The 56,856-nt window shown below is 70.7% G+C and carries 50 protein-coding genes and 7 pseudogenes; 26 read left to right on the forward strand and 31 right to left on the reverse strand.

The genetic code is table 11. The features are described 5' to 3' along the window. The first annotated feature begins 28 nt into the window (after positions 1–28). Together F3T56_RS36915 and F3T56_RS36920 are read left to right on the forward strand one after the other, a co-directional pair. Entirely contained in the window at positions 29–862 is an 834-nt protein-coding gene (locus tag F3T56_RS36915; protein ID WP_149829784.1) for a pyridoxal-phosphate dependent enzyme, read from the forward strand. A gap of 35 nt (positions 863–897) precedes the next feature. Then, on the forward strand, positions 898–1,410 hold the full coding sequence (locus tag F3T56_RS36920) for a DinB family protein (RefSeq protein ID WP_149829785.1): 513 nt from the start codon (positions 898–900) through the stop codon (positions 1,408–1,410). A gap of 229 nt (positions 1,411–1,639) precedes the next feature. Here the strand turns inward: F3T56_RS36920 and F3T56_RS36925 are convergent, their stop codons facing one another. The 3 genes and pseudogenes from F3T56_RS36925 to F3T56_RS50295 all read right to left on the reverse strand — a co-directional run. Continuing rightward, positions 1,640–2,002 (reverse strand): ACT domain-containing protein, encoded by a 363-nt coding sequence (locus F3T56_RS36925; RefSeq protein WP_149829786.1) that lies wholly within the window; start codon positions 2,000–2,002, stop codon positions 1,640–1,642. Positions 2,003–2,041: 39 nt separating this feature from the next. After that, positions 2,042–2,170 (reverse strand): hypothetical protein, encoded by a 129-nt coding sequence (locus F3T56_RS50290; protein WP_425473711.1) that lies wholly within the window; start codon positions 2,168–2,170, stop codon positions 2,042–2,044. Next, positions 2,167–2,336 (reverse strand): annotated as a pseudogene (locus F3T56_RS50295) (rhomboid family intramembrane serine protease); the annotation flags it as partial. The gene F3T56_RS50290 and the pseudogene F3T56_RS50295, both read right to left, overlap by 4 nt. A gap of 113 nt (positions 2,337–2,449) precedes the next feature. On the opposite strand from F3T56_RS50295, the gene F3T56_RS36935 reads away from it, so the two are divergent. Beyond that, positions 2,450–2,788 carry a hypothetical protein gene (locus F3T56_RS36935; RefSeq protein ID WP_172639320.1) on the forward strand — a complete coding sequence of 113 codons (339 nt, stop codon included), beginning with the start codon at positions 2,450–2,452 and terminating at the stop codon, positions 2,786–2,788. 19 nt (positions 2,789–2,807) lie between these two features. Here F3T56_RS36935 and F3T56_RS36940 read toward each other — a convergent pair whose 3' ends face one another. Both F3T56_RS36940 and F3T56_RS36945 read right to left on the reverse strand, forming a co-directional pair. After that, a complete protein-coding gene (locus tag F3T56_RS36940) occupies positions 2,808–4,202 on the reverse strand; it encodes an FAD-dependent oxidoreductase (protein WP_425473710.1) in 1,395 nt (464 codons plus the stop codon). Positions 4,203–4,249: 47 nt separating this feature from the next. Continuing rightward, positions 4,250–5,188, reverse strand: a complete 939-nt coding sequence (locus F3T56_RS36945; RefSeq protein WP_149829789.1) for a DUF4349 domain-containing protein — start codon at positions 5,186–5,188, stop codon at positions 4,250–4,252. A gap of 173 nt (positions 5,189–5,361) precedes the next feature. On the opposite strand from F3T56_RS36945, the gene hemG reads away from it, so the two are divergent. After that, positions 5,362–6,816 carry a protoporphyrinogen oxidase gene (hemG, locus tag F3T56_RS36950; protein WP_149829790.1) on the forward strand — a complete coding sequence of 485 codons (1,455 nt, stop codon included), beginning with the start codon at positions 5,362–5,364 and terminating at the stop codon, positions 6,814–6,816. Positions 6,817–6,821: 5 nt separating this feature from the next. After that, the gene (gene hemQ, locus F3T56_RS36955) at positions 6,822–7,553 is read left to right on the forward strand and encodes a hydrogen peroxide-dependent heme synthase (RefSeq protein ID WP_149829792.1); all 732 of its coding nucleotides are present in this window, start codon (positions 6,822–6,824) and stop codon (positions 7,551–7,553) included. A 5-nt stretch (positions 7,554–7,558) separates the two neighbouring features. Here hemQ and F3T56_RS36960 read toward each other — a convergent pair whose 3' ends face one another. From F3T56_RS36960 to F3T56_RS36985, 6 genes are all read right to left on the reverse strand, one after another. Further along, positions 7,559–9,106, reverse strand: a complete 1,548-nt coding sequence (locus F3T56_RS36960; RefSeq protein WP_149829793.1) for an alpha/beta hydrolase — start codon at positions 9,104–9,106, stop codon at positions 7,559–7,561. A 98-nt stretch (positions 9,107–9,204) separates the two neighbouring features. Continuing rightward, complete coding sequence (locus F3T56_RS36965; protein WP_149829795.1) at positions 9,205–10,002, reverse strand: DUF4142 domain-containing protein; 798 nt, start codon at positions 10,000–10,002, stop codon at positions 9,205–9,207. A gap of 262 nt (positions 10,003–10,264) precedes the next feature. Next, on the reverse strand, positions 10,265–11,587 hold the full coding sequence (locus F3T56_RS36970) for an MbnB/TglH/ChrH family RiPP precursor modification enzyme (RefSeq protein ID WP_149829796.1): 1,323 nt from the start codon (positions 11,585–11,587) through the stop codon (positions 10,265–10,267). A 166-nt stretch (positions 11,588–11,753) separates the two neighbouring features. Beyond that, entirely contained in the window at positions 11,754–12,563 is an 810-nt protein-coding gene (locus F3T56_RS36975) for a DUF4142 domain-containing protein (protein WP_149829797.1), read from the reverse strand. 129 nt (positions 12,564–12,692) lie between these two features. Next, positions 12,693–13,301, reverse strand: a complete 609-nt coding sequence (locus F3T56_RS36980) for a DUF4142 domain-containing protein (protein WP_149829798.1) — start codon at positions 13,299–13,301, stop codon at positions 12,693–12,695. A 152-nt stretch (positions 13,302–13,453) separates the two neighbouring features. Continuing rightward, a complete protein-coding gene (locus F3T56_RS36985) occupies positions 13,454–14,209 on the reverse strand; it encodes an aminoacyl-tRNA hydrolase (protein ID WP_149829800.1) in 756 nt (251 codons plus the stop codon). A gap of 81 nt (positions 14,210–14,290) precedes the next feature. On the opposite strand from F3T56_RS36985, the gene F3T56_RS48605 reads away from it, so the two are divergent. Both F3T56_RS48605 and F3T56_RS48610 read left to right on the forward strand, forming a co-directional pair. Next, positions 14,291–15,253 carry an ABC transporter ATP-binding protein gene (locus F3T56_RS48605; protein WP_149829801.1) on the forward strand — a complete coding sequence of 321 codons (963 nt, stop codon included), beginning with the start codon at positions 14,291–14,293 and terminating at the stop codon, positions 15,251–15,253. Continuing rightward, positions 15,253–15,924 carry an ABC transporter gene (locus F3T56_RS48610; RefSeq protein WP_149829803.1) on the forward strand — a complete coding sequence of 224 codons (672 nt, stop codon included), beginning with the start codon at positions 15,253–15,255 and terminating at the stop codon, positions 15,922–15,924. Before F3T56_RS48605 ends, F3T56_RS48610 begins: the two co-directional genes overlap by 1 nt. Here the strand turns inward: F3T56_RS48610 and F3T56_RS37000 are convergent. The 6 genes and pseudogenes from F3T56_RS37000 to F3T56_RS37025 form a co-directional block, all read right to left on the reverse strand. Continuing rightward, on the reverse strand, positions 15,916–16,122 hold the full coding sequence (locus tag F3T56_RS37000; protein WP_149829804.1) for a hypothetical protein: 207 nt from the start codon (positions 16,120–16,122) through the stop codon (positions 15,916–15,918). The genes F3T56_RS48610 and F3T56_RS37000 overlap by 9 nt on opposite strands. Before the next feature lie 37 nt (positions 16,123–16,159). Then, positions 16,160–17,011 carry a polysaccharide deacetylase family protein gene (locus F3T56_RS37005; protein ID WP_149829806.1) on the reverse strand — a complete coding sequence of 284 codons (852 nt, stop codon included), beginning with the start codon at positions 17,009–17,011 and terminating at the stop codon, positions 16,160–16,162. A gap of 274 nt (positions 17,012–17,285) precedes the next feature. Continuing rightward, positions 17,286–17,606 (reverse strand): hypothetical protein, encoded by a 321-nt coding sequence (locus F3T56_RS48615; RefSeq protein WP_149829807.1) that lies wholly within the window; start codon positions 17,604–17,606, stop codon positions 17,286–17,288. Between the two features lie 310 nt (positions 17,607–17,916). Continuing rightward, positions 17,917–18,285 (reverse strand): annotated as a pseudogene (locus tag F3T56_RS48620) (transposase); the annotation flags it as partial. Beyond that, positions 18,284–18,463 (reverse strand): annotated as a pseudogene (locus F3T56_RS48625) (Tat pathway signal sequence domain protein); the annotation flags it as partial. The pseudogenes F3T56_RS48620 and F3T56_RS48625, both read right to left, overlap by 2 nt. Before the next feature lie 118 nt (positions 18,464–18,581). Further along, positions 18,582–19,490, reverse strand: a complete 909-nt coding sequence (locus tag F3T56_RS37025) for a slipin family protein (RefSeq protein WP_149829809.1) — start codon at positions 19,488–19,490, stop codon at positions 18,582–18,584. Between the two features lie 244 nt (positions 19,491–19,734). Here F3T56_RS37025 and F3T56_RS37030 point away from each other — a divergent pair. The 5 genes and pseudogenes from F3T56_RS37030 (at position 19,735) to F3T56_RS37050 (ending at position 23,901) form a co-directional block, all read left to right on the forward strand. Beyond that, positions 19,735–20,237: pseudogene (locus tag F3T56_RS37030) on the forward strand (RNA polymerase sigma factor). Next, complete coding sequence (locus tag F3T56_RS37035; RefSeq protein WP_149829811.1) at positions 20,234–21,052, forward strand: zf-HC2 domain-containing protein; 819 nt, start codon at positions 20,234–20,236, stop codon at positions 21,050–21,052. Before F3T56_RS37030 ends, F3T56_RS37035 begins: the two are co-directional and overlap by 4 nt. 31 nt (positions 21,053–21,083) lie before the next feature. Further along, a pseudogene (locus F3T56_RS37040) lies at positions 21,084–21,914 on the forward strand (ABC transporter ATP-binding protein). Beyond that, complete coding sequence (locus F3T56_RS37045; protein WP_149829813.1) at positions 21,911–23,308, forward strand: hypothetical protein; 1,398 nt, start codon at positions 21,911–21,913, stop codon at positions 23,306–23,308. Before F3T56_RS37040 ends, F3T56_RS37045 begins: the two are co-directional and overlap by 4 nt. Beyond that, positions 23,305–23,901, forward strand: coding sequence for a hypothetical protein (locus tag F3T56_RS37050; protein WP_149829815.1), 597 nt, complete (start codon positions 23,305–23,307; stop codon positions 23,899–23,901). The genes F3T56_RS37045 and F3T56_RS37050 overlap by 4 nt, the downstream gene beginning before the upstream one ends. Before the next feature lie 59 nt (positions 23,902–23,960). Here F3T56_RS37050 and F3T56_RS37055 read toward each other — a convergent pair whose 3' ends face one another. The 4 genes from F3T56_RS37055 to zapE all read right to left on the reverse strand — a co-directional run bounded on the left by F3T56_RS37055 (position 23,961) and on the right by zapE (position 27,912). Beyond that, the gene (locus F3T56_RS37055; protein ID WP_149829817.1) at positions 23,961–25,466 is read right to left on the reverse strand and encodes a SulP family inorganic anion transporter; all 1,506 of its coding nucleotides are present in this window, start codon (positions 25,464–25,466) and stop codon (positions 23,961–23,963) included. A gap of 47 nt (positions 25,467–25,513) precedes the next feature. Next, a complete protein-coding gene (locus F3T56_RS37060) occupies positions 25,514–26,092 on the reverse strand; it encodes a carbonic anhydrase (protein ID WP_149829819.1) in 579 nt (192 codons plus the stop codon). Positions 26,093–26,187: 95 nt separating this feature from the next. Further along, a complete protein-coding gene (locus F3T56_RS37065) occupies positions 26,188–26,601 on the reverse strand; it encodes a hypothetical protein (protein WP_172639322.1) in 414 nt (137 codons plus the stop codon). Positions 26,602–26,814: 213 nt separating this feature from the next. After that, positions 26,815–27,912 carry a cell division protein ZapE gene (gene zapE / locus F3T56_RS37070; protein WP_149829820.1) on the reverse strand — a complete coding sequence of 366 codons (1,098 nt, stop codon included), beginning with the start codon at positions 27,910–27,912 and terminating at the stop codon, positions 26,815–26,817. Between the two features lie 58 nt (positions 27,913–27,970). Between zapE and F3T56_RS37075 the strand changes: the two genes are divergently transcribed. From F3T56_RS37075 to msrB, 4 genes are all read left to right on the forward strand, one after another. Beyond that, positions 27,971–28,744, forward strand: coding sequence for a pyrimidine reductase family protein (locus tag F3T56_RS37075; RefSeq protein ID WP_216373052.1), 774 nt, complete (start codon positions 27,971–27,973; stop codon positions 28,742–28,744). Positions 28,745–28,880: 136 nt separating this feature from the next. Continuing rightward, entirely contained in the window at positions 28,881–29,354 is a 474-nt protein-coding gene (locus F3T56_RS37080; RefSeq protein WP_149829824.1) for an indole-3-glycerol phosphate synthase, read from the forward strand. Between the two features lie 168 nt (positions 29,355–29,522). Further along, positions 29,523–30,908 carry a UDP-N-acetylmuramate--L-alanine ligase gene (gene murC / locus F3T56_RS37085; RefSeq protein ID WP_149829825.1) on the forward strand — a complete coding sequence of 462 codons (1,386 nt, stop codon included), beginning with the start codon at positions 29,523–29,525 and terminating at the stop codon, positions 30,906–30,908. Between the two features lie 13 nt (positions 30,909–30,921). Next, the gene (msrB, locus tag F3T56_RS37090; RefSeq protein WP_149829827.1) at positions 30,922–31,329 is read left to right on the forward strand and encodes a peptide-methionine (R)-S-oxide reductase MsrB; all 408 of its coding nucleotides are present in this window, start codon (positions 30,922–30,924) and stop codon (positions 31,327–31,329) included. Positions 31,330–31,428: 99 nt separating this feature from the next. On the opposite strand, the gene F3T56_RS37095 is transcribed toward msrB, so the two are convergent. Both F3T56_RS37095 and F3T56_RS37100 read right to left on the reverse strand, forming a co-directional pair. Next, entirely contained in the window at positions 31,429–32,331 is a 903-nt protein-coding gene (locus F3T56_RS37095) for a hypothetical protein (protein WP_149829828.1), read from the reverse strand. Continuing rightward, positions 32,328–36,689, reverse strand: coding sequence for an AAA family ATPase (locus F3T56_RS37100; protein WP_149829830.1), 4,362 nt, complete (start codon positions 36,687–36,689; stop codon positions 32,328–32,330). The genes F3T56_RS37095 and F3T56_RS37100 overlap by 4 nt, the downstream gene beginning before the upstream one ends. Positions 36,690–37,006: 317 nt before the next feature. Here F3T56_RS37100 and F3T56_RS37105 point away from each other — a divergent pair, with 317 nt between their 5' ends. Then, positions 37,007–37,255, forward strand: a complete 249-nt coding sequence (locus tag F3T56_RS37105; RefSeq protein ID WP_246204266.1) for a hypothetical protein — start codon at positions 37,007–37,009, stop codon at positions 37,253–37,255. Next, on the forward strand, positions 37,252–37,809 hold the full coding sequence (locus F3T56_RS37110) for a hypothetical protein (RefSeq protein ID WP_246204263.1): 558 nt from the start codon (positions 37,252–37,254) through the stop codon (positions 37,807–37,809). Before F3T56_RS37105 ends, F3T56_RS37110 begins: the two co-directional genes overlap by 4 nt. A gap of 129 nt (positions 37,810–37,938) precedes the next feature. Here F3T56_RS37110 and tnpA read toward each other — a convergent pair. Next, positions 37,939–38,352, reverse strand: a pseudogene (tnpA, locus tag F3T56_RS37115) (IS200/IS605 family transposase); the annotation flags it as partial. 23 nt (positions 38,353–38,375) lie between these two features. On the opposite strand from tnpA, the gene F3T56_RS37120 reads away from it, so the two are divergent. The 3 genes and pseudogenes from F3T56_RS37120 (at position 38,376) to F3T56_RS37130 (ending at position 41,361) form a co-directional block, all read left to right on the forward strand. Continuing rightward, positions 38,376–39,698, forward strand: a complete 1,323-nt coding sequence (locus F3T56_RS37120) for an RNA-guided endonuclease InsQ/TnpB family protein (RefSeq protein WP_281291949.1) — start codon at positions 38,376–38,378, stop codon at positions 39,696–39,698. A gap of 65 nt (positions 39,699–39,763) precedes the next feature. Beyond that, positions 39,764–39,937, forward strand: a pseudogene (locus F3T56_RS37125) (peptide-methionine (R)-S-oxide reductase); the annotation flags it as partial. Positions 39,938–40,137: 200 nt separating this feature from the next. Next, positions 40,138–41,361, forward strand: a complete 1,224-nt coding sequence (locus F3T56_RS37130) for an MAB_1171c family putative transporter (protein ID WP_149829832.1) — start codon at positions 40,138–40,140, stop codon at positions 41,359–41,361. A 66-nt stretch (positions 41,362–41,427) separates the two neighbouring features. Here F3T56_RS37130 and F3T56_RS37135 read toward each other — a convergent pair whose 3' ends face one another. Both F3T56_RS37135 and F3T56_RS37145 read right to left on the reverse strand, forming a co-directional pair. Next, positions 41,428–42,828, reverse strand: a complete 1,401-nt coding sequence (locus tag F3T56_RS37135) for an NAD(P)/FAD-dependent oxidoreductase (protein ID WP_149829833.1) — start codon at positions 42,826–42,828, stop codon at positions 41,428–41,430. 142 nt (positions 42,829–42,970) lie between these two features. After that, positions 42,971–45,031, reverse strand: coding sequence for an AfsR/SARP family transcriptional regulator (locus F3T56_RS37145; RefSeq protein ID WP_342787034.1), 2,061 nt, complete (start codon positions 45,029–45,031; stop codon positions 42,971–42,973). Positions 45,032–45,364: 333 nt separating this feature from the next. On the opposite strand from F3T56_RS37145, the gene F3T56_RS37150 reads away from it, so the two are divergent. Further along, positions 45,365–46,588, forward strand: coding sequence for a hypothetical protein (locus tag F3T56_RS37150; protein ID WP_149829834.1), 1,224 nt, complete (start codon positions 45,365–45,367; stop codon positions 46,586–46,588). A gap of 174 nt (positions 46,589–46,762) precedes the next feature. On the opposite strand, the gene F3T56_RS37155 is transcribed toward F3T56_RS37150, so the two are convergent. After that, a complete protein-coding gene (locus tag F3T56_RS37155) occupies positions 46,763–47,131 on the reverse strand; it encodes a hypothetical protein (RefSeq protein ID WP_149829836.1) in 369 nt (122 codons plus the stop codon). A gap of 200 nt (positions 47,132–47,331) precedes the next feature. On the opposite strand from F3T56_RS37155, the gene F3T56_RS37160 reads away from it, so the two are divergent. Both F3T56_RS37160 and F3T56_RS37165 read left to right on the forward strand, forming a co-directional pair. After that, positions 47,332–48,573 (forward strand): MFS transporter, encoded by a 1,242-nt coding sequence (locus tag F3T56_RS37160; RefSeq protein ID WP_246204264.1) that lies wholly within the window; start codon positions 47,332–47,334, stop codon positions 48,571–48,573. A gap of 26 nt (positions 48,574–48,599) precedes the next feature. Next, entirely contained in the window at positions 48,600–50,381 is a 1,782-nt protein-coding gene (locus F3T56_RS37165) for a glycoside hydrolase family 35 protein (RefSeq protein WP_149829837.1), read from the forward strand. A gap of 381 nt (positions 50,382–50,762) precedes the next feature. Here F3T56_RS37165 and F3T56_RS37170 read toward each other — a convergent pair whose 3' ends face one another. Beyond that, positions 50,763–52,253 carry a hypothetical protein gene (locus F3T56_RS37170; protein ID WP_216373053.1) on the reverse strand — a complete coding sequence of 497 codons (1,491 nt, stop codon included), beginning with the start codon at positions 52,251–52,253 and terminating at the stop codon, positions 50,763–50,765. 253 nt (positions 52,254–52,506) lie between these two features. Here F3T56_RS37170 and F3T56_RS37175 point away from each other — a divergent pair, with 253 nt between their 5' ends. Continuing rightward, a complete protein-coding gene (locus F3T56_RS37175; protein ID WP_425473709.1) occupies positions 52,507–53,607 on the forward strand; it encodes a LacI family DNA-binding transcriptional regulator in 1,101 nt (366 codons plus the stop codon). Positions 53,608–53,785: 178 nt separating this feature from the next. Here F3T56_RS37175 and F3T56_RS37180 read toward each other — a convergent pair whose 3' ends face one another. The 3 genes from F3T56_RS37180 to F3T56_RS37190 all read right to left on the reverse strand — a co-directional run bounded on the left by F3T56_RS37180 (position 53,786) and on the right by F3T56_RS37190 (position 55,860). Further along, the gene (locus F3T56_RS37180; protein ID WP_149829839.1) at positions 53,786–54,601 is read right to left on the reverse strand and encodes an SAM-dependent methyltransferase; all 816 of its coding nucleotides are present in this window, start codon (positions 54,599–54,601) and stop codon (positions 53,786–53,788) included. A gap of 121 nt (positions 54,602–54,722) precedes the next feature. Then, positions 54,723–54,983: a DUF397 domain-containing protein gene (locus tag F3T56_RS37185; RefSeq protein WP_149829840.1), complete on the reverse strand. Its 261-nt coding sequence runs from the start codon at positions 54,981–54,983 to the stop codon at positions 54,723–54,725. Position 54,984: 1 nt separating this feature from the next. Continuing rightward, positions 54,985–55,860, reverse strand: a complete 876-nt coding sequence (locus F3T56_RS37190) for a helix-turn-helix domain-containing protein (protein ID WP_149829842.1) — start codon at positions 55,858–55,860, stop codon at positions 54,985–54,987. Between the two features lie 477 nt (positions 55,861–56,337). Between F3T56_RS37190 and F3T56_RS37195 the strand changes: the two genes are divergently transcribed. Then, a complete protein-coding gene (locus F3T56_RS37195) occupies positions 56,338–56,793 on the forward strand; it encodes an ATP-binding protein (RefSeq protein ID WP_149829843.1) in 456 nt (151 codons plus the stop codon). Positions 56,794–56,856 lie beyond the last annotated feature (63 nt).

Here is a 56,856-nt window from a genome sequence, read left to right on the forward strand (position 1 = left end):
GTATTCGCTCTCTGAGAGTTGCCCCCACTTGATTGGAGCGACCTCGTGTCGCACCGTTCCACACCCACTGGCCGGGACCCGACCGGAGATCCCCGCCGGCGCCCGCCTGTACCGTACCGGCGACCTGGCACGGCACACCGCGGACGGCACCGTTGAATGGCGGGGCCGCCTCGACAGTCAGGTGAAGGTGCGCGGGTTCCGGGTCGAGCTCGGCGAGATCACCGTGGCGCTGCAGGCGCACCCGCAGATCGCCGAGGCCGTCGTGGTGCTGCACGACGGGCGCCTGGCCGCCTACTACGTGCCCGCCGCCGGTCCCGGCCTGACGATCACCGAACTGCGTACCTTCCTGCGCCGTACCCTGCCCGAACCGATGGTCCCCCACTCCTTCACCACCCTGTCGGCTCTGCCCTTGTCGGCCAACGGCAAGACGGACACCTCCGCCCTGCCCGAACCCGACGGCACCCGGCCGGCCCTCGGCAGTGTCTACCAGGCGCCGGCGAGCGCGCTCTTCGGTCACCCGCCCGGCCCCCGCCACATCCCGGGACTGGGCACCAGCCGCCGCCCGGAGATCCTCCGCCCCGGCCTGGTCGACGAGGTCGTACTCGTCCCGGAACCCGAGGCGGTGGCGATGTGCCGACTGCTGGCCACCACCCGTGGCATCGCCGTCGGCGGCTCCACCGGATCCGTCCTGGCCGCCGTGGTCCGCCTGCGGCCCAGCATGCCTGCCGACGCCACCGCCGTCGCGATCGGCCCGGACACCGGTGAGCGCTATCTCGATACGGTCTACGACGACGACTGGGTCCGGGACCGGTTCGGGCCAGCCCTTCCCTCCGAAACCCACTCCTCGCCACTCGCGGTGTAGGAAGCTCGTTCCACCACCACACGAAGAGGAACCCGATGTTCGTATCACCCGTTCGACGGATCGACCCGCAGGGCACCACCGGCGAACTGGAAGCCCTGTCGCAGTGGCTCGACTTCCACCGCTCCACCCTGCTCATGAAACTCGAAGGTCTGGAGGACTCCGACCTGCGCAGGCCCATGGTCCCCTCCGGCACCAGCCTGCTCGGCCTCGTCAAGCATCTGGCCGAGACCGAACACGGCTGGTTCTGCCTGGAGTTCCTCCGTCTCGACGAGCAACCCCTCTACCAGACGCCGGACGACCCCGAGGCCGGCTTCCGCATCGAGCCCCACGAGACCGTCGACGAGATCGTCCAGACCTATCTCGACCAGTGCGAACGGGCGCGCAAGATCGTCGCCGAGCAGGCCTCACTGGAGATCGACGTTCCGGAGAACCTGCGCGGCCGCGTCAACCTCCGCTGGATCCTGCTGCACATGATCGAGGAGACCGCCCGTCACAACGGCCACGCCGACATCCTCCGCGAATCGATCGACGGCACCATCGGAGACTGATGCCCGGGGTGACCCCGCGGCGTTTGCCGGATCGGCATCGCCGGCAGGCAGACGGTGGTTCGGACGGGGATGGATGGGCGTGATCCGGCTGCGCAGGATGGTCGCCTGCCCTTCGCCTCGATCCAAGGAGCCACCGGGACCTGCGCCAGCGTGCCCGCAGAGCGGGTCATCGCCGGGAAGATGCGCACGGGACACGTACATTCCAGCCACCGGCGGGGACCTGCCAGGCTCACTCGACCAGGTCGTGGCCCGCGGCCCGCAGCACGGCGCAGGCCTCGGCCCGCCGTTCGCGGGGGACCAGGATCAGGTCGCTGCGGAAGCTCGACGAGACGAAGACCGGAACCCCCGCCGCCGCGAGTGGGCCGAGTACGGCCGCCAGCATGCCGGGCAGATCAAGATCGTGGGACAGCTCGCCGTAAAGACCGGCCCATCGCTCCTGAGTGCCGGCGTCAGGAGGCTCGTCCTTTGAGGCCGGTCGGGCCTCGCGGACCACGGTGAGGCCTTCGGGCGCACGGTGCAGGACGTACCAGGAGCCGTCTGGCGGAAGCTGCCCCGTGGGCAGATGCTCGACGGTGAATTCGGTGGTCAGCATCCGTAGGCGCTGTGCGGCAGGAGTGACCACGCAGGCACCCTAGACCCAGCTGGGCTCCACCGGGCAGCCCGATTCACCGCGGAACACACCGGCGGCCGGCTCCACATCGAACTCTCCCTGAAGCAGCATGCCGGCCAGGAGGTCGACGATGTGGGCCGCGTACGCCACCGTCCCGCCCGGGGGTGGAGAACGAGATACGCGCCCAGCACGCCGGCGATCGCGCCGATCAGCGCCGGTAGCCGGAGTCGGCGTTGAGGAACGCGTAGCCGTACGCCGCGGCATAGCCGCAGGCCACATAGAACACCGTGAACCGCACATGCCCGGCGCAGGATTCGGGTGCCCGGCTGTGATGCGGGCGTGGGCGGGCGCCGACGCCGGAAGCTGTGAACGCTCGCGCGCGGTCGTGCGTATGACTCCTCAACCGCGGATCTACGTGAGGAACAGGCGATGAACGACCGAGTTACTCCTCCGATGCACGCCACCCCCGACGGTGAGGCGGAGATCGCTCTGGTGGTGAGGCTGCCCTGGGAAGACGTCGCCGCGCTCGGCCAGGAGGCCGGGCGACTCGCTGCGCGGATGCAGCGGCCGGTGACCCTTGATGAGGCGGTCAGCCATCGGTTGCGGTCCGTGCGGGCCGCTGCCGCGCATGCGAAGCCGGCGCAGGCGGGGGGTGCGCCTGCGGTGACCTCGGCGTCGGCGTCGGTGTCGTCGTTGCCGCCGCGGCCTCCGGCGGATCAGGCGATGCAGGCCATTGATCGGATCAGTGGGAATTCTTCTGCCGTTTAGCGGCACCGGCAGCCGCCGGTTATGAGGCGCCCGACCTCACGGCCGCCACTGCCTTTCGTGCTGCTACCAGGATCGGGTCCCAGACCGGGGAGAAGGGTGGGGCGTAGCCGAGGTCCAGGGTTGTCATTTGTTCTGCCGTCATGCCTGCGGTGAGGGCTACGGCCGCGATGTCGACCCGCTTGCCCGCGCCCTCCCTGCCCACGATCTGGACGCCCAGTAGACGGCCCGTGCGGCGTTCGGCGAGCATTTTGACCGTCATGGGGGTGGACCCGGGGTAGTAGCCGGCGCGGCTTGTCGACTCGATGGTGACCGTCTCGTACTGGAGGCCCACCCTGCGCGCGTCCTTCTCTCGGAGGCCCGTGCGGGCGATCTCCAGGTCGCAGACCTTGCTCACGGCGGTGCCGACGACGCCGGGGAAGGTGGCGTAGCCGCCGCCGATGTTGGCGCCGATGATCTGGCCGTGTTTGTTGGCGTGGGTGCCGAGGGGGATGTGGCGTTCGCGGCCGGAGACCAGGTCGAGGACCTCCACGCAGTCGCCGCCGGCCCAGATGTTCTCGTGGCCGCGCACCCGCATGGAGAGGTCGGTGAGCAGGCCTCCGTGGTCGCCCAGAGGGAGGCCCGCCGCCTTGGCCAGGTCCGTCTCCGGGCGTACGCCGATGCCCAGGACCACCACGTCCGCCGGGTATTCGGCGTCCGCCGTGGCGACCGCGCGGACGCGGCCGTCGTCGCCGGTGAGCAGCTTGGTGACCTCGGCGTCATCGACCATGGTGATGCCCATGCCCTCCATGGCCCGGTGCACCAGGCGGCCCATGTCCGGGTCGAGCGTGGACATGGGTTCCTTGCCGCGGTTGACGACCGTGACCTCGTACCCGCGGTTGATGAGGGCCTCGGCCATCTCCACGCCGATGTAGCCCGCGCCGACGACCACCGCGCGGCGGCCCGCGGTGGCGGACAGCGTGTCGAGGAGGGCCTGGCCGTCGTCCAGTGTCTGCACCCCGTGCACCCCGGGCGCGTCGATGCCCGGCAGGTCGGGGCGGATCGGGCGGGCGCCGGTCGCGACCACGAGTTTGTCGTACGAGGTCCAGGACTCGGCGCCGGAATCGACGTCCCGCGCGCGTACGCGCGCACCCGCGAAATCGATCTCCACGACCTCCGTACGCATCCGGAGATCGATGTCGCGGGCCCGGTGCTCCTCGGGCGAGCGGGCGATGAGCCGGTCCCGCTCGGGGACGTCGCCGCCGACCCAGTACGGGATGCCGCACGCGGAGAAGGAGGAGAAGTGACCGCGCTCGAACGCCACGATCTCCAACTCGTCGGGGCCCCGCAGCCGGCGCGCCTGTGACGCGGCGGACATGCCCGCCGCGTCACCGCCGATGACGACCAGGCGTTCCCTCGCACGTGCGCTGTGGCTCATGTTCATGGGAACACGCTACGAGGGCCCCGCATTTAAGTCCTGTCGGCTCAGCTCTCCTCGCTCTCGCTCTCGTTCGGGGTCGCCGCCGGGCCTGGCCGCCGGGTGCGGGTGAGGCGGAGCCACAGCAGTACGACGAGGGCCGTGGCCACGGCGAAGGGGAGTACCGCGGCGAGGGCCAGGGCCAGCCAGCGGAACACGGCGACGAACGCGTTCCAGCCGCCCGCCAGCGCGTCCACGAAGCCGGGGTCGTCGTCCTTGTCCGACTTCTTCACCGCCGTCTCGGACAGGGACAGCGTGACGGTGGCGAGGCTCGTACGGTCCTTCAGGGACTTCTGCTGGGCCAGCAGCGACTCCAGGTCCGCCTGACGGGTGCTCAACTCGCCCTCCAGGGTGACCACATCGCTCAGCTTGGTGGCCCGGTTCATCAGCTCGCGGATGCGGGCCACGCTGGCCTGCTGCGTCTTGATACGGCTCTCCACGTCGACGACCTGCTCGGTGACGTCCTCGACCTTGGTCTTGCGCTCGATCAGCTTGCCGGTGCCCTCCAGTTCGCCGAGGACGTCCTCGTACTTCTCGGTGGGCACGCGCAGGACGACACGGGTGCGTTCGCGATCCTCGCCGTCGCGGGTCGTCGACTCGTCGGCGACGAAGCCGCCGGCGTTCTCGGCGACGGTGCGGGCCTCGTCCAGTGCCTGCGGTACGTCCTTGACCCGCACGGTCAGCGAGGCGGTGCGGATGATGTGGCCCGTGGTGAGTGTGGGCGGAGTGTCGGCGGCCTGGCCGCTGCTCGCGTCGCCGCCCGCCGCGCCCTCCTGCCGACCAGCGGTGTCGTCGACCTTGCTGTCGGCCGCCTCGCTGTTCGACCCGCCGCTCTCGTCGCCGGCACCGCTGCATCCGGTGAGCGCCAGGGCTACGGCGAGGAACAGTGCGGCCAGCGCCCCTGCGGGCCGCCGGGAACGTCGTACGAGTGTTTCTGTTTCGGCCATTGCGGCGTCCCCCCGAGGGTCGTGACCGGCTTGCTTGCACTGCTGACGCTTCTACGACGCCGGAGGGGGCCGGGACGTTTGGCCGGACACGGTCCCGAAGCGGTCACGGTCCGGACTCGACGAGGCCACATGCCCCCCGTAGCCATGTCGGTGGCGTCTGAGAGGGTGGATTCATGAGCGGATCACGTACGGACGCCGGGCATGTCGTCGTCATCGGGGCCGGGATCGCGGGGCTGGCCGCCGCGCACGGGCTGCTGGACCGGGGTGCGCGAGTGACGGTTCTGGAGGCCTCGGACCGGGTCGGCGGCAAGCTGCTGCCCGGCGAGATCGCGGGCGCGCGGGTCGACTTCGGCGCCGAGTCGATGCTGGCCCGCCGCCCCGAGGCGGTCGCCCTCGCGAGAGCGGTCGGTCTCGCCGACCGGCTTCAGCCGCCCGCCACCGCCACGGCCTCCCTGTGGACCCGGGGTGCCCTGCGCCCCATGCCGAAGGGCCACGTCATGGGCGTCCCCGGCACTGCCTCCGCCCTCTCCGGGGTGCTGTCCGACGAGGGGCTCGCCCGTATCGAGCGCGACGCCGACCTGCCGCGCACCGAGGTCGGCGACGACGTGGCGGTGGGGGAGTACGTGGCGGCCCGCCTCGGCCGCGAGGTCGTCGACCGCCTGGTGGAGCCCCTGCTCGGCGGTGTCTACGCGGGCGACGCGTACCGCATCTCGATGCGCTCGGCGGTCCCGCAGCTCTTCCAGGCCGCCCGGACCCACACCTCCCTCACCGAGGCCGTCCGCGAGATCCAGGCCCGCGCGGCCGCCGCTCAGCAGACCGGCCCCGTCTTCATGGGCATCGAGGGCGGAGTGGGCCAACTGCCGCTCGCCGTCGCCGAGTCGGTGTCGTCGCGCGGCGCCGAGATCCTCACCCGGACCCCGGTCACGGAGCTGCGCCGCGAGGCCGACGGCGGCTGGCGCGTCGGCACCAGGGACCGCGTCCTGCACGCCGACGCCGTCGTCGTGGCCGTCCCCGCCCCGGCCGCCGCCGGCCTGCTCCGCGCCGAGGCCCCCGAGGCCGCCGCCGAGCTGGCCGCCGTGGAGTACGCCTCCATGGCCCTCGTCACCCTGGCCTACCGCCGCGCCGACGTGACCCTCCCCGAGGGCAGCGGCTTCCTCGTGCCGCCGGTCGACGGGCGGACCATCAAGGCGTCCACGTTCGCCTCCCAGAAGTGGGACTGGATCGCCGACCAGAACCCCGACCTGCTTCTCCTGCGCACCTCCGTCGGCCGGTACGGCGAGACGGAGATCCTTCAGCGCGACGACGCCCACCTCGTGGAGGTGTCGAGAAACGACCTGCGCGAGGCCACCGGCCTGTCAGCCGCGCCCCTCGGAACCCGTGTCACCCGCTGGGACAACGGCCTGCCCCAGTACCCCGTCGGCCACCACGCGCGCGTGTCCCGCGTCCGCGAGCACATCGGCAAGCTGCCCGGACTCGCGGTCTGCGGAGCGGCGTACGACGGCGTCGGCATCCCGGCCTGTATCGCGAGCGCGGCCGCCGCGGTCGACCAGATCCACGGTGACCTGCGCGCTGTGCAGGACCTCACGGCCAACCCGGTGCAGAGCCTGCACGGCGGAGCGGGAGAATAAGAACCATGAGCGACGACGCCCCCACCACCGAGTCCGGCCGCATCCCGAACAAGGGCAAGCTGGCCAAGGACCTCAACGAGGTCATCCGCTACACGCTGTGGTCCGTCTTCAAGCTGAAGGACGTGCTGCCGGAGGACCGCGCCGGTTACGCCGACGAGGTCCAGGAGCTGTTCGACCAGCTCGCCGCGAAGGACGTGACCATCCGCGGTACGTACGACGTGTCCGGCCTGCGCGCCGACGCCGACCTCATGATCTGGTGGCACGCCGAGACGAGCGACCAGCTCCAGGAGGCGTACAACCTCTTCCGCCGGACGAAGCTGGGCCGCGCGCTCACGCCCGTGTGGTCGAACATGGCGCTGCACCGCCCCGCCGAGTTCAACCGCTCGCACATCCCGGCGTTCCTCGCCGACGAGACCCCGCGCAACTACGTCAGCGTCTACCCCTTCGTGCGCTCCTACGACTGGTACCTGCTGCCCGACGAGGACCGCCGCCGCATGCTCGCCGACCACGGCAAGATGGCCCGCGGCTTCCCGGACGTCCGCGCCAACACGGTCGCCTCGTTCTCCCTCGGCGACTACGAGTGGCTCCTCGCCTTCGAGGCCGACGAGCTCTACCGCATCGTCGACCTCATGCGCCACCTGCGCGCCTCCGAGGCTCGCATGCACGTCCGCGAGGAGGTCCCGTTCTACACGGGCCGCAGGAAGTCGGTGGCAGAACTGGTGGCAGGGCTCGCCTAGGCGGATTACCCGCGCCCCTGGCTTTCCAGGGGCGCGGCGCTCGGCCGAGGCTCCGGGTGCGCAGCACAGGCAGCCCGCCGCTCCGGCACCCGCCCCTCCAACAGGTACGCCTCCACGTGCCCGTTGACGCACTCGTTGGGCCCACCAGCCAGCCCGTGGTTGCCCGCATCCCGCTCGGTCACCAGCACCGACCCCCCGAGCCGCCGGAGCAACTCCAGCGCCCCGTCGTAAGGCGCGGCAGCGTCCCGCTCGGCGGCCAGGATCAGCGTCGGCGGCAGCTCACCGCGCCCCGTACGCACGTCCAGCGGGCGCCGGCGCGGGCCCGGCCAGTACGCGCAGGGCAGGCTCGTCCACACGTTGTCCCAGGTCTCGAACGGCGCGGTACGCGCGAGCCGGGTGTGGTCGCGGTCCCAGACCTTCCACTCAGTCGGCCAGGGCGCGTCGTTGCACTCGACGGCCGTGCGGACCGCGTTGCCGTTCTCCTGCTCGGCCGCCGCCTCCGGGTAGGGACCGGCGATCTGGACCAACGGCTTCGGTTCGCCCTTCAGATACGCGGACAAGGCGAGGGCGCGCTGCGGCCAGTAGTCTTCGTAGTACGTGGCCTGCTGGAACGCGTTCCGCAACTGCCCCGGCCCGACCTTGCCGCCCGCCGGCCGCGAGGCCAGCCGGGCCGCCGCCCGCTCGTAGCTCCGCAGCACCTTCTCCGGACTGTTCCCCAGCCCGTACACCTTGTGGTGCTTGGCGATCCAGGCCCGGAAGTCCGCCCAGCGCCCCTCGAACGCCGCCGACCGGTCGAGGCTGTTCCGGTACCAGATCTGATCGGGAGCCGGGTTCACCGCCGAGTCGAAGACCATCCGGCGCACATGCGAGGGGAACATCGTGGCGTACAGCGCCCCGAAGTACGTCCCGTACCCCGTCCCCATGAACGTCAGCCGCTGCTCGCCGAGCGCGGCACGCAGCACGTCCAGGTCGCGGGCGTTGTTGCGGGAGTGGTAGTGCCGCAGCGCGCTCCCACTCCGCTCCGCGCACCCGCGTGCGTACGCCTCGGCCCGTGCGATGCGCTCCCGCTTGTACGACTCCGAAGGGTGCGCGGGCGCCGGTGAGGGCCCCTTGTACAGGCGCTTCGGGTCCTGGCAGGACAGCGGCGCCGAACGCCCGACCCCACGCGGGGCGTACCCGATCAGGTCGTACGCCGCCGCGATGCGCTGCCACGCCGGGGTGAACCCCATGAGCGGAAAGTACATACCGGACGCGCCGGGCCCGCCCGGGTTGAACACGAGCGCGCCCTGCCGCGCGTTCCCGGTGGCTCTGACACGGCTGACGGTCAGCTTGATCTGCTCGCCGTCGGGCCGGGCGTAGTCCAGCGGCACCTCGACCGTCCCGCACTGAACCCCGTCCGGCAGCCCCTCGACCGCCGGACACGTCCCGAACCGGATCCCCTCCTCGCTCGCCCGCTGGACGGCGACATCGACGCCCTCCGCCTCGGCAGGGGCAGCGGAGAACGCACTCAGCAACACCGACCCGACAATTCCGTAGAGAACGGCGGCTCTCATCACTTCCCTTTCGACGGACGACGCACGACGCAGAACACCGGCAAAAGGGATGTTTCGTATGAAAAGGTGAAAAGTAAAGGACCGGGAGAGGTGTCGCGCTACCCGTCACCCTCCCGAGGCCCCTGCGCAGCCGGCGGCAGTGAATAACCCGCTGACGACGGCGTGGGCGACGGTGCCGTCGGGGACGGCGTCACCGGAATCGGCGAGCCAGGATCGTTCAACGGCACCGGCGGGGCCGGAGAGTTGGTGATCGGCGGCGCGCTCGCGGACGCGGCCTCCCGGGCGATCGCGTCGTAGTCGACCAGACCCGTGGCCTCCAGGACCCGAATATGGTCGAGCACGGTCGTGTTGGCGTCGTCGGCGAGATCGCGGACGAGCGAGTTACGGGTCGTCGCCCGGACCTGGGCGACGACGGAGAACACCTTGCCGTGCGCCAGACGCAGAATGTTGGCGAACTCCCGGTCGTACTCCTCGCCCTGCGCCGCGCTCAACGTCTCCAGCCATGCCTTCTGCTGGTCGCTCGGCTGATTGGGCAGCGGCAGGCCGATCCGGGCGGCGACATTGCGGACCCGCGCGTCGAGGTAGGTGTGCCCCTCGATGAGATGGTTCCCCGCGGTCCGTACGGCCTCGGTGGTGCCCTTCGTCTGGGCCTGCTGCCCGGCCGGCAGCTCCCACAGTCCCGCCAGTCTGACCTTGGTGATGAAGTCCCGGTCCAGCGCGGACAACGGCCCGTACCGCGTCGATACCGTGGACGCGTTCAGCGTGGCCACGCCGGTGCCGGAGCGGTCCGCGTACGACCAGATCGGGAAAATCATCGCCACGAGGGTCGCCACCATCCCGGCGACGATGAGTCCGGTCCCGCTGACGAGTCTTCCGCTGTGGTGGGTGGATCGCATGGTGCCTCCTGCTCGCGGCACCGCACGCTAGTGCGTTTCGGGTGCCGATTGGCCTGAGGACTGGCATGTTACTGCCCGGTCTACGCCAACTGTCGTACGAGGAGGAAGGGTTGAGGACGGGACAAAGCGCGCCGGATGGGGTAAGCGAACCGGCGGATAAAAGCTGTGAAATATCTTTCAAACGGGCGTGAAACCCGTGTGGGGGACACGGGTTTGTTAATCGCAGCACATCTCGGGGCGAGCACCCCGGCTCAGCGGCGGCTCAGCGGCGCAGCAGCACCCTGCGGGTCGCACGCGCCAGGCGGGCGGCCGGGCGCTGCGAGAGCGGGGCCGGGCCAGAACGCTCCAGCCACCACGCGCGCACTTCGCGCTGGACGTCCGGGTCTTCGGGCCGGCCGGTGAGCAGCACATGCTCGGCGAAGGAGAGGGCGTCGCGCCGGTAGCCGTCCGTCATGGGGTTCCCCTGGGCGTAGGCCAGGAAGGTCGGCCGGTACGACTCCCCGAGGATCTCCGGGAGTTCCGGCGCCACCTTCCCCACCACGTCCGCCCGCTTGGCCGCGAGGGCCCGCGCCTGCACGCCCAGCCGCACCCGGTCGAACCCCTCGGGCACCGGCGTCCCGCCCACCAGCGCGGACAGCAGCGCGGCCTGCGCCAGCCCGAGCCGCTGCCGGGCGGTGGACTCGGCCTCCGCCACGGCCTCCCCCTCGGAGACGGGTGCCGCCTCCTCGGGAGCCCGCACCTCGGCCTTCTCCAGCACCCCCCGGATCGCCCCCAACTCCCGCTCCAGCTCGCCCGGCTCGGGGAAGTTCTCGTCGCGCTCCAGGAGGACCCCCGGCGGGGTCACCCGGGAGACGAGGTCGGCGAGGATGTCGAGGACCTGCTGGGGGACCGGGTGGGCGTGGCTGTCGTGCCAGACGCCGTCGCGCTCGAAGCCGCCCGCGACATGGACGTACGCGATGGCCTCGACCGGCAGCTCGTCGAGCGCCTTGGCGGGGTCCTCGCCCCGGTTGACGTGGTTGGTGTGGAGGTTCGCCACGTCGATGAGGAGCCGCACACCGGTGCGGTCGACGAGGTCGTACAGGAACTGCCCCTCCGTCATCTCCTCGCCGGGCCAGTTGATCAGGGCCGCGATGTTTTCCAGTGCCAGCGGCACGGGGAGCGCGTCCTGGGCGATGCGGACGTTCTCGCAGAGCACGTCCAGCGCGTCCCGGGTGCGCGGCACCGGCAGCAGGTGTCCGGCCTCCAGCTGCGGCGACGCGGTGAGGGCACCCCCCGCCCGTACGAACGCGATGTGCTCCGTGACGAGGGGCGCGCCCAGGGCCTCCGCGCGCTCGGCGAGGTTGCGCAGCCGCTGCTCGTCGGGGCGGTCGGCGCCGCCGAGGCCGAGCGAGACGCCGTGCGGGACGACCGTGACGCCCCGCTCGCGCAGGCGGAGCAGCGACTCGGGGAGGTGGCCGGGGCAGACGTTCTCGGCGACGACCTCGACCCAGTCGACCCGGCCCGACGGTCCGGCCATGCCCTCGACGGCGTCGGCAATCTCCGGCCGCCAGCCGATCCCCGCCCCCAACTGCCTGATCTGCTCCATCGTCCCCTCCTCGGTCACGGCTTCACCAGGACCCGTGCGTCGTCTCCTTACGGCGGACCTGTGTTCCGGCGTGACGGAGTCATGGCCCCGGCAGCCGGGGCCGAACCCCGGGGAGGGGACCTTCAGAGCAACATTTGAGCTTTCGTCCGGGCACTGGGCCCGTTGCCTACTGGACGATCGGTTCGCCCTGTTCGTTGTTGAGCTCCTCCGGGTCCGGACGGCCGGTCGGGACCAGGCCGGGCGTGGTCGGCGACGGGACCGAGCTCACGCGGGGATTGGTGGACGGCTCGGCGGCGGGCGCGGCGGGCGGCACCTGACCGGGGACGGGCGGCGGCGGGCCGGTGGGGCTCGCCGTACCGCTGACCGAGTTGTTGGCGATGGTCTCGAAGTCGACCTCGCCGGTGCCCTCCAGGACCGTGATGTGGTCGAGCACGGTCTGGTTGGCGTCCGAGGCCAGCTGGCGCACCAGCGTGTTGCGGGTGGTGTTCCGCACGGTGGCGATGGCCGGGAAGATCTTGCCGTGCGCGGCGCGCAGGAGGTTCGCCCAGGTCTTGTTGTAGTCCGCCTCGGTCTTGGCGGCGGTCATCTGGTCGAGCCAGCCCTGCTGCTCGGCGGTCGGCTGGTTCGGCAGCTCCACCCCGAGCTTCGCCGCGATGATCCGTACCCGCTTGTCGAGGTCGGCGTGGCCCACGAGCAGGTGGTCGGCGGCCTCTCTGACGGACTTGCTGCCGCTGCGCTCCAGGGCCTGCTGCCCGGCCGGCCCCTCCCACAGACCGGCCAGCCGCACACGGACGATGAGGTCGCGGTCGGCCGGGGTGAGCGGCCCCCACTGCGTGGTCACCGTGTCCCCGGTGGGCACGGCCGCGGCCGCCGCGGCGTTGCGGTTGGGATACGAGTAGAACACGGGGTAGGCGACCGCACTGATCGTGCCGACGACCGCCACGGCGACGAGGACAGAGCCCTTGGAGCGTCGCAAATGAGCCTCCCGGAGGAAACCAACTGATCGTTGGGGACTGAAACGTTGCTTGGGGGTGGGGGTGCTGCCTCGGCTGGGCCGGGCCCTGCCACTGGCCGCGGCAGGCCCGGACCGGGCCGTGGGGCCGCGTCAGATCGTGCCGTTCGCGATGGCGTCGAAGTCGACCTCGCCGGTCTTCTCCAGCATCGTGATGTGGTCGAGCACGGTCTGGTTGGTGTCCGAGGCGAGCTGACGGACCAGGGTGTTCTGGGTGCCGTTCCGCACCTGTCCGATGGCCGGGAAGATCTTGCCGTGGGCCGAGCGCAGCAGGTTCGCCCACACCCGGTCGTACTGGTCGTCCGTGGCGCTGTTCATCTGCTGGAGCCAGGCCTGCTGCTGCGCGTTCGGCACGTTGGGCAGCTCGACGCCCAGCTGGGCGGCCACGTTCCGCACCCGCTCGTCGAGGTCCTTGTGCCCCACGATCAGATGGTCCGCCGCCTCCTTCACGGCCGGGCTGTCCGACCGCTGCATCGCCTGCTCGGCCGCCGGCAGCTCCCACAGTCCCGCCAGCCGCACGCGGATGATCAGGTCCCGGTCGGAGGCCGTCAGCGGCCCCCACTGGGTGTTCACCATGCCGGACGCCATGTTGGCCTGGGCGGTGCCGGACCGGTCGGCGTAGGACCATACAGGGAACGCCAGCGCGCCGACGGTGACAACGAGAGCCAGGCTGGCGATGGCCGAGCCGTTGAGACGCTGCAAAGTGATCCTCCCGGGTGAAGCCAACTGGTCGTTGGGGCACTTACTTGGCCAGTGCAGGGAGGTACGTACGGGAAGGCCGCGGTGTTCAACGACCTTTGAACAGGCTGAGACGCCCAGTTCGGGGCCGGGCCGCTCAGGGGGTGTTCCAGTGCTCAGCCGCGCAGTGCCGGATGGTCCGCGACCACCGTGCAGCTGCCCGGGGCGATCTCCGTGAACCCCGCGTCGCGCACGAGCGGCAGGCCGGAGGCGGTGAGGGCGGGCCAGTCGGCGGGGGCGGCGGTGCGGACGGCGAGGGGGAAGCCGGCGTCGTGCCAGGCGGTGCGGGACTCGTCGGAGAGGGCCCACCAGGCGAGTTGGGCGCCGTGGCCGGCCTGGGCCATGGCCTTGCCGGCGGACATGTCGAGGTCCGGGCTCATCCAGATGACCGGGGCGGAGGGGTCGGGGCCGGCCGGGGGTTCCGGGTCGTCGAGGTCCGTGCCGGAGACCTGGAGACGGGCCAGGTCCTTGGGCCAGCCGTCGAGGGGGACCGGCGGAAAGACGCGCACCTCCGCCGACTTGCCCGTCACCGTGATCCCGGGCAGCGCCTCGGCCCGCCGCCACTCCGCGCCACGCGCCCGCCGGACCACCTTGCGGATCCGGGCGTCCTGCCAGTCCCGCATCGCCTCGGCCCAATCTCCCCCACTCTCGGCTTCGCTCGAGCGGGAGGTACCCCCACCGCCCACCGACCGCTCGTCGCTGAGCATCACCAGCACCGCCCGCGCCGCCGTCTCCAACGCGTCCGTACGCGCCGGAGGCGACGCCTTCTCGATGTGCACGACCAGCGGCAGCACGAACTGCGGTGCCTCGTCGCGGGAGGTCCGCTCGTGCCGGAAGGGGCTGTCCTGGGAGTTCGGGTCACCGGTGCTCACCCGCCCAGTCTGCCAGCCGGAAGATCCGTTCCCGGATGGGCCGCCCGTACAGCCGTACGACGGTTGCACGAGGATGGGGGCATGGGACGTGAGTTACTGCTGAGCCTGGAGGGTGTCGGCCGCCGCTACGGGTTCCGGGGGCCGTGGATCCTGCGCGGCGTCGACCTGGCCGTCGCCCCCGGCGCGCTGATCCGCGTGGAGGGCGCGAACGGCACCGGCAAGTCGACGCTGCTGCGCGTCCTCGCCGGGATCGACGCGCCCACGGAGGGTCGGATGTCCGGGCGCCCGCGCACGGCGTACGTTCCCGAGCGCTTCCCCGCCGCGCTGCCGTTCACCGCCGCCGAGTACCTCACTCACCTCGGCGCCGTCCACGGCCTCGACCGCCCGGCCGCCGCCCGCGCCGCCGACGACTGGCTGGAACGCTTCGGAGCCGCCGAGTACGCCCGTACGCCGATGGCCCAGCTCTCCAAGGGCAGCAGCCAGAAGGTCGCCGTCGCCCAAGCGCTCCTGGCGGAACCGGAGTTGCTCGTCCTCGACGAGGCGTGGAGCGGCCTCGACGCCGACGCCCGGGAGGAGTTGGAGCGGGTGGTCGTCGAGCGGACCGCCGCCGGGGCCGGGGTGGTGTTCGTCGACCACGATCCGCGTCGGCTGACGGGGGTGCCGGACGCGACGTACGCGGTTGTCGAGGGCGGCCTCAATCTCCGTACGTCGACGGGGACTTCGGGAGACGTGGGCGTGGGCCCCGCTGTGGTCGTCGAGGCGCGCGGACCCTCTGGTGCCCAAGTTCCGGACGACGTGGTGAAGTTGGCGGCCGATGTGGAGGAGACGGGCGGCGGCAGCCACCGGTTCTCCGTTGCGGAGGCGGGGTCGGATGCCTTGCTGAGGGCGTTGCTGGGGGCTCGGCCGCCGTGGCATGTGGTGAGTGTGGGGCCGTCGTGGCTGGGGCCCGGACCGGCCGAGTCACCGGAACCGGAAGCGACAAGCGAACGGGACGCGGAAAGCGCACCGGGGATGACAAGCGAACTGGAAGTGGAACGCTCCTGATGACCGCCCTCCTCCGCTACCAGGCCGCCCTCCTGCTCCGCTCCCAGCGCTGGTTGCCGCCCGTCATCCTGTACGCGGCGTTCCTCGCCATCGGGGTGCAGAGCGGGCAGCCGGTGCTCGACTCGCTCGGCTACACGGCGGCCGCGCTGCTGCCCGTGGCCGCCTGGCTGGTACGTATCTGCGCGACCAACGAGCCGCCCGCGGCCCGGAGTTGTACGGGAGCGGCGGCCGGACCGGGCCGGGCGCACCTGGCGTGTCTGCTGGTCGCGTTCTCGGCGGCCGCGCTTCTCGGCGCGGCGGCCGTCCTCTTCGTCACGGTCATCAGCGCCCCCAAGAGCACGGATCACCAGACACGCATCGAGGCGGTCCCGGCGGCCGGCGCCGGGCTCCTCGTGGCCCTCGTCTGCGCACTCCTCGGCGTGGCCGTCGGCACGCTCACGAACTGGCCGCTGCTGCGCTCGCCGGGCCGGGCCGTCCCCGCGCTCCTCCTCGGCGCGCTGCTGACCCTGGTCCTCGCGGGCTCCCCGGCCCGCGCGGCGGTCACGTCCCTGGTGGAGGGCTCGCAGCACGCGACCATCCCGGTCCCCGTCCTGCCCCTGGCCGCCGCCGCGCTGCTCACGGCGGCGGCGATCGCCGTGGCCTGCGCCCTGACGACCCGCCGCTCACCCTGAGCAGGCGTTGCGCTCGGCCTCCCGCCACTCGCACAGCGGGCACAGGGTGATCCCCTTGTACGACTCCGGGTACTCGGTGGGCTCCTGGCACAGCACACAGGCGGCGAAGGGCGGCGCGGCGGCCGGGGCCGAGGCCGTCGTTCGGGCCGGCTCCGGGTTCGGCTCGACGGCCGGTTCGGTGCCGCAGTAATCGCTCATATGTCCAGCGTAGGTCGGGCGACCGCAGAAGCGGGGTTTACTGCGCGGTCGCCGCCGCCTCCACCAGCTCCGACACCTTCACGAACCGGAAACCCCGCTTCCGCAGTTCCGGCACGATCATCCGTACGGCCCTCTCCGTGACCGGCGCGGCACTCCGCGTGCAGTGCATGACGACGACGGACCCCGGCCGCACGCCCTCCACCACCTCCCGGGCGACCGCGTCCGCGTCCGTCGCGAAGGCGTCCCCGCTCACCACGTCCCACTGCACCGCCGTCACCCCGGACGCGCTCAGCCGCCGCAGCGCGCGCCCGTCGTAGCAGCCGCCGGGGAACCGGAAGTACGGCATCGGTTCCGGGACACCCGCCTCCCGGAACACGGTGTACGCACGCTCCAGATCCGCCCGCATACGCTCCGGCGCCATGGTCGGCAGGCCGTGGCAGTCGTCGGTGAAGGCGTAGTGGCTGTACGAGTGGTTCGCGACCTCGAACAACGGATCCCGCCCGATCGACCGCGCCTGAATCGGGTACTCCTCGGCCCACCGCCCCGTCATGAACACCGTCGCCGGAACCTTCAGCCGCCGCAGCGCGGCGATGAGCCCCGGATTGTCGAACCGCTCGCCCGCGGCAGCCCTGGCTCCCTGACCTGCGGTCATGTCCGCGTCGAAGGTCAGCGCGACCGTCTTGTCGGCGCCCGTACGGGGGCCGTGCTCGAAGACGGGGGTCAGCCCGGCCGGCCCCGGCGCGAGTGTGGGCGGACGGGACGTGTCGACCGTCGAGGGCCGGGTGACGACGGTACGGGACGCGGCCTGCGGCGCCCCGCAGGCGACGAGGGCAACGCCGAGTGCGCCGAGCGCGGAGAGCGCGGTGATTCTTCGTACAGGACTGATCACTCGATGAACGTAAACGGGTGAGCCGGTCGGATTGTGTGTTCAGCTGCCCGTTTAGTTGGAGTCCGGGGTGAAGTCACCCGCGTGGGCGACGAAGGGGGTCCAGGCGGCGGCGGGGGAGAGGGCCAACGAACGCAGTGTGTACGGCCCGGCGCCGTACAGCGCGCTTAGCGTCCTTCCTACCAATCGGTCAGGTCCACCAGGAGATCGCAGTGCGGGTCGTCGAGGGACGGCTGCTGGCGCTCCTCTTCCTCGACGAGGGAGGGGAGTGACGCGATCAGCGCGGTGAGTGTGTCGGTGAGGTGGATGTCGGCGCCGATGATGCCGGTGCGGCCGGGAAGCCGCACATACAGGCGCAGCAGACCGTCCCCTTCATCAGGAAGCCGATCAGGAACGGGTTCTCGTCGTCGCCGGGGCCGGGCAGGGCGCGCAGGACGCTGAGTGCCTGGCCCTGTTCGGGCTCCAGGGCCGGGGTGATCCCCTCCGGGTGGAGGCGGATGACCGTCATCCCCAAGGCGTCGCTGATGTCGTCGCCGCTGTAGATCTGGGTTCCGGTCAGGACCGTGCGCAGGATGCCGGGGATGTGGGCAGGGGCCACGATGTCGTGGGGGATCTCGTAGAGAAAGGTGTCGCCGTCCTCGTCGTCTCCGGCGTGGACGGCGATCCGTACGGCGGGGGTCCACTGTCAGATTCGCTTCACCCTCGGCCTGAAGGACTCTGCTGAGAAAGGCATGAATCGGGCTCAGGCCGCGAGGATGAGGGCTTCGAGGCGGGAGGTGCGGGTGCCGCCGAGCGGGGTGCCGGTCAGCCATCGGTCGACGCGGATGATGTTGAGTGCGGTGCCCGCCCGGGCAGACGGCGCTCCCGGTATCCCAGTCGATGGTGAAGTCGGCGCGGGAGAAGCCCTGGCCCCGCCGGGACTGGCGACTGCTGTCGTGTGGGGCCGGCCCCAGCAGTTCCATGCCCCGCTCGGCCGCGGTCACGAACCGGGCGGCGGTGGCGTAACCGGCATCCACGATGTGCACGTCCGGCAGCAACTTCCGCTTGGCGAGCGTCTGGTGAACCGGCTCGGTCATCTCGGTTTCGGCCACCACCGCATCGGTGGTGGACACCTGCGTGATCACATGGGGCGTGTCCAGCTCGCAGGTTTCGGTCAGATGCGTCTTGTAGCCGGTCCAGCCGGAGCCGCGCTTGATCCCGTACCGGGCGTCGGTGTCGTAGGGCGAGCACAAGCGGTCATGAACCGGCGGGAGGTCCTTGCCCTCTCGCCAGCGCACCCCTCGGTAGATCGAGGAGGCCGTTCGGGTCGGGGATCAGGGGGCCGTAGCCGGAGTGGCCGAGGGGCTGCTGCGCGGACGCTGTGTCCGCCAAGAGTACGGACAGTGTTCCGGTGAACGCGATGCCTGCTCCCAGGGCACCAGTACGGGCAATTGCCTGACGGTGGGTCACTGACACGGGAGGGCCTTCCTGTTGGCGGACAAGAGCGGACAGATTGTGACCCGCCTGGGTGTATGACGCGGTCACGGTTGCGTGAACCACGCGCGTAGAAGGAGCGGAAGGAGTCGCTCGGGTGTCACTCGGTCGGAGTTGGGGCGGCCGGTGGGGCTTCGGGAGGGATGTCGGGTGGTGTGTTGGGTGCGATGTCGGGTGCTTGCTCGATCTGCTGGGGTGGGGTTTCGGGTGGGGCCTGGGTCTGTTGGGGTGTGGCGTCCGGGTGCGGCTCCTCCTTTCCCCGCTCCAGGAACCTCAGCAGCTCCACCGGGATGGGGAGGACCAGCGTGGAGTTCTTCTCCGCCGCCACCGCCATCACCGTCTGCAGGAGTCGTAGCTGGAGTGCGGACGGGGCGTCGGCCATCTGGTGGGCTGCCTCCGCCAGCTTCTTGGACGCCTGGAGTTCGGCGTCGGCGTTGATGATGCGGGCGCGGCGTTCGCGGTCGGCCTCGGCCTGGCGGGCCATCGAGCGCTTCATCGTCTCGGGGAGGGAAACGTCCTTGATCTCGACCCGGTCGACCTGGACGCCCCAGCCGACTGCCGGGCTGTCGATCATCAGTTCCAGGCCCTGGTTGAGTTTCTCGCGGTTGGAGAGGAGGTCGTCCAGGTCGCTCTTGCCGATGATCGAGCGGAGGGAGGTCTGGGCCATCTGGGAGACGGCGAACTTGTAGTCCTCGACCCTGACGAGCGCGTTCGACGCGTCTACGACCTTGAAGTACACGACCGCGTCGACGCGGACCGTCACGTTGTCACGGGTGATGCCCTCCTGGGCGGGGACCGGCATCGTGACGATCTGCATGTTCACCTTGCGGATGTGGTCGATGGCGGGGACGATCATGGTGAAGCCCGGGGTTCGAGGCTCGCCGAGGAGGCGGCCGAGGCGGAAGACCACGCCGCGTTCGTACTGTTTGATGACTCGGGCTGCGGCCGCGACGTACAGCACGGCTGCGGAGCCGGTTGCTGCGGCCGCCGCGAGTAGTTCTTCCACCATGACGACCCCCTTGAGTCGCCCGATATCACCACGAATACCACGATATGCCCGGGGCGGGGGGCTGGTCGACCGGCGGGTGGGGCCGGGCGGGGAGAGGCTTCGCTCACCGCCCGCTTGCCGGCTCCCGCATGTGACGGGGATCACGTCGGGGTGAAAACCTGCGACGCGGCTCCGGCGTCTAGCGGGTGTGAGATCAGTCAGGACAGCGCTGCACGAGTCGGACGAGGAGCGTCTCGTCCGGCTGGTGGCCAGGGGTGACCGGGCCGCGTTCGAGGAGTTGTACCGGCGTACGGCGCCGTGGATGACGGTGCGGCTGCGCCGCCGCTGCGCGGACGAGCAGATCGTCGCCGAGGTCATGCAGGAGACGTATCTGGCAGTGTGGCGCGGGGCGGGCGCGTTCGCCGGGGCCGCGACCGGGGGACGGCCGTCGGCTGGCTGTGGACGATAGCGGCACGCCGGCTCGTCGACGCGTTCCGGCGGCGGGCCCACCACGCGGAGCCGCCGCCCGCGGCCGCCCCGCAGCCCATGGCGCCCGCCGCCGAGGAGGAGGCGCTCGCGGCGACCGTCGGCGGCGACGTCGGCGACGCGCTGCGGCGGCTCGCGCCGGAGCTCAGACAAGTACTGCAGGCCATGGTGCTCGACGGGCTGTCCGTCCGGGAGACCGCCGTCCTGCTCGGGCTGCCCGAGGGCACGGTCAAGACCCGTGCCCGCCAGGCCCGGATCGCGATGCGGGAGGCGCTGGCATGAGCGTGGAACACGCGTCGATGCGGATCATCGACGGTTACGCGCGCGGCGACACGGACATCGCCGCCGACGAGGTGTGGGCCCTGGAGGCCCACCTGGAGGCGTGCGGGGTGTGCCGTGACCGGCTGTCGGCCGCTGTCGGGGCCGAGGCCCCCGCCGTGGCGGCGTTGGTCGACACCGTGTGGTCCGGCCTCGAACCCGAGTTGGCCGCCACCGCCATGATGCCGAGCCGACGGCGCTGGTCGGCGCGGCTGTCGCGGTGGATGACGCCGGTGATGGTGCCGTGGCTGGCCATGGCCATGGGCGTCACGCTGATCGCGCTGCTGCTGGACGTGGTCGGCTCGGGCTCCCATGACGTGTCCCTGGTGCTGCTGCTCGCCCCGGTGCTGCCCGTGCTCGGCGTCGCGGCGTCGTGGTCGCGCGGTCTGGATCCGGCGTACGAGCTGACGGCCTCCGCGCCGAGGGCGGGACTGTACCTGGTGCTGCGGCGCACCACGTCCGTGCTCGCCGTGGTCGTGCCCGCGCTGCTGGTGGGCGGATGGGCAACGGGAGTGACGGCCGCACAGTGGCTGCTGCCCTGTCTGGCCTTCACCTCCACGACCCTGGCGTTCGGCGGTGTCGTTGGCGTGACCCGTGCCGCCGTTTCGCTGGTGGTGGTGTGGGCCGCCGTGGTCGTGGTGCCGACCCTGGCCGCCAGCCGTACGACCTTCGCTCTGCAGACGGGCGCTCTGCCTGTGTGGGGACTGATCCTCGCGCTCGGCATCGGTGTCGTGATCGCCCGCGGGGGCGCGTACTCCGTGCTGGGAGCCCATCGATGACCACAGGGATGACCACAGGAAGGACCCTCACATGATGCCCGCGGTGAACGCGGCTGATATCGCGCCGATGCCCTACGCCTGGGAGATCCGGGCCACCGGGCTGAAGGTCAGGGCCGGCAGGAAACGGATGGCCGTCGACGGGCTAGACCTGTCGCTGGGCACCGGCGTACACGGTGTGCTCGGCCCCAACGGGGCGGGCAAGACCACCCTCGTCCGGGCGCTGGCCACCGTGCTGCGCCCCGCCGAGGGCACCCTGGAGCTGCTCGGCGAGTCTGTGGGCGGCATGGGCGAGCACCGTGCGCTGCGCCGCCGGATCGGCTATCTGCCGCAGGAGTTCGGCTACTACAAGCGCTTCACGGTGCGCGAGTTCGTCGAGTACATGGCCTGGCTGAAGGAGGTGCCCAAGGCGGACATCCCCGCGGCGGTCCAGCGCGCCGTGGAACGGGTCGGCCTGGCGGACCGCGCCGACGAGCGGATGAAGGCCCTGTCGGGGGGGGCATGGTGCGGCGGGTGGGCATCGCTCAGGCCATCGTCAACGACCCGTCGATCCTGCTGCTGGACGAGCCGACGGCCGGCCTCGACCCGGCGCAGCGGCTGCGGTTCCGGGAGTTGCTGCAGCAGCTGGGTACGGACACCTGTGTGGTCGTGTCGACCCATCTGGTGGAGGACGTGCCATCTGGTGGAGGACGTGGCCGCCGCCTGCACCGACGTGGTGCTCTTCGCCGAGGGCAGGCTGGTCTTCCAGGGCCTGCCGGACGAGCTGGCCTCGGTGGGCGGCCCGGAGCACGAGGGTGACAGCCCGTTGGAGCGCGGCTACTCGGCCATGCTGCGGGGCCCCGGGCAGGGAAGGGGCACTTGGTGAACGTCCGCGTCCTGCGCATCGAGCTGAGGCGCTCCGTCGCCCCGTGGGCCGGTGCCGTGGTCCTGACGAGCGCACTGGCGTTCCTGTACCTGGTGAACGCCGCGTGGTGGAGGGGCACCACGGCGTGGACGGCCCAGTGGACGTCCCTGGCCCTGTGGACCCGCTCCCTGCTGTTCTACCTGTGGCCGATCGCCGTGGGGCTCGGGGCGCTGCAGGGCCTGCGCGACCACTGCTCGAAGATGTCCGAGCTGCTGACGAGCACGCCGCGGCCGGCCTGGCACCGCGCGGCCGCGCTGGCGGGCACGACGGCGATCACGCTGGCCTCGGCCTTCGCGCTCCTCGTCCTCGTGGGCGCGGTCCAGGTGCTGGCCCACACCGAGTACACGCACCTCGAATGGCTGCCGATCTCGCTGGTGGGGGCACTCTTCCTCGTCGCGGGTGCCGTGCTGGGCATGGGGGCAGGGCGGGCCCTGCCGTCCGCGCTCACCCCGCCCGCGCTGGCCATGGCCGCCTTCGTGTTCACGGCCCTCATGCACATGTCGTTGGGCCGGACGGAGACGACCACGGCGACGGGGATCCCGAGCACGGAGCCGAACCGGGTCTCGCTGCTGTCACCGGCGGTGCAGGAGGTGCGCGATGTGTTCGTCACGCTCTCCGCCCCCGTGCACATCGGGCAGACGGTCTGGCTGCTCGGCCTGGCCACGACCGGCTTCGCGCTGCTGGTCGCCGCGACCGCGCGCGCCCGGCTGATCGCCCTGACGCCCGTCCTGGCGGGCGCGGTGCTCGCTCTGCTCGTCATCCCCTCCGACCCGCGCCGGATATATGTCGTCGACGAGGCCGCCGCGGAGCTCGTGTGCGACGGCCCGGTGTGCGTGGCCAGGACGCACCAGGAGCGACTCGCCGATCTGGCGGGTCCCGGTAAGGAGGCGCTGCGCCTGCTGCACGGCGCCCTGGGCGGCCAGGCACCGGTCTCGGTCCGGGAGAACACCGCCGTGCTGCCGGACGGCGCCATGCCGCAGTGGTCCCGCGAGACCGTGCTCTTCGACTTCGACGACGAGATCATCGCTGCCGCGAACGGCGGGGAGCTGACCCGGGCCCTGATCGCCAAAGGCATGGTGCCGGGGTGCTCCCCCGTCGGCTGGAGCGGCACGGGGGGAGACATGTTCGCGCAGACCGTCGCGGCGGGCTGGGTCCTCGGGGATCTCAGGCCGCTTCCCGGCCCAGGGCCGGCAGGTTCGGGCCGCGAGGCCGACGCCGGGACCCGCCCGGTGTGGAAGGAACTCAAGGCGCTTCCGCGGGCCGAGCAGCTCTCGCGGATCAACGCGATGCGCGCCGCCGCGTACTCCTGCGAGGGCGACGCGTTCTCCGAGCTGTCCGGCGGTGCGTCCCGGTGAGATGGCTGACGCTGTACGCGCGCTCGCGTCGGGTACCCGCGTCGCTCGCCGCGGTGGTGATCAGCGCGGTGGCGGTGTGGGCACTGGCCCGGGACGGGGGCGAGGGGCCCGGTGATCCGCGGCTGCCCGTGCTCGTCCTCGCCACGGGGGCGATGACGGTCTCGATCGGGCTCGGCGGGCAGGACCTCGCGCTGGACCGGACGGCCGCGATCCGCTGGGTGCCCCGCAGAGCGGCGCATGTGCTGCTCGCCGGCGCGGTCGTCGCCGCGGTGCCGCTGACCGTGCAGACCATGGGCGAGTCCATGGCCACCACCGCGTTCGTCGTCCGGGACAGCGCGGGCCTGATGGGACTGGTCGCCCTGGGTGCGGCGTTCTCGGGCGGCCAGTACGCATGGACGCTGCCGTTCGCCTGGCTCTCGTTCTCGTTCTTCGCCCCGCCCCCGACGAGTGCGCCGATGCGGGTGGCGACCTGGATGCTGCTGCCACCCGGCACGGCAGCGGGCACCTGGACGGCCCTGGTCCTCATGGTCGCGGGCACCGCGGCCTATGCCGTCGCGGGACCCAGGGGGCTTCTGATGGATCTCCGTGCATGACGGGCTCGGCGCCCCGGTTGGTGGACCGGGGCGCCGAGGGAGTGGGGGTGGGGGAGGGGTCAGGGCGCTTCCGAGGTCGCCTTCACCAGGTCCGGGCCCGTCACCCTGACCGGCTCCGTGCCTGTCGCGCTGTGGCGGGCCGCCCAGGTTTCGAGGGCGGTGCGGCAGGCGTGGTCGAGGTGGTGGAGGCCGGAGAGGTGGAGTTCTACGGGGCGGTCCTGGGGGAGGGACTCCAGGTTGTCGAGGATCTTCGGGAGGCGGAGGAAGGTCGCGTTGCCGGAGAGGTACGCCTGGACCGGGCCGGCACCCTTGTCGATGACCTCCAGCTTGATGTGCGAGGCCTCCCAGGCGGTCTTGGCCACGGAGAGGGCCAGGCCGATGAGGACGCCTTCGAACATGTTCACCACGACGATCGCCAGGGCGGTCGTCACGAGGATCAGCGCCTCGCCCCGGTGCGCCCGCCACAGCGAGACGGTCTCGCGGAACGGGATCAGCTTCCAGCCCGCGTGGACGAGGATGCCGGCCAGAGCCGGGAGCGGGATCAGGGCGAGGGCGCCCGGGAGGAGGGCCGCGAAGAGGAGAAGCCAGACGCCGTGCAGGACTCGGGACGCCTTTGTCTTCGCGCCTGCCTGGAGGTTCGCGGAGCTGCGCACGATCACCGCCGTCATCGGCAGCGCGCCCAACAGCCCGCACACCGTGTTGCCGGCGCCCTGGGCCATCAGCTCCTTGTCGTACTCGGTACGCGGCCCGTCGTGCAGCCGGTCCACGGCCGCCGCGCTGAACAGGCTCTCGGCGGAGGCGATGAGGGTGAAGGCGAGGATCGTGCCGATGACGGCGACGTCCGCCAGCTGACCGAAGGCGTCCATGCCGGGCGGCTGGATGGCTTCCAGCAGACCCTTCACCTCGACGTTCGCCACCGGCAGGCTGAACGCCAGCGAGGCGGCCGTGGCCAGGACGACCGCGGCGAGGGCACCGGGCACCACCTGGACCTTCTTCGGCAGCCGCTTCCACAGCACCAGCACGGCGACGGTGCCCGCGCCCAGGGCGAGGGAGGCGAGTGCCGTGGTGGAGGCCATGGCGTCGGCGAAGGCACCGGGCAGCCCGGCGATCTTGTCGAGGCCGGAGGCCGGAGCCTTCAGACCGGCCGCCGCGTACAGCTGGCCCGCGATGATCACGAGCCCGATACCGGCCAGCATGCCCTCGACGACGGAGACGGATATCGCGCGGAACCAACGGCCCAACTTCAGTGCGCCCATGGCGAGTTGAAGCAGTCCGGCGGCCAGCACGAGCACGCCCAGCGCGGGCAGCCCGAAGTGGCGCACCGCCTCGAAGACCAGCACGGTCAGACCGGCCGCCGGGCCGGAGACCTGGAGGCTGCTGCCGGGCATCATGCCGGCGACGATGCCGCCCACGATGCCGGTGACCAGGCCGAGTTCGGCCGGTACGCCGGAGGCGACGGCCACGCCCACGCACAGCGGCAGGGCGACCAGGAAGACGACGAGCGAAGCGGCGAAGTCCTGCCGCAGGTGAGGGAACTTGGAGCGGGTGGGGGGTGTGGATGCCATAGCGGTCGTAGAACGCGTTGCGGAGTTCATTTCGGATGCTCCGCCGTTCACAGGGTCTCGAACTTGTCGGTGTCCGCGCGGTGTTCGCGTACGGCGCCGGTGTGGACCTCGTAGTACCAGCCGCGGAGGCGGAGTGTGCCCGCCGCGAGGCGCTTCTCCACGCAGGGGTACGAGCGCAGGCGCAGGAGCTGGCTGAGGACGTGGTTCTGGACGCCGTCGGCGACCGTCGGGTCCTCAACCGGCCCTTGTGGGCGGGGCGTTGCATGGGTGAGCCAGTCGCGTACGGCGGGTACGGCGTCGAGGTCGTCGCCGCGCACCAGTGCGCCGACGGCGCCGCAGTGCGAGTGTCCGCAGACCACGATGTCGGTGACGCCGAGCACTTCCACGGCGTACTCGATGGTGGCGGTCTCGCCGGTGGGGCGGTCCGGGGTGTAGGGGGGAACGATGTTGCCGGCGGTGCGCAGTTCGAAGAGCTCGCCGGGGCGGGCGCCCGTGATCAGGGCGGGGACGACCCGGGAATCGGAGCAGGTGATGAACAGGACCTCGGGGGACTGGCCTTCGGCCAGCCTGGCGAACTCCTCAGGGCGCTGTCCGAACGTACGGGCGTTGTCGATGAGGGGCTGCATGAAGTGGTGACTCCTCCTGGCGCGCCTCGGCGGCGCGTCGGGCTTGCAGGACAGATGTCTTGTTCGACAGATGTGGGGGATGTGCTTCGGTCCGCTCAGCAGCGGAAGATCTGGAGCGCGGCCGGAGTGTGGGCCGCGAGGGATGCCGCGAGGGATCTCGACGGCCGGTGGTGCCGGGTCGAGAGCCGTTCCGGTTCGCTCGCGGCCGCTGGATTCTCCCCCAACAGCGGACGCGCGGGCGACCCGGGAACGGTGTGAATGACGGCGCGTTGCCGGTCACCGGTGCGGAGAGGACCGGTCGGGTCCTCGGAGTGGCCGCACTCGCGGTACGTGACGGCCTTCTCACGGACCGGATTCGCCTTGGGAGTGTTTCCGGGCTCGGCTTTGGCCTTGGCGTGACCAGGCGTGTGCGCGGCTGCGAAGGATGCCGTGGGAGCGAACAGCTGGAGCGCGAGCAGGACGGCGGCCAGTGCCGAAATGACGGTCCGGGTCGTCGTACCTCGCAACATAAGCCTCCCCACTGGCGGTTCGCGGTTCTCTTCGTGCGTCAGCAGTTCCCCGACTTGGTCAACCGATGGTCAACCACTGGTCAAGAAACACGTTAACCCTGCAAAGTTGTTTGCAGGGTTAACTTAACGTTTCGAGCTGAAGAGAGCCTGAAACGCGTGGGCTGTTTGGCTTGAAAAGGCCCTTGACCAGGGGGAGTTCGTGGGGGCGGTGGGTCAGTGCTCCATGAGGCGCTTGGAGTCGCGGGCGAGCGCGGTGAGGCGGGAGATGGCGCGGAAGTACTTCTTGCGGTAGCCGCCCTTCAGCATCTCCTCGCTGAACAGCTGGTCGAAGGGCATCCCCGAGGCGAGGACGGGCACCTCGCGGTCGTACAGCCGGTCGGCGAGCACCACCAGCCTGAGGGCCGTCGACTGGTCCGGGATCGGCTGGACGTCGGTCAGGCACACCGCCTTCAGGCCGTCCGTGAGGGCGCCGTACCGGCTGGGGTGGACGCGTGCGAGGTGGTCCAGCAGTTGCGGGAAGGCGTCGAGCGAGGCGCCCTCGGTGGCGTACGCCGTCTTGGTGACCACCTCGTCGGAGTACGGCGCGGGGGCCGCCGGCAGGCCGCGGTGGCGGTAGTCCTCGCCGTCGATGCGCAGGGCGCGGAAGTGGGCGGAGAGGCCCTGTATCTCGCGCAGGAAGTCGGCCGCCGCGAAGCGGCCCTCGCCGAGCTTGCCCGGCAGGGTGTTCGAGGTGGCGGCCAGGGCCACGCCCGCGTCCACGAGCTTGCCGAGCAGCGTCGACACGAGGACGGTGTCGCCCGGGTCGTCCAGCTCGAACTCGTCGATGCACAGGAGGCGGTGCCCGGAGAGGGTCTGGACCGTCTTCTGGAAGCCGAGCGCGCCGACCAGGTTCGTCAGTTCCACGAAGGTGCCGAAGGCCTTGAGCGCGGGCTCGGCCGGGGTGGCGTGCCAGAGGGAGGCGAGGAGGTGGGTCTTGCCGACGCCGTATCCGCCGTCCAGGTAGACGCCGCGGGGGCCGGTCGGGACCTTGGGGGCCTTCGCCTTGCCGAAACCCAAGCCGAGGCCGAGGAAGCCGCGCTTGCCGGCGCCGGTCGCGTGCGCCCCGCCGAGGCCCGCCGCGAAGCCGCTCAGGACGCGCACGGCCTCGGTCTGGCTGGGCTGGTTCGGGTCCGGGATGTACGTATCGAAACGCACCGAGTCGAAGCGGGGCGGCGGCACCATCTCGGCGACCAGCCGGTCGGCGGGGACGTGCGGCTCGCGAGCGCACAGGGACAGCGGGACCGCTTCGGATATGGGAGCGATTCCGGACATGGCTGCGGAGGACGACGACACGGTTACCGAGTCTAAAGGCCGTGCCACACTGCACGACATGCGACGCCTGTTCCCTGTGACCGAAGAGACAGCGACCCAGAGCCGCGAGTGGGGTCTTGGTGAGCTGGCCGTGGCGTATGCCTATCCCGAGCCGTCCCCCGGCGGGCGGGAGGCGTGGTTGCGGGCCAACATGGTGTCCACGCTCGACGGTGCCGCTCAGCATGACGGGCGGTCGCAGCCGATCTCCAGCGATGCCGATATGCGGATCTTCGGTACGTTGCGGGGGCTCGCGGATGTGGTCGTCGTGGGCGCGGAGACCGTACGGCAGGAGGGTTATCGTCCGCCGCGCGCGCGTGAGGCCTTCGCGGAGGCGCGCAGGGCGGCCGGACAGGGGCCCGCGCCCGCCGTGGCGGTGGTCAGCGCGAGCCTGGACCTGGACTTCTCCCTTCCGTTGTTCACCTCCCCGCTGGTCCCCACCCTGCTGCTGACCGGTGCCGCCGCGGCCCCCGACCGGGTCGCCACCGCCGAGAAGGCGGGCGTCCAGGTGGTCATCGCCGGGGACGGTATGGGCGTCGACCCCGCCCGGGCCGTACGGGCCCTCGCCGACCGGGGGCTCACCCGGCTGCTCACGGAGGGTGGGCCGAGGCTGCTGGGGCAGTTCGTGGCGGCCGGCGTCCTCGACGAGCTGTGTCTGACCATGTCGCCGATGCTCACGGCGGGGGACGCCCAGCGGATCGCCGGTGGACCCTCGGTGTCGGTCCCCAAGCGCTTCGAGCTCGTGTCGCTGCTGGAGGAGGCCGGGTTCCTGTTCGGTCGTTACCGTCGTGCGTGAGAGCGGGAGCCGCGAACATGGTCGGAATGCACCGTTCCGTTCAGCTTTCGCCGGGCACACTAGAAGCCTGAGGAGTGAGGGCCCGCGGGGCCCTCCCGGGAGAAGGGCGCCTGTGGTGTCGTTCACGAGCGTTTTGATGATCGAGAAGGCCCTGACGTCCGCGGACGTCGAGTTCGTCACCACCCTGCACGGCGACGAGCAGGCCTCTTTCCATGTGCTGCTCCAGCCGCGGGGCAACCAGGCCGACAGGCTGTTGCGCGCCATCGACGACCTCGCCCTCGGTGAGCTGGACGAGGCGGCGCGGGAGGGGGAGACGCCGGAGGGGGAGCAGGCGAGGGATGAGGGGGAGCGGGCGCTTGAGGTGTCGTTGCAGGCGCTGCGGGGGACGGGGAGCTCGGCGGAAGGGCGGTTGATCGAGGATCATCCGCTGGATGCGTTGAAGGCGTTGGTGGAGGAGGTTGATGCGGATGAGGTGCTGGTGTTGACCGATCCGCATTATGTGGAGGAGTTCTTCCATCGGGACTGGGCGTCTCGGGCTCGGCACAAGGTGGGGGTGCCGGTGTTGAAGTTGTTCTCGCACAGTCGGGTGCAGGGGGGTGGGGCGTCGTAGGGGTGTGGGTGCGTTGCCGGGTGCGGGTTGGTTGTGGCTGGTCGCTCCCATAGGGCGCGGCCCTGGGCCGGGGGCTGTATGGGAACCCATACACCGGCAACTAGGCTGGGCCCCGCGCTTCTCGCGAAGCGCGGATCGTCTTCGTAAACGTCACCTGGGAGAACACGCATGGCACCCGGCCTTCCTACCGCCATGGACCGACCGCACTTCATCGGGATCGGTGGGGCGGGGATGTCGGGGATCGCGAAGATTCTGGCGCAGCGTGGGGCCAAGGTGGCCGGGAGTGATGCCAAGGAGTCGGGGACGGCCGAGGCGTTGCGGGCGCTGGGGGCCACGGTTCATATCGGGCACGCTGCTGAGCATCTCGCCGACGACGCCACCTGTGTGGTCGTGTCGTCCGCCATCCGGGCCGACAATCCCGAGCTGGCCCGTGCGGCCGAGCTGGGGATCCCTGTCGTCCACCGTTCGGACGCGCTCGCCCGGCTGATGGACGGGCTGCGGCCCATCGCCGTCGCCGGTACGCACGGCAAGACCACGACCACCTCCATGCTGGCCGTGTCCCTGAGCGAGCTGGGGCTGAACCCGTCGTACGCCATCGGTGGCGACCTCGACGTGCCCGGTTCGAACGCCCTGCACGGGGACGGCGAGATCTTCGTCGCCGAGGCGGATGAAAGCGATCGCAGCTTCCACAAGTACGCCCCCGAGGTCGCCATCGTCCTCAACGTCGAGCTGGACCATCACGCCAACTACGCCTCCATGGACGAGATCTACGAGTCCTTCGAGACGTTCGCGGGGAAGATCGTGCCGGGTGGGACACTCGTCATCTCCGCGGATCACGAGGGGGCGCGTGAGCTGACTCGGAGGGTCGAAGGTGTGCGCGTCGTCACTTACGGTGAGCGCGAGGACGCCGACGTGCGGGTGCTGTCCGTCGTGCCGCAGGGGCTGAAGAGCCAGGTCACCGTGGTGCTGGACGGGCAGGAGCTCGTCTTCACCGTGTCCGTCCCGGGGCGGCACTACGCGCACAACGCGGTCGCCGCGCTGGCCGCCGGTGTCGCCCTCGGGGTGCCGGCCGGCGAGCTGGCGTCCGCGCTGGCCGCGTACACCGGGGTGAAGCGGCGGCTCCAGCTGAAGGGCGAGGCGGCCGGCGTACAGGTCATCGACTCGTACGCGCACCACCCGACCGAGATGACGGCGGACCTGGAGGCGATGCGGGCGGCGGCCGGTGACGCGCGCATCCTCGTGCTCTTCCAGCCGCACCTGTTCTCCCGCACCCAGGAGCTGGGTACCGAGATGGGGCAGTCCCTGGCGCTCGCGGACGCGTCCGTCGTCCTCGACATCTACCCGGCGCGTGAGGACCCGATCCCGGGTGTGACCAGTGAGCTGATCATCGACGCGGCGCGGGCGGCCGGCGCGGACGTCACGGCCGTTCACGACAAGGCGGAGGCCCTCGCCGTGATCGCGGGAATGGCGAAGGCGGGCGATCTCGTTCTCACCATGGGCGCGGGTGATGTGACGGACCTCGGCCCGCAGATCCTGGACCGTCTTTCGAGCTGAGGGGCTGACGCTCATGTCGTACGACGTCGAGAAGCCGGACGAGCAATGGCGCGCGGAGCTGAGCCCGGCCGAGTACGCGGTGCTGCGCCAGGCCGGCACGGAGCCCGCCTTCACCGGTGAGTACACGAACACCAAGACCACGGGCGTCTACTCCTGCCGCGCCTGCGGTGCCGAACTCTTCACCTCCGACACGAAGTTCGAGTCGCACTGCGGCTGGCCGAGCTTCTACGATGCACGCAACTCGGATGCGGTGGAACTTGTGTCCGACCGTTCGCACGGGATGGTGCGGACCGAGGTGCGGTGTGCGCGGTGTGGGTCGCATCTGGGTCACGTGTTTGAGGGTGAGGGGTACCCGACGCCCACCGATCAGCGGTACTGCATCAACTCGATCTCGCTGCGGCTGACGCCGGACGAGAAGTGACCGGAGGCCGCTTTTTGTAGTGCCTATGAGTAGCAGTGATGCCCCGCGCGGAGGTTCCGCGCGGGGCATCGGGGGTGTGGTCGCCCACTCTCTCTCGGATCAGTTGGCGTCGGATCCGCGTCCATCGGTGTCTTTGACGAGGTACGGCGCCAACGTCGCGGCCACAACAGAGGACCGTAGATAGGGGGCCACTCGGTGGAAGTCGAAGGGGGCGATGCTGTCCGTGAGATCGAGATCGACTGCCGGGAAGCGCTGCTTGAAGGGGCGAGGGACAGCGACGATGTCCCCGTGATCGGACAGGTTGACCCACCGGCGCACCCCCGTGGGCCGTTCGCCGGTGTCGGCGAGCGGAGCCGGTGACAGGCGGTCGAAGACTCCGTGGCGGAGTGCGAGGGGGGAGCCGAGTGTCAGGAACAGGTCGACTTCGAGTTCCGGGTGGGCGTGGAGGGCCTCGTAGGCCACGACGCTTCCCAGGGAGTGGGCGATGACCACGCGGGCGCCCGTCGAGGAGATGACGCCTGCGACCTCCTCTCGCGCCGCAACGCGGGCAGCGTCGTCCGGCCCGCCGAGATAGCGCGCGACGTCGCGGAAGAACGTGACGATGAACGCGCGGGTAAGGCGGCCGTCGAGGCTCAGACGCTCGGAGATCGCGGAGACGAGTTGCCGGAGCGGAACGGTCAGGCGTCCCTGAGCCGTTGCCGCCGACGGAAGTCTCAGGCCCAGGGACTCGTCCAGCGACTCCACCCAGTGAGTGATGTCCTCGGCCAGGTGGGGATGCTCGCGCTCCAGCTGCTCGAAGTCCTCGGCACCTTGCGCGACGGGCCTGCCGAGGTGGAGATGGTGGGCGTAGTAGGCGTATGTGACAGGGACCTGCTCGGCGGCCGTGCTTAGCCCGGCGGCGAGGTCCTTGGCCCAGACGGCTGAGCGAGCGGTGACGATCTCGGCCGGTGAGGGGGCGGACCGGTAGTGGCCCACGCCGTGTACGGCCACGAAGGCGGTCATCGGATGCTTGTTCCTTGGTCGGGAGTCGGAATCGGGCGTACCTGGAGCCGGTCGTGCGGTGTCATGTGGATGATGTCTGGACCTACCCCGATGTACAGGGCGCCATCGGGGGCGACGGCGATGGCGAAAACGGTGTCCGGGAACCAGAAGACGTCGGCCTGTCTGCCGCTTTTCAGGTCCCACAACCGCAGGGACCGGTCGAGTCCACCGGTGTAGAGGTGCGGGTGTCCGTCGATCAGGACCGGGAGTGCGGCGAAGACGGCACGAGTGTGGCCGGGCAGCGTGAACGTCCGGGTGGCGTCGAGTGCGGTGACGCGAACCTCGCCGCGGTCGTCACCGCTGACGACGTGCGGCTGCCCGTCGAGGTCGACGGCGGCGACGGTGTGGACGGCGACAGGATGCTCGGTGACGAGCTGCGGCAGGGGCGGGCCCAGCAGGCGTGCGGATCGTACGTGACCGGAACGGTAACCGGCCAGGACGTGGGTGGCGGAGGCCGCCAGGCACGTCGCGGCCACGGGAACGGTGACTGTCCTTCCTCCCCATTCTTTGATGGTCCTGGCCTCGGTCGGCGCTAGCAGGACGCGCTCCGGTTCTCCTCTCCACGCCGGGTCCGTCATGTCGACGTCGGGCCAGCGGGACATCCGGTCCAGGTGATCGGCGGTGGCTATCGCGACCTCGCCTCGGTCGGAGGCATAGACGATGTGCCGGGCCCCCTCGACGGTGATGGTGACGATTGCGGTGGCGCCTGGGCCTTCTCCCAGGTCGCGCCGTTCCAGATGCTTCTCGGTCGTGTTCGTGTCCCACAGGGCGACCCCGTCGTGTGCGCACGAGGCGACGATCCGCGGATGTTCGCCGGCTGTCAGGACCGCGATGCCGGTGGCTTGGTCCGGCAACGGGAAGTCCGTGTGGTATAGCAGGGCGATCCGCTGCCCGACCGCACCGTCCACGGTCCACAGAGCCATGCTTCCGTCCTCGCTGCAGGAGACCAGACGTCCGTCGGGAAGCACCGTCAGATCATTGACGGCGTGGGTGTGCCCGGGGTGGCGTTGAGGCACCTCGCCCCTGGCCGCGTCCGAGACACGGACGGTACCGCCGTTGCTCGCGGTGAGGATTCGAGTCCGGTGCGGTTCGGACACGGTCGCGACTCGGGTGATCGCAGTGGTGTGGCTGACAACCTGCCGTGCACTGTTGCTGCCGTCCAGCGGATGCAACTGCGCGACACCGTCCTCGCCCGCGCTGAGGAGGTACATGGATCCGTCCAGCGACGCGGTGGCGAGATCGGAGACGGCGTCGGCATGAGGACGATCCTCGTTGAGGAGTTCGAGGTACTCGTCGCTGCCGACCCACACGATTCCGTCCCGATCACCCGCGACCGGCTCGGGACCGTGTCCCAGATCGAGATAGCGGTAGCACGACAGCCGCTCCCAGTTGGTGTGCGGCAGCTCGACCTCCTCGCCGTGGACGGTCAGGACCTTGACCCAGTTGTCGTAGCAGGCCACGACGCAGTCGCCCCTGCCGTCGACGGAGACGCGGGACAGGTGCCACACATGGCCATTGATGGCGGACAGGTGTGTGGTGGCGAGCGGAGCTCCGGTGGCGAGTTCCCAGTAGCGGATCACCCGGTCCTCGCCCGCGCTGGCCACTGCGGGGACCCCCTCGTAGCGCACGCCCACCATGGACCAGATCGGACCCGTATGGGCCGGGGCGGTCCACACGAGATGTCCTGTGGCCAGGTCCCATCCCCGCAACTCGCCGCTGTCACAGCCAGTCACGGCGAGTTGGCGGCCGTCGGCTCTCCCGGCCACCACGCCTCCCACCGGAGCACCGTGGTCCCCGAGTTCGAGGGTCGTCGTCGCGGAGTCGAGGTCCCATAGCCTGGCCGTTCCGTCCTGACCAGCTGTCAAGGCGTGGGGACGGCCGTACATCTCGAGGGTTGTCAGGTCCCAGATCCTGCCGCGGTGCCCGGTCAGTGTCGTCAGGAGGTTGGTGTGCAGTGACCGGCCGGCGGTCCAGGCGATGTGACGGCCGGTGTCCTGCGTGAGCTCTGCCGCGAGCTGCCATTTCTGGTGCCGGGCCGCGTCGACGGCCAGGATGTCGCGCCGCTGTCCGGGCGGACCGTCGTGGTGGGCTCCGTACGACGTCAGATAGACCGTTCCGTGAGGGCCGTGTTCACTGTGGTAGAGCTCTTGGGCCAGGGGGGCCGGGTCCGCGTGAACCAGGTATTCGCTGTCCTCGAGGAGTTCGTCGAGCCTGCCAGCGAGCGCGCTGTGGCGCGCCGCGTGCCGCAGCAGATACGGCTCGGCGGTCGCCCACCGGCGGCGGCCGGAGCCGCTCGTGCGGCGCACCGTCGTGAGCAGGCGTTCCCAGACCGTGGTCGCGTCCAGGACAGGACGTTCGCGGAGCCGGTCGGCCAGCCCTTGATGGAAGAGCCGGTAGAGCGGAGCGCCTTCACGATCGACGTTGCGGCGTATGTAGAAACGCGCGGCCCGAAGCAGATCGGCGGTGGGTGCCCGGTCCTCCCCGGCCGGACCCGGATCGGGGTTCGCGACCTGGGCGAGAAGGTCCTCCGGCATTCCCGCGCCCTCCGCCCAGGCCAGCGCGGCCAGTAGCGCGTGCAGGCCCGGTCGGGGGTCAAGACGGAGATGGAGGTTGAGGACCGCGTCGAGCGTACGGGGCACCTCACTGCCCAGGCGCTCGGCCTGCTCGGTCGTCGCCGGCGGTGGCATCTGTTCCTGGAGGAGCCTCAGATAGAGTCCGGCGACAAGGAACTCGCCCCACTCGCGTGACCCGTTCAACAAGGTGTCGGCCAGCGCGCCGCCCAGGCTCTCGGCTGTCGCGAGTGAGCACCACGGCGATACGCCGGGGAGCAGCGGCCGCAGCACCCGCAGAACGAACTGGGTCAGGTCCTTGCGCAGTCGCAGGGGCGACACCTTGTCCAGGTCGATCAGCCCATCGCACGCACGGGCCGCCTCGATGAGCGGCCGTGGTGCCGCTTCCGGACGCGTCGCGACGAGCATCCTGCACAGCGGTGCCCCGTCCGACCGCCGAATGGTTGCCAAGGGCAGCAGCACGGCGCTGACCAGATCGGCCGGGTGCTCGGCCTCGTCCACCGCGTCCATGACGAGACAGGGGGGTACGGGCTTTGCTCGCAGTGCCGTGACCAACCGGTCCGTTGTCCACGTCGTCGCGTCGCCGGGAGAACCGAGCTCCCACTGGGTGGCGAGCGAGGTGAGGATCTCCGGGACACCGCGCCGTCGCGCGTGCACGATCGCGAGTTCGTCGGTGGTCTCGTGAATGTCGCCGCCCGATGGCCGCCACAACTGCTCGGTGGTCTCGTGCAGCGCCGGATGCGCGGCGCACACGAAGGTGCCGATCAGCGCGGATTTGCCGACCCCCGGTACGCCGGTGACCACACGTAACGAGGGCCCACGGCCGTCCAACCAGCTTGCCAGCTCACGGAGTTCGTCACTCCGTCCGGTGAAGGACGGAGCGCCGAGGTCGCCGAAGGCGCTGTCCGCACCATGCGCCCGGATCACGAAGTGGCGGGCGTCGGCCACTTCGTCGAGCAGGGTGAACACAGCAGGATCCACCCCGGTGAGCCTGCGCGCGCCGGCCGGTTCGTACTGGGGGTTGGCGAAGAACCTCAGGCGCGACAGGTCTGCACCGAGCGCGGCCAGTGGCTGCTCGACGGATTGAGGATTCAGGGATGTGCTCCGCGATTCCACGTGGAGGGCCACCTCACGGCAGAACCGGGCGATCGGGATGTACGGCACCGATGTGTCGAGCTTCAGGGTCCCGGAGGCGAAGCCGCGAAGCACCTCGTCGACGGCGGTGCTCAGGCGGCCGTCATAGGCGTCCTGCTTCGACTGGCAGGCGGCGAGCACCCAGACACGGCGGCGCTCCGGCCGGACCAGCGACCGCAGGTGCTCGGTCACCACGGCGCCGGAATGGCACAGATCGAGGATGAGCAGAACAGCCGGATCCCCGCTGCCCTCCGTGTCCTGGTTCTCCGCCATGTTGACCCAACGGGCCAGCTCCTCGGTGAGGCGGCCGTCCCCGCCCACCGCCTGGATGCCGTGACCGTTGCGGGTCGGTTCTCCGTGTGCGAGGAGATGGATGACGGTGAAGTCGGCCTCGCTGCTGACGGCCTGAGTCAGGGCGCCGCCCAGCGCGGCGGCGGTGGACGCGGGGTCATGATCGGGCTCCAGGAGGACATAGGCGTACTCCTTCTCCAGTGCCTTGCGCACCCGTTGCGCGCACGGTGCCGCGAAGGTGAGTTGCTGCCACTGTGGGGGTGAGTCGTCGGCGGGGTCCGCGGCAGGTCCTTCGACGCCCACCACCAACGCCTGACGCAGCATGATGCATCCCTCGTCCCCGTGAATTCCCCTGAGTTTGCGATGCATTGTGCCAGTCGGCGGCCGGTGCCGAGCCGGGCTCCAGCAACGGCGGATCATGCCGGCGAGCGGAGGCAGAGTATGACGCAGACCCGCTGAACGGCCTGCCGTCGAGCTGCCCGAGGGGCCTGCCTCCGAGAAGTCCGCTTTGGGCCGGTTCGGTCGCCACTTGAGCCGTCGTAATATGCGTCATACGCTACCGATATGGCGAAGGTGCGGATCAGCATCAGTCTGGAGCGGGCGCAGGCCGAGCGGATCAGGCAGCACGCGGAGCGGCAGGGATGGATGTCTCGGCGTATCTGGTGCATGCCGCGACACGGCAGATGGCCGAGAGTGATGCCATAGAGGAACAGTTCGCCGGGGTGGATGCGCTGATCGCCCGGGCCGAGCGGGAGGCCGGTGAGCTGCCCGACGAGCCCGCCGATACGACGGCGGGGCTGACGGAGCAGGAGCGCCGCAGGGTCGAGGAGGCGCTCGACCTCGTGCGGGGTCGGGACCGGCAGGGGTATCGCCCGGGTCATGCCGCGTGAGCGCACGGGTGCCGGTCTACGACACCGGCATGCTCATCGCGCTCGCCGAGCGCAAGGCCAAGGCGGTCGCGCTCCACGAGGGGGTGCGGGCGGCCCTGCATCGGGCGTTGGTCCTCGGCCCGGTCCTTGCCCAGGTGTGGCGTCCGCGTCCGGCGCTGGTGCACGCGTTGTCCGGGGTGCTGAAGGACTGCGTCGTTCCGCAGGCCCGTACTGCCGAGCCGCCGATGAGGGAGACGAAGGCGGGTCGTCCCGAGTGCCTGGCCTGTACCACGGGCTCCGACCTGGCGGACTGGCGGCGCATCGGCACGGCGTTGGGGCAGGCGGTGCTCCCGGTGAAGAAGCGGCCGGACGCGGTCGATGCCTGGGTGGCCCTCGCGGCGGCCCGGCACGGCAGCGCGGTGGTCTTCGGCAGTGATCCGGACGACCTCCATGCGTACCTGGAGGTTCTGGCGCCTCCGGATGTACATGTGGTCGCAGTTCGACGGCGCCACAGCATGGGGCGGATGGGGCTGGTGGGGAGAGTGAGGCGCGGTTGGCCGTCGTTCTACCTTTGATCTTGCGCAGTGCTCCGCCCTTCAGGGCGGAGGTGAAGCGCATCTCAGAACTGCTCTGGCCTCGGCTGTGGGCACGGATCCGCGCTGTTGACCGGCGCCCACGACGGCCGTCACACGGGGCGCTGCTGGTTGTCGATGTACTGGCTGGCGTACGACGGTCAGCGGCGCCCCGCCGCAGCTTCCGGCGAAGTAGGAGCCGGACCAGAAGTGGCCGCCCCACAGGTAGCGGCGGACGTGAGCGTCGTACTCCTTGCGCAGGTAGCGGGAGGAGACGCCTTTGAGGGAATTGACCAGCTTGGAGAGCTGGACTTTGGGTGGGTAGTGCACGAGCAGGTGGACGTGGTCCTCTTTGCCGTTGAACTGCTTCAGTTCAGCCTCGAAGTCCTCGCAGACCTCTCGCATGATCTCTTCGCAGCGTGTCAGCATCTCGCCTGTCATGGCCCCGCTCCGGTACTTGGTGACGAACACCAAGTGGACATGAAGGTTGTAGACGACGTAACGGCCGGTGCGCACATCGGGATTTGGATTCCAGCGTGGTGACATAGACCGAATGGTACAGTGATCGCGTGGCAACGGAACGTGTGCAGGAGAAGCGGCAGTTCGGGCATCGCGCCCGGCTGGCGCTGCCCCCTGCGCAGGTTCGGCTCATCGACGCCCAGGCGCACGCTGCCCGTACGGCGTGGAACCTCCTGCACGACTGGTGGACGATGTTGCCGAAGGGCAAGCGCACGCTTGCCGCGGCGGACGCCGCGATCCGCCAGGCCCGCAGGGAAATCGACTGGCTTGCGGCCCTTCCCGCCCAGGCCGCCCAGGCGGTGCTGAAGACGTACTTCCAGGCGTGGAGGAACTGCTGGGAGGGGCGGGCCGAAGCGCCGAACTTCAAGGCCCGTTTCCGGTCGGTGATGAGCGTGGACGTCCCGCAGGGCCGCGACCTCCAGATCAAGCGGGTGCACCGCCGCTGGGGCGTGGTCAACATCCCCAAGGTCGGCCGTGTCCGCTTCCGCTGGACCAAAGACCTCCCCATCGGCAAGGCCGCCGACAACGACAACAAGATCACCGGGGCCCGGCTGGTCAAGGACGCACTCGGCTGGCACATCGCCTTCCGCATCCAGACCCTCGTCACCGTGCCCGAACCGCACACCGGTCCCGAGGTCGGCATCGACGCGGGAGTCACCATCCCGCTCGCCCTGTCCGACGGCCATCACCAGGACCACGGCCGGCCCGCCCGCCTCCCGGACGGCACGGCCGACCGGGACAAGTGGCTGAACCCCGACGAGAAGGCCAAGCTGCTCCGGCTGGAGCAGCGGGCCGCGCACCGCAAGAGTTTCCGCAAGCCGGGCCAGGAAACATCCAACCGGCTGAAGCGGACCTACGACCAGATCGCAAGCCTGCGCGCGACAGCCAAGCGCAGGGTGAGTGACTGGCAGCACCAGACCACCACCCACCTCGCCCGCACCTACGGCGTGATCGTGGTGGAAAAACTGGACATCCCGAACATGGTCAAGAGTGCCAGAGGCGCCATCGAGAACCCGGGGAAGAACGTCGCGCAGAAGTCCGGCCTGAACCGCTCCATCAGCCAAGAGGCATGGGGTCGCACCGTGACGATGCTGAGGTACAAGGCCGCCCGCCACGGCGGCACCCTGCACAAGGTTCCCGCCCCCGGCACCTCCCGGCGCTGCTCGATGTGCGGCTTTACCACGCCGGGCAGCCGGGAGTCCCAGGCCGTGTTCGTGTGCAAGAACGAAGGCTGCGGCTGGTCCGGCAACGCCGACCACAACGCCGCGCGGAACGTCTTGCACCTGTACCGGATGGGCCACGCGCTCGTCCCGGCTGCCGGAAGGGCAGTCGTCAGGCGCCCCCGCGGCGTCAAGCCTGCCACCGCAAGGTAGGAGGGAATCTCCCGGCTTCAGCCGGGAGAGCACTTCAAGACCCGAAGAACAGCGACGCGTGACGCGCGGTGGAGCTGATCGAGGACCAGTCGTACGGGATGGTGCGCACCGAGGTGCGGTGCGCCCGGTGCGGATCGCATCTCGGGCATGTCTTCGAGGGGGAGGGGTATCCGACCCCGACCGACCAGCGGTACTGCATCAACAGCATCTCGCTGCGGCTTACCGCCGACGACGCCTGACGATCCATAAGAGCTGCACCGGCCCCGGCCGCATCTCCGGCCGGGTGTACGGCGGTTGCCGGGGTTGACTGCGTGGCTACTGTTTGAAGATGGCAGCAAGGTACGGCATGCGGCCTCTTTGAGTCAGGAAGTCGGGAGTTCGCGGTGTTGACGGGGCAAGTGGATGGAGAAATCCCTCGGTCAGGGCCCGTGGGCCTGACGTGAACGGATTGATCTACTACATATCCGCCGGGATCCTGTGGACGGGCTTCGCGGCCCAGGTGCCCGGCCTGTGGCACGACTGGCGCGATCCGCTCAAACGCGCCCTCTGCGCCGTGATCTTCCTCGCCGGTTGCTGCTTCGCCCTCGGCGCCCCGCCCACCGTCGGCTTCCTCAACAGAGCCATCGGTGTGCCCAACGCCGCGGCGTGCGTCACCTACGGGGCCCTGAACGCGTTCTCCGCCGCCTCCCTCGTCCTGATCGTCCACTGGCGCGGTGCCGACGGTCCGGACCACGTCCGGCGGATCTCGCGCGGCTGGCTGATCACGTACGCGGTGGTGATCGGGGGTCAGGTCGCGCTCTTCGCCGCTGGGGACGCGCCGGTCGAGCGCCGCACGGACTTCGACACCTACTACGCGGACACGCCGTTCGTCCGCGAGATGATCGTCCTCTATCTCCTGGCCCATCTGGCGGCGGCCTCCACCACCACGATCCTGTGCTGGCGCTGGACCCTCCAGATCAGCGGATGGACGCGGCGGGCGCTGGCGGTGCTGGCCCTCGGGTGGCTGTGCACGAGCGCGTACGGGGTCGTCAAGCTGATCGCGGTCGCCGGGCGGTGGGGCGGGCAGCAGTGGGATCCGCTGAGCACGCGGCTCGCGCCGATGCTGGTCACCGTCGGCGCCGCCCTCACGTCGGCCGGGTACATCCTGCCGCTGCTGGGGTCGCGTATCGACAGCCTCGTCGCCTTCCTGCGGCTCGGCCCGCTCTTCCGGCTCGTCGGCTCCCGGAGCGACAAGCGGCACACGGTGCTGTCCTGGCGGTCCCTCGGCAACGTCGAGCTTCGGCTGACCCACCGTACGACGGCCATCCGGGACGGCCTCAGGGACGTGTCCGTGCACTTCGACGAGGGGGTCCGGGAGCGGGCCTACCGCCAGGCGCTGTCCGTCGGTTCCAGTACGGCCGAGGCGGAGGCCATCGGCGACGCCGCGATGGTGGCGGTGGCCGCGCTGTCGGGCGCACGTCGGCGCGCCCCGCGTCTCGACCCGGCCGTCCTGGACAGCGTCGCCCTCGACGCCATCGCCGGATTCACCGGGCCCGGGCCCGTGGCCGGCGGGCAGACCCTGGACACCGGCCAGCCGTCCCTGATCCGGATGTCGCGTGCCGTACGCGCCGCCATCGTCGAGGGCGCGGTACGCGCCGAACGCGCGCACAGCCGGCAGGTGTGACCGGGGGCCGCGGCCCGATCCGGCCGACCGCGCGACCTTCGTCGGCTTTCGTGTGCCGGCGAAGCCTCAGTGCCCGCCGCTCAGGGACGTGAGGACGGCGCGTTCCCCCGGAGTCAGTGGTGGGCCCGACAGGGGTGGAAGGAACGGGCCGAGGGCCGTGGACAGGAGGAGGGACGGGCGTAGGAGGTGGAGGGCGTCCGCCTGGAGGGTGGTGACCTCGCACATCGCGGCCGACACGCGGTACGAGCCGGTGGCGACGCGGGCCATGCGGCCGGTGTAGGCCGACAGCCAACGGTCCGCGAGCGTGGGGGACTTGCCGCGCACGCCGGGGAACCACTGGTCCTGGCCGACGGACATCATCCACGCCGCGTCCACCACCTTCGCGGCCGCCCGCTGCACGCGGCGCGCCAGCCCGGGCGCGACGATGCCCGTCCGGTCGAGTTCGCGGCTGAGCGCACGCGCGCCGAGGGCGGCCACCGACATGCCCTGCCCGTAGACCGGGTTGTAGGTGGCGACGGCGTCGCCGAGCGCGATCAGGCCCTCGGGCCAGCGCTCGGCCTTCTCGAAGTACCGGCGTTCGTTGCGTGTGCTGCGGCTGAGGACGACGTCGCTCAACGGCTCGGCGCCACCGATGAGTTGACCGACGATGGTGTGGCGCAGGCCGAGTGCGAAGCGTACGAAGTCGTCGGGGGCGGCGGTGGGTTCGCCGCCTCGGGTGCCGCCGAGACTGACCAGCCAGCGGCTGCCCTCGATCGGGAGGAGGAGCCCCGACCGGCCGGGCCGGCCGCCGGCCGGGTCGGCGGTGACCTGCGCCGGCGGGAAGGCTTCCGCTCCCTCGGGGGTGCGGTAGAGGCGGCTGGCGTAGACGAGTCCGGCGTCCACGACGTCCTTGGGGATGTCGGTGACGCCGAGTTCGGAGAGCCAGTGCTCGACCCGGGTGCCGCGGCCGCTCGCGTCGACGACGAACTCCGCGCGCAGGTCTTCCCCGCCCCGGCCGTCCTCGATACGGACGCCGGTGACGCGTTCGGCCGTGCCCAGCAGACCGGCGGCCGAGGCGCGGCGGACGCTGATGCGGGTGGTGCTCGTGAGGACGGTGTCGCGTACGGTCCAGTCGATCAGGTCGCGGCTCGCGACGAGCAGGGGATGGCTCTCGGTATGCCGTGAGCGCCGGTACCAGCCCTGCGGGCCCAGCGTCACCAGACCGGAGGTGAGGCCGCGTTCCGTCGCGCCCGCCGCCAGCAGCCGCTTGCGCACCCCGCCGCCGGGCACGAGCTCCTCGATGGCGTCGCGTCCGCTGGGCAGGAGGATGTGGGCGTGGCGGCCCTGCGGGAGGCCCTTGCGGGGGCGGGGCTCGTCCGGGAGCTCGTCGCGCTCCAGCACGATCACTTCGTCGACGGACCTGGCCAGGGCCGCGGCGGCGAGCATGCCGGCCATGCTCGCCCCGATGACGACCGCAGTACGTGACATGGACACCTCTGCTCTCCGTGGGCGCCCTCACCGTACATTCACGTGCCCGGTCGCGACAGAAGATCAACGCAACTGGACTTTGTGCGCCCTGGACGAGCAGGCGGGGGCGTTCGTCAGCTTGTCGCGCGTACCGCGTCGCGGATCACCGCCGCGACCTCCTTGGGGCGGGAGACGGCCACGGCGTGGGAGGCGCCCTCGATCTCGATGACGGTCGAGCCGGCCCGCTTGGCGCCGAAGCGCTGGACGTCGGGGTTGATGGCGTCGTCGGCGTCGGCGACGAGGGCCCAGGAGGGCTTGGCCTTCCAGGCGGCGGTCGCGGCCCTCTCCGTGAACACGGCGGCGAGCGGGCGTTGGGACACCGCCAGGATCCTGGTGACCTCCGCCGGGACGTCCGCGGCGAAGAGGCCCGGGAAGGCGTCCGCCTTGATGGTGACCTCGACGGCGGGGTCGGCGCCCTCGACGGGGTACGTCCAGCGGCCGTGGCCGGCACGGAGAAGTCCGGGCCGGGGTGCACGGCGAGCAGCCGGAAGACGCGGGCCGCCTCGGACGAGACGGCGCCCAGGGACCGGGAGAACACCGCGCCGACGTTCGCGGAGCTGTCGGTCCGGCTGAACGCGTCGAGGCTGCCGTGCGCCGCACGCAGCTCGGCCGCGATCGCCGACAGCGCGAAGCCCGGGTGCGCGGCGGCACGGGCCGCGACACAGGCCAGGGCCAGCGGCAGCCCCGCGCACAGAGCCGCGATCTCGGCCACCGCCCGGTCCTCGCCCACGAGCCGCCCGGCGCCCAGCCGTCGTTCGAGGAACGACCACGCCTGCTCGGCGTCCAGCGGACGCAGGGTCAGCGTGTGGGCGCCGTGCGCGGACACCAGACCGGACAGCTGATGGCGACTGGTGACGATGGTCAGGCAGCCGGGCGTTCCCGGCAGCAGCGGTCGCACCTGGTCGGTGTCGCGCGCGTTGTCCAGCAGGACCAGGAACCGCCGCCCGGCCAACAGGCTCCGGTAGAGCGCCGCTTGGGCGTCGACCCCGTGCGGCACCCGCTCCGGCGGCACTCCCAGCGCGTCCAGGAAGACCCGGACCGCCTCGCCCGCGCCCATCACCGCTCCCGACGGGTCGAACCCCCGGAGATTGACGTAGAGCTGACCGTCGGGGAACCGGTCGGCGATCCGATGGGCCCAGTGCACGGCGAGGGTGGTCTTGCCGATGCCGGCCATGCCGCCGATGGCGCTGATCACCACGGTGTCGGTGGGGCGGTCGACGTCGGTGGGGCGGTCGGCAGGGCGCGGTTCGCCGCCGCCGGCTCCGGCTCCGTCGTCGGTGAGCAGCGCCAGCACCTCGTCCAGCTCGGCGCGGCGGCCGGTGAACGTCGGCAGTTCGTGGGGCAGTTGGGCGGGCGGCGGCATGGAGGCGGGGCTTGGGGAGGAGTACTCCGGGGCGCTGCCGTGCAGGACGGTCCGGTGGGCGTCGCGCAGTTCCGGCCCCGGATCCATGCCCAGCTCGTCGGCGAGTCTGGCGCGGGCGGCCCGGTACGTGTGCAGTGCCTCGGCCTCGCGTCCGGTGGCCGCCAGGGTCAGGATCAGCCTGGCCAGCAGGGGCTCGTCCAACGGATTGTCGGCCGCGGTCTCCTGAAGCACGGGCAGGACCACCCCGGGTACGCCGGCGCGCAGTGCCGCGTCGGCCACCTCCCGTACGGCCGCGAGCCGTTCGTGGTCGACCGCCCCGAACCCCGCCCGCTCCCGGATTTCGGCGGCAAGCCCCGCTCCGACCGGCCCCCGCCACAGGGCCAGGGCCTCGGTGAGGAGCTCCACGACCCGCTCCGGCGACTCGCCCGCGGCGGCGGCCCGCCGCGCCTCGTCCCGCAGGCGACGGAAGCGCAGCAGGTCCAGGGAGTCGCCGTCGGCCACCAGCCGGTACCCGCCCGCGTCCCGTACGAGCCAGCGCCCGACGGCACGGTTGGGCAGCCCCGGCTCGAACAGGCGCCGCAGCGAGCCGATGTGACGCCGGATCACATTCACGGCGCTGTCCGGCGGCCGTCGCCCCCACAGCACATCGACGATCTCACTCACCGTGACCGGCTGCCCCGCCCGCGCCAACAGCAGCGCCAGCAGAGCCCTTTCCTGCGGCCCCCCGAGGGCCGGCTCCACCCCCGCCCGCCGCACCCTGACCGACCCCAGAACCGCGAACCAGACCGGCTCCAGTGCCAATTCGGCCCCCTCATATCTTGTATCTCGTATCTTCTGCGCGCCCCTCCATGACCTTACGTGAGTTCGTTGATTGCCCAGAGTTACGCGCACGGGCTCGCCGATTCCGTCCCCTCCCGGCACTTGACGCCCATGGAAAGCGCTTGCCACACTCGCGGCCCGCTACAGGAAGCGGCCGCCGTGGCACTGCCGTACGGCCCGGTGTCGTACGGAGCCGCGCCACTCCAGGTCATCGGCCCCTTGAACGTGTCGATCGTGAACCGACTCGGTCGAATCGGGTTCGACGACACGTGGGCCGCTCATAGCACCCCCCACACCCCCACAGGAGAAGCCGAGATGGGACGCAGAGCCGCAACTCACCTCACGCCAGGCATCGTTGACCCCGCCCGCCGCAGGCGAGCCCTGGTCACCGCGGCGTGCACCACCGCCCTGCTCACCGGAGCCGCTGTACTGACGGCCCCCGCGAGCGCCGCCCCCGAACCGGCCGCCGCCCCACCCGCGGTCGCGGCGGCGTGTGGCGAGGGCTCGTACCAGGCGGAGGCCGTGCTGAACGGCAGTACCTGGACCGCCCGGCGCGGCAGCAGCGTCACGTACACCGGCACCGACATGCGCGCCGCGATCCAGGCCGCCGTCAACAGCCTGACGTCGGGCCGGACGTCGAAGGAACGGGTCGTGGTGCGCGGCTCGGGCTCCATCAGCGCCGGATCCCGGGTCTCGCTGCCCAGCTACACCGTGCTCGACGTCTGCGGCACGGTCAACGTCACCGGCACCGGATCGGGCGACCAGGCGCCGGTCTACTCCCGCGGCACCCGGGACATCGAGGTCCAGCACCTCAACCTCACCGGCACCCCGCTGTACGGGATCTTCCTGCGCAACGTCCAGAACGTCGTTCTCGGCCAGCTCGACATGCGACTCTCGCGCGGCCTCGGTGTCCGCATCGACAACCGCGGCGACACCAGCCAGTGGACCCGGAACGTCAGGATCGACAACGTGTACGTGTCGGGCGCGAGCAGCCACGCGGTCGAGACGTACGGTGTCGACGGCCTGACCGTAGGCACGGTGACCGCCCGCAACGTCGGCGAGTCCGGCCTGCTCCTCAACCAGACCATCAACGTCACCGTCACCAAGGTCGACGCCGACGGCGCGGGCGCCGGCACCGGCTACGCGGCCTTCCGCATGGCCAACCGCAACGGCCGGGTCGGCAGTTCGTACCCGACCAACATCCGGGTCGGCGAGGTGATCGCACGCGGCGGCGGACGCGGTGTCTTCTGCGTCTCCGAGAGCGGCGGCGCGGTCATCGACCGCATCAACCTCACCAACACCGGCAACAACGCGGTCCTGATCGAGAACTGCTACAACGTGAACCTCGCCGCCCAGAGCGGCACCGTCTCCGGCGGCGGCGAGATCCGCCTCGCGGCCCGCTCGGAGTTCCCCAACAACCGCGACATCACCGTCCAGAACCTGACGGTCACCAACTCCTCCCTCAGGGAGAGCCCCTGCGGCGAGAACACCACCTTCCGCAACAACCGCCTGGTGAACAGCACACAGACCATCTGCTGACGGGTGGCAATTGGCAGATTCGTCTCACCGGAACACCGGGTCCATCTCCGCGAAGCACCGTATATGCGACATATTGCTGGGACGGATCTGCCAATCACCCACCAGCGCCAGGCGCGCCCGGACCCCTGTCCCGGGCGCGCCCGCGTGCACCGCTCAGTACTTCGTCGGCCCCGCTCAGTACTTGGTCGGGAACAGCTGAATGTTGGCCTTGCCGCCCTTGACCGACTTCACCCAGATCTTCAGGTTGTTGAACTTGACGGTGCCGCCGGGGCTGGTGCTGCCGTTCAGGTAGTAGTGGCTCGTCCTGACCGAGAACTTCACGGACCTGGAGCTGACGCTGTCGGTCTTGAACTTGCCGAAGCCGAACTTCTTGCTGTTGACCTTGATGGTCTTGCCCTTCGACACGGTGGTCTTGCACCGGCCGTCGTAGCAGGGTCCGTTGGCGGCGCTCGCGGCCGGGGCCGTCAGGCCGAGCCCCAGCGTGCCCGCCGTCATCAGTGCCATGGCGGTCGTCGCGGTCCTCCGGCGCATGCCCGTGGTCATCAGTTGGACCTCCAGTCCTCTGGGGGATTTCCCGCACGGCTTTTGTAGCCCGCCCCTCACGGGACCCCTCCCGAGGAAACCCCGCCCCTCTGGGTACCGGCGGCCGCTCCCTCACACCCACCCCTGCGGGGGATCTTGACGGCGGTGATGTTACCGGTAACACTGCAAGGAGTACCTGCCATGACGAGGTGGAGTCCCGCGTGCCCGACGCATCGACCGCGCAACAGTTGCACGACCCCCAAGTCGCCCAGGAATCAAGGGTGTTCAGCCCTGCCGCCGTCGTCGCCTCCTGCGTGGGCTTCGTGCTCATCGGTGTGCTCCAGGCGCTCTACGGCCCCGCGATCCCGGCGTTCCGCGAGGAGTTCGGGCTGTCGCCATCGGCCGCCGGACTCGGGCTGAGCGCGCACTTCGTCGGCGGGGTCGCCGGGGTGCTGCTCTTCGACCGGCTCTACGGCCGCATCGGCAACCGGGCGATCCTCGGCGCCTCGTATCTGCTGATGGCCCTCGGCGCGGCCGGCTTCGCGCTCGCGCCGAACTGGCCCGTCGGCCTCGCCGCCGCCCTGCTCGCCGGACTCGGCTTCGGTGGCATCGACTACGGCCTCAACCAGCTCTTCGCCGTCGGCTTCGGCGACCGCTCGACCGCCATGCTGAACATCCTCAACGCCCACTTCGGCATCGGCGCGATCCTCGGCCCCGCCCTGATCGCCACGGTCGGCGCCGAGCACTACCCGGCGGTCTTCCTCGCCTTCGCCGCCGCCAACCTGCCGCTGCTGCTGTGCCTGCGCGGCGTACGCGACCGGGCACCCATGGCCGTGTCCGACACATCCGACGCCTCCGGCGCCCAGAGCGGCGGGTCGTCGGCCCGCGGTCGCAGCCTGACCTCCGTGCTCGCCGTGTTCGTCATCCTCTATGTGCTGCACGTGGGCATCGAGGCAGGGGTCGGCGGCTGGGAGCCCACCCACCTGGAGACGGTCGGGTACGGCGCCGGGGCCGCCGCCACGGCCACGTCCGTGTACTGGCTGATGATGACCGTCGGCCGCTTCCTGGTCGCCCCCATCGCCCTGCGATACTCGGCCCGGACGATCATCGCCGTGTCCTGTGCGGGCATGACCGTCTGTCTGCTGCTCGCCTCGGTCCCCTGGCTCGCCCCGTACGCGTACGCCGGTGTCGGGCTCTTCATCGCCCCGATCTTCCCCACCGGCCTGCCCTGGCTGAACGCGGCCGCACCCCGGGCCCGCCGCGCCGGAGCGCTCGTCATCGCCGCGTCCATGGTCGGGGGAGTGGCCGCCGGCCCCGCGCTCGGCAAGGCCATCGAGTGGTCCGGCGTCCGCGCGGTGCCGCTGCTGCTGTGCGCGGTCTCGGCGCTGTGCCTGCTGGCCACGCTGTGGCTGATCCGCGCGACCCGCTCCGACTCCGACCAACCTTCCGCACCCGCCCGTTGAGTCGTATCGACCGAAGGGACCCCCCCTTGCCCACCCCCGCCCTCACCACCTCCTCCGACGGTTTCCTGCTCCACGGTGAGCCCTTCCGGATCATCTCCGGCGCGATGCACTACTTCCGGATCCACCCCGACCTGTGGGCCGACCGGCTGGGCAAGGCCCGGCTGATGGGTCTGAACACCGTGGAGACGTACGTCCCCTGGAACCTCCACCAGCCCGATCCGGACAGCCCCCTCGTCCTCGACGGCCTGCTCGACCTGCCCCGCTATCTGGGCCTCGCCCGGGACGAGGGCCTGCACGTCCTGCTGCGCCCCGGCCCGTACATCTGCGCCGAGTGGGACGGCGGCGGTCTGCCCTCCTGGCTCACCACGGACCCCGACATCCGGCTCCGCTCCAGCGACCTCCGCTTCACCGGCGCCCTCGACCGCTACCTCGACATCCTGCTGCCCCCGCTGCTGCCGCACATGGCCGCGAACGGCGGATCGGTCATCGCCGTGCAGGTGGAGAACGAGTACGGGGCGTACGGCGACGACACCGCGTATCTCAAGCATGTGCACCAGGCGCTGCGTTCGCGTGGTGTCGAGGAGTTGCTGTTCACCTGTGACCAGGCGGGGTCGGGCCACCATCTGGCGGCCGGGAGCCTGCCCGGGGTCCTGTCCACCGCCACCTTCGGCGGCAGGATCGAGGAATCCCTGGCGGCGCTGCGGGCCCACCAGCCGGAAGGACCGCTGATGTGCTCGGAGTTCTGGATCGGCTGGTTCGACCACTGGGGCGAGGAGCACCACGTACGGGACGCGGCGAACGCCGCCGCCGACCTCGACAAGCTCCTGGCCGCCGGCGCCTCCGTCAACATCTACATGTTCCACGGCGGCACCAACTTCGGCTTCACCAACGGCGCCAACCACGACCAGTGCTACGCGCCCATCGTCACCTCCTACGACTACGACGCCGCCCTCACCGAGTCCGGCGACCCCGGCCCGAAATACCACGCCTTCCGCGAGGTGATCGCCCGCCACGCCCCGGTGCCGGAGGAGCCGGTCCCGGCGCCCATGCCCAAACTGTCGGGCATCACCGTCGAGTTGGACCGCCGGGCGCCCCTCCTGCCGTACGCGACGAGCACGAGCACCACCGAGCCGGTCGCACACACCGAACACCCCGTCACGATGGAGGAGTTGGGGCAGCGCTCCGGATACGTCCTGTACCGCACCACCCTCCCCGAAGCGGGCGACGGCCTCCTCCACTTCGCCGGGGGTGTCGGCGACCGCGCCCAGGTCTTCGTGGACGGCGCCCCCGTCGGCGTACTGGAACGCGAACGCCACGACGAGACCCTGCCCCTGCGCGTCCCGCGGCCCGGCGCCACGCTGGAGGTGCTGGTCGAGAACATGGGCGGCGTCAACTACGGCCCCCGCATCGGCGCCCCCAAGGGCCTGCTCGGCCCGGTCACCTTCAACGGCACCGCCCTGCACGGCTGGGACACCCACCGGCTGCCCCTGGCCGACCTGTCCGCCGTCCCGTTCGCCCCGGCCGACCCGGCCCCGGTCAACGTGCCCGCCTTCCACCACGGCACCTTCGACGTCGACACCCCCGCCGACACCTTCCTCTCCCTGCCCGGCTGGACCAAGGGCCAGGCCTGGATCAACGGCTTCCACCTCGGCCGCTACTGGAACCGGGGCCCGCAGCGCACCCTGTACGTCCCCGCCCCCGTCCTGCGCCCCGGCGCCAACGACCTGATCCTGCTGGAACTCAACGCCACGACCAGCGCCCGCGCCGAGCTCACGGACACGCCGGACCTGGGCCCGGTGAAGCCCTGATGGCAGCCCCGTACCGCTTGCGCGTCCCGGAACCCCGCCGCGCCGTCACTGAGCGGGCATCTGCCCTTCGCCGACGCCCCGGGCGTGCCCGACCCCATCGAGGTCAACAGCCGCTGGCTGACCCGGGGCGGCCGACCGTTTGGTTCCCGTCTCCGGCGAGCTCCACTACACCGTTCCTAGCGTTGTTGGCCGGTGTAGGCCGAATCAACGCGCTGGTTGCACCCCGAACGGTCTTGAGTGCGGGGAACAGCACGAGCTGGTCACTTCGGCTCCAGCAGGTCTTGCCGCCCTCGTGGGGTGTGCCTGTGGTCCTAGGGGGCCTGGGCACACATGCGGTCTGGCCGGTAGCTCTCCGCTGTCCGATCCTCCGGTCGGAAGCGGTCACACCTGGCCGACGCCGGATTTGTTGTCCCAGGCCGCGTCTGCCGATTGCCACCGCGGCCGCGTGATGCCGGGTGACAGTGGTCTTTGGTTGATTGTCGAGGGGTGCTCGCCAATGTAGGGCGCCCCAGCGTGAGGTGTAGGCCGGGTCCACGGCGACCACGACCAGCCCTCGGTGGTAGGCCATGCCGCGCAGCCGATCCCGGAACTCGCGGTCGGGATACCGGCCACCGTGCGGCGGAAGACCTTGCCGCGTCGGCCACGTCCCATCGTTTCCCGGCCCGTCTGCCGCGCGTCGGTGAAGCCCAGGTTCTCGACCGCGATCCCGGCGCAGTCGTGTGTCCTGGCGATCCCGATCAGCGAGGTGACAGCGGCCCGCAGTCTGCCGTCACGCCGCGATGCGCTCCCGGTCAACTCCAGCGGCACCGTGATGGGTTCGCCGACCGGATTGCCGTGCGGATCGAGCACATGTGCGGCGGTGGGGGTCCCCCCCCCGCGCGAGCGAAGCCGAGCGTGGGGGAGATCGGCGTTCAGATCGACCGCGAGCATGCGGCCGCCTGCCGCCCGGATCTCCTGCGGAGACGGCACCATGGCCTTCGCTGACGACCACGAAGCCTCGAGGTACCAGCGGCCGCGTATCGGGTCGTGCACGATGTCGTAGCGGACGGCCTGGTTCGCGCAGGCGCGGTCGAGCCACTCCTGCCTGCGGTGATGGAAAGTGACGGTGCAGGCCAGCCGGTAGCGGCCGCGTGGTGCGTTCGCGAGATGCCTGAGTGATTCGGGAAGCACGATCGTCACGCCGCCGTCCGCCGGGTCCACCGTGATGGTGTAGTTCCCGTGCGGGGCCCCGGACTCGCCGTCAGCAGTGAGGAACAGCCTGGCCGCGTCCCACCGCTTGCGCCAGTGCTCGGCCGTGAGCTGGGCGTCGGCCAGGTTGTGCCGTGTCTTCGCCAGACGGCGGCCTCCCACCACGACGGACGGCCGTCCTTCGGCGATGTGCTGCTCGACCACGGCAAGACGGGCTTTGAGTGCTTGGAGGCGGCGATGCTTCTGGAAGCGTTCGCCCCGGTCCTGGTAGCCGCGTACGCGGCCGGTACGCTGCCCGCACGGCACCGCGAGGCGACGGGCGATCTTCTCGATGGCGTGGCGGAGTGCGGCACGCTCGTCGTACAGGCATCGCATGCTGAGCTGGTATTGGTCCTCACTGGCGCGGGTCATCGCCCCTGCCCAGCGCGACGACGACACCGCCGTCAGCTTCTTCTTCCGCTCGGCCCGCCGGTTGTCCTTCATCGGTACCGGGCCGATCGCAACGCGCTCAGCGAGATCCACCCGCTGATGACGGCCGAGGTGCTGCCCGACCAGGGTGAGGACCTTCTCGTCCGTTACATCGACACGCAGCCGGTCCCGGATCCGAGCACCCGAGGGTGCGGCCACGGTGAACGGGGGCGCGATCGTGCGTAACGCACGCTTCCTCCCGTGCTGACGGGCCACTGGCCCCCCTCTCCAGTTCATTGCGAACTCAGCTGCCATCAGCGATCACGCGTTCCCGGTACGTGCGGGATCCTGGTAACCGGCCCTCGTTCACTCTGACGGGGGACGCGTGAGCGCGCCGTGACAACAACCAGACAGCAGTTGCCGACCGGTCATGTACTGCTCGCCGAGCCCTCCCACGCCGCCCGGCCTATCCTGTGGCCCTGCCAGGTGGAACAGGACCGCCGGGACGATTCTGAAGGAAGCAGCCGCCATGCCCGGAAGTGCCACGAACGGCACCACGGCCGGACGTACCGGAGGAAGCAGGTCGACCACCGGCAGCCGCAGCCGCCGGAACTTCGCCGGCTCCCGCCCGGTGATGGACGACGTCGCCCGCCTGGCCGGTGTGTCCAAGCAGACTGTCTCCCGGGTGCTCAACGACAACCCGGCGGTGCGGGCGGAGACCCGGGAGGCCGTGTTGGAGGCGATGCGGACGCTCGGCTACCGGCCGAGCCGGAGCGCGCGTTCGCTGGCCAGTGGGCGGACGCGGATGCTCGGGGTGATCTCCTTCGACGCGGCGCGTTACGGCCCCGCCTCCACCCTCACCGCGATCAACACAGCGGCCCAGGAGGCGGGCTACCTGGTGAGTTCCATCGCCCTCGACACGGCGGACCGGGACACGGTCGTCGAGGCCGTGGACCGGCTCTCGGCCGAGGGCGCGGACGGGATCATCGCCATCGCCCCCCAGCGCCCGGTCGCCACCGCACTCGCCCAGGCCCGCCCCGACACCCCCCTGGTGATGATGGACAACGGCCTGGGCGACGGCACGCCCGTCGTCTCCTCGGACTTCCGGGCGGGGGCGCGGCTGGCCACGGAGCATCTGCTGCGTCTCGGGCATCCCACCGTCTGGCACATCGCAGGCCCCACCGGCTGGACCTCCGCCGACCGCCGCGCCGCGAGCTGGCGCGAGACCCTCACCGACGCCGGCGCACCCCTCCACGAACCCCTCGTCGGCGACTGGAGCGCCGACTCCGGCTACGAACTGGGCCGGCGGCTCGCGGCCGACCCGGACGTCACCGCCGTCTTCGTCTCCAACGACCAGATGGCCCTCGGCCTGCTGCGCGCCCTGCACGAGGCCGGCCGCCGGGTGCCGGACGACGTCAGCGTGGTCGGCTACGACGACATTCCGGAGGCCGCGCATCTGCTGCCGCCGCTGACGACGGTCCGGACCGACTTCTCCGAGATCGGAACGCGGTCGCTGCGCTTGCTTGTGGCGCAGTTGGACGACCCGGGGGGTACGGGTGACTCTCTGTCGAAGGACGCGATCATCCCTGTTGAGCTCATCGTTCGTGACAGTACGGGGCCGGTGCGGTAGTTCGTGCGCCGTTGGGGGTGCCGAGATGGGGGTTCGGGCGTCTGCGGCTGTGTCGTGGCTGGTCGCGCCCACGCGGCGGAGCCGCACATCGACACAGCCCCGCGCCCCTTACGGGGCGCCCCCTGGCCCGGCGCCGAGTGGTTGACGGGCGCCGGGCCAAAGGAGAAGTCGTCCTACGTCACGGCTTTCTTGCGATCGCTCCGTACATCGCGATGTCCTCGTCGCGGATGTTCTGCTCGCCCGTGCCGTCCGGGTGCCACTTGTGGACCTGGACGATGCCGGGCTCGACGAGTTCCAGGCCCTCGAAGAACTCGTGGGCCTCGTCGATCGTGCGCAGCCGCATCGGCATGTCGCGGGCCGCGTACTCGCGGGCGACCCGGCCAACCTCCTCCGGGGCGAACTCGGCGGTGCCGATGGTCATCGCCAGGTAGCTGCCGGAGGGGAGGGGTTCGAGGAGGCGGCGGACGATGCCGACCGCGTCGTCCTCGTCCAGGACGAAGTGGACGATCGCGATCACGGTCAGCGCGACCGGCTTGCCCAGGTCGAGCGTGTCCCGGAACTCGGCCGAGCCGAGGATGGCCTCCGGGTCCTGGAAGTCGGCCTCGATGTACGCCGTCTTCCCCTCCGGCGTGCTGGACAGCAGGCCCTGGGAGAGGGTGAGGACGATCGGGTCGTTGTCGACGTAGACGACCCGGGACTCCGGCGCCACCGACTGGGCGATCTCGTGGAGGTTGGGGGAGGTCGGGATGCCGGTGCCGATGTCCAGGAACTGGCGCATCCCGCCCTTCTCGGCGAGCCAGCGCACGGCACGGTTCATCCAGTCGCGGTTGGCGCGCATGTGGACCGGCAGGGCCGGCCACTCCTGCGCCATCGCGTCACCGGCCTCCTTGTCGGCCGGGTAGTAGTCCTTGCCGCCGAGGATGTAGTCGTAGATGCGCGCGGAGTGCGCGTGCTCGGTGTCGATCCGGTCGGCCGGCCATCCGTTGTCGGGCAAAGCCGCCCCTCCCATCAAGTCGTCTGTCCAGGTGCACGGTCGGATAAAGCCAGGGGTTCAGAAATCGGGAACCCGGGGTTCAAGCAGGGTGGTACGTCAACGAGGCGTGGCAGCAAGGGAGTCAGAGCAGGAAGTCGGCTTCGCCCGCCTTCACGCCGGTCAGAAAGCTGGTCATCTCACGGTGGGTGAAGAGCAGCGCGGGGCCGTCGGGATCGGTGGACTGGCGTACGGCGACCCGGCCGTCGGCGAGCTTCTTCACCTCCACGCAGGCACCGCCCGCGTCGTCGCTCCACGGCCGGCGCCAGTCCTGGGCGCCGAGGTCACGGGCGGGCATGCCGTTGCGGACGTCGTTGTGTACTCCGTTGGATATGTGGTGGTGCACGTCAGAGCTCCTTGCGTATCGCACCGAGGAGAGCCTCGGTCTTGCGGGCGGGCGCCGACTGGGCGCCCAACCGGTCCAGGGCCTCGCGGTAGACGACGACGTCGTCCCCCTTGTCGAGGTACACGGCACCCACCAGACCGTTGAGGTAGACGATGTCCGGCAATTCGGGTGCCCTGAACCGGAAGAGATGGAACGCACCGGCCCGCATCGCCGGATGCGGGCCGTTGTGAAAGGGCATGAGCTGGACCGTCACATGCGGCAGCCGGTTCTGCTCGATCAGATGGTCGATCTGTGCGCGCATCACGTCCGGTCCGCCGACCGGCCACCTGAGCACCGTCTCGTCCATGACGACCCAGAGCCGCGGCGGCTGCTCACGGGTGAGGAGCTCCTGGCGCCGCATGCGCAGTGCCACCCGGCGTTCGGTGTCCTCGGTCGCCGCGTGCGGGTTGCCGGCGCTGAGCAGGGCGCGCGCGTACTCCTCGGTCTGGAGCAGGCCGTGCACGAACTGCGGCTCGTACGCGCGGATCTGGAGCGCCGCCTGCTCCAGGCTGAGGTAGGCGGCGAACCAGTCGGGCAGGACGTCGCGGTAGGTGTGCCACCAGCCACGTTTGTTGGCCTCGCGGACCGACTTGAGGAAGGTCTCGATCTCCTGCTGGTCACGGACGCCGTAGACCTGGAGCAGTTTCTCGACATCCGGCAGGCGGAGCCGGGCGACCTTGGCGGCCTCCATCCGGCGGATCGTGGAGTGGCTCACCCCGATCGCCTCGCCCGCCTGCTCGAAGGTGAGCCCGGCGCGGGTGCGCAGCTCCTCCAGCTGTCTGCCGAGGATCATGCGCAGCACGGAGGGGGCACCGCCCCAGTCGGTCTCCGCGGCCACGCCCACCTCCCCTCCTCGCACGAGTCAGAGGTCCTGCCGAACGTCCTCGTGCCGCTTGCGCGCTTTGTTGCATGCCCTGCGCGTTGTTGAGCGAGTCGCTTCGAGATCGCAGTCTCGCACGATCTTGGCGAGAACGGAGGCATCCTGCGTCCGACGAATTGCAAATTTCAACTTGCCGGTTGCGAGGTGTTGTTGGCGGATGCCACAGTGGACGTACCGTCACGGCTTCGGCGAACGCTGAGGCCGCGCGGCCAGGTTGGGGGAGATGTGACCGCAACTCAGCGCTGTTCGCCGCGAGTTGCACGACGCTCGCGGCGAATGGCGAGACGGCCCTGGCACCGGCCACCACCGGTGCGAAGAGCCCACGAAAGGCATACGGCGATGGCTCCGCCCACTCTCCCCCAGTCGTCGGCCCGGCCGGCGCCGGCCATGTGTCCACCCCTCGCCCCGGTGGCGTACGAACCGTACAGAGCGGGCGTGTTCGGGCTGCCCGCGGTGCCCGCGTCGGCGGGCGAGGCGCGCAGAACCGTATGCGAGTTGCTCGGCGAGTGGGGGGTGGGCGCGGAGACCCGTGAGGACGCCCTCCTCATCACGTCCGAGCTGGTCACCAACGCGCTGACGCACACGACGAGCGAATGGATCGTGTGCCGGCTGCACATGACAGGGCAGCGGCTCCGCATCGAGGTCGAGGACCAGCACAGCGGCCACGAACTGCCCGCCCGGCGCCGACCGGGACCCGACGACCAGAACGGGCGAGGGCTCATGCTGGTCGGCATGCTCAGCAGCGACTGGGGGGTCAAGGACACCCCACAACGGTCCGGTCGCATCGTCTGGGCAGAACTGCCGTCGGAGGGCGGGCCCCCCGCCGAACCCGTCCCTCCGACGGCCCACACCAACACCGAGCCCCAACTCGCCGACCCTTCTTGGACCTAGAAGGCTCATGAAGATCTTGGGTTCTGGCCCTGCCGCGTCAGCGGCAGGGCCAGACTCGTCATG

The sequence above is a fragment of the Streptomyces tailanensis genome (assembly GCF_008386495.1).
In the GTDB taxonomy this organism is placed as follows: Bacteria; Actinomycetota; Actinomycetes; order Streptomycetales; family Streptomycetaceae; genus Streptomyces; species Streptomyces tailanensis.

Coding starts and splice junctions, on each gene's coding strand:
- F3T56_RS37105 (WP_246204266.1), top strand. CDS start 37,007: ATGGATGTCTCGGCGTATCTGGTGCATGCCGCGACACGGCAGATGGCC.
- F3T56_RS48610 (WP_149829803.1), top strand. CDS start 15,253: ATGACCGCCCTCCTCCGCTACCAGGCCGCCCTCCTGCTCCGCTCCCAG.
- zapE (WP_149829820.1), bottom strand. CDS start 27,912: ATGTCCGGAATCGCTCCCATATCCGAAGCGGTCCCGCTGTCCCTGTGC.
- F3T56_RS36965 (WP_149829795.1), bottom strand. CDS start 10,002: ATGCGATCCACCCACCACAGCGGAAGACTCGTCAGCGGGACCGGACTC.
- F3T56_RS36925 (WP_149829786.1), bottom strand. CDS start 2,002: ATGCTGACCACCGAATTCACCGTCGAGCATCTGCCCACGGGGCAGCTT.
- F3T56_RS36935 (WP_172639320.1), top strand. CDS start 2,450: ATGAACGACCGAGTTACTCCTCCGATGCACGCCACCCCCGACGGTGAG.
- F3T56_RS37155 (WP_149829836.1), bottom strand. CDS start 47,131: ATGACCACGGGCATGCGCCGGAGGACCGCGACGACCGCCATGGCACTG.
- F3T56_RS37080 (WP_149829824.1), top strand. CDS start 28,881: ATGATCGAGAAGGCCCTGACGTCCGCGGACGTCGAGTTCGTCACCACC.
- F3T56_RS37135 (WP_149829833.1), bottom strand. CDS start 42,828: ATGTCACGTACTGCGGTCGTCATCGGGGCGAGCATGGCCGGCATGCTC.
- F3T56_RS37175 (WP_425473709.1), top strand. CDS start 52,507: ATGCCCGGAAGTGCCACGAACGGCACCACGGCCGGACGTACCGGAGGA.
- F3T56_RS37060 (WP_149829819.1), bottom strand. CDS start 26,092: ATGCAGCCCCTCATCGACAACGCCCGTACGTTCGGACAGCGCCCTGAG.
- F3T56_RS36960 (WP_149829793.1), bottom strand. CDS start 9,106: ATGAGAGCCGCCGTTCTCTACGGAATTGTCGGGTCGGTGTTGCTGAGT.
- F3T56_RS37095 (WP_149829828.1), bottom strand. CDS start 32,331: ATGACCGCCTTCGTGGCCGTACACGGCGTGGGCCACTACCGGTCCGCC.
- F3T56_RS48605 (WP_149829801.1), top strand. CDS start 14,291: ATGGGACGTGAGTTACTGCTGAGCCTGGAGGGTGTCGGCCGCCGCTAC.
- hemG (WP_149829790.1), top strand. CDS start 5,362: ATGAGCGGATCACGTACGGACGCCGGGCATGTCGTCGTCATCGGGGCC.
- F3T56_RS37065 (WP_172639322.1), bottom strand. CDS start 26,601: ATGTTGCGAGGTACGACGACCCGGACCGTCATTTCGGCACTGGCCGCC.
- hemQ (WP_149829792.1), top strand. CDS start 6,822: ATGAGCGACGACGCCCCCACCACCGAGTCCGGCCGCATCCCGAACAAG.
- msrB (WP_149829827.1), top strand. CDS start 30,922: ATGTCGTACGACGTCGAGAAGCCGGACGAGCAATGGCGCGCGGAGCTG.
- F3T56_RS37025 (WP_149829809.1), bottom strand. CDS start 19,490: ATGGTGGAAGAACTACTCGCGGCGGCCGCAGCAACCGGCTCCGCAGCC.
- F3T56_RS37055 (WP_149829817.1), bottom strand. CDS start 25,466: ATGGCATCCACACCCCCCACCCGCTCCAAGTTCCCTCACCTGCGGCAG.
- F3T56_RS36920 (WP_149829785.1), top strand. CDS start 898: ATGTTCGTATCACCCGTTCGACGGATCGACCCGCAGGGCACCACCGGC.
- F3T56_RS37035 (WP_149829811.1), top strand. CDS start 20,234: ATGAGCGTGGAACACGCGTCGATGCGGATCATCGACGGTTACGCGCGC.
- F3T56_RS37075 (WP_216373052.1), top strand. CDS start 27,971: ATGCGACGCCTGTTCCCTGTGACCGAAGAGACAGCGACCCAGAGCCGC.
- F3T56_RS37150 (WP_149829834.1), top strand. CDS start 45,365: ATGGGACGCAGAGCCGCAACTCACCTCACGCCAGGCATCGTTGACCCC.
- F3T56_RS37000 (WP_149829804.1), bottom strand. CDS start 16,122: ATGAGCGATTACTGCGGCACCGAACCGGCCGTCGAGCCGAACCCGGAG.
- F3T56_RS37100 (WP_149829830.1), bottom strand. CDS start 36,689: ATGCTGCGTCAGGCGTTGGTGGTGGGCGTCGAAGGACCTGCCGCGGAC.
- F3T56_RS36970 (WP_149829796.1), bottom strand. CDS start 11,587: ATGGAGCAGATCAGGCAGTTGGGGGCGGGGATCGGCTGGCGGCCGGAG.
- F3T56_RS36940 (WP_425473710.1), bottom strand. CDS start 4,202: ATGAGCCACAGCGCACGTGCGAGGGAACGCCTGGTCGTCATCGGCGGT.
- murC (WP_149829825.1), top strand. CDS start 29,523: ATGGCACCCGGCCTTCCTACCGCCATGGACCGACCGCACTTCATCGGG.
- F3T56_RS36945 (WP_149829789.1), bottom strand. CDS start 5,188: ATGGCCGAAACAGAAACACTCGTACGACGTTCCCGGCGGCCCGCAGGG.